60 protein-coding genes (2 of these 60 only partly in view) are annotated in these 55,412 nt (G+C 62.8%); 11 read left to right on the top strand and 49 right to left on the bottom strand.

Translation table 11 applies throughout. The annotated features are described in order from the left end of the window. Positions 1 to 607: the start of an alpha/beta hydrolase family protein gene (locus EKO19_RS23585; protein WP_129779154.1), read on the bottom strand. The gene continues 1,340 nt to the left of window position 1, outside the view; only the first 607 of its 1,947 coding nucleotides appear in the window; the start codon lies at positions 605 to 607; the stop codon falls past the left edge of the window. A gap of 83 nt (positions 608 to 690) precedes the next feature. Then, positions 691 to 1,605, bottom strand: coding sequence for an AraC family transcriptional regulator (locus EKO19_RS23580; RefSeq protein WP_129779152.1), 915 nt, complete (start codon positions 1,603 to 1,605; stop codon positions 691 to 693). Between the two features lie 92 nt (positions 1,606 to 1,697). Between EKO19_RS23580 and EKO19_RS23575 the strand changes: the two genes are divergently transcribed. Next, positions 1,698 to 2,513, top strand: coding sequence for an SDR family oxidoreductase (locus tag EKO19_RS23575; RefSeq protein WP_129779150.1), 816 nt, complete (start codon positions 1,698 to 1,700; stop codon positions 2,511 to 2,513). 3 nt (positions 2,514 to 2,516) lie between these two features. Here EKO19_RS23575 and EKO19_RS23570 read toward each other — a convergent pair whose 3' ends face one another. The 16 genes from EKO19_RS23570 to flgB all read right to left on the bottom strand — a co-directional run bounded on the left by EKO19_RS23570 (position 2,517) and on the right by flgB (position 15,481). Then, complete coding sequence (locus EKO19_RS23570; protein WP_129779148.1) at positions 2,517 to 2,771, bottom strand: hypothetical protein; 255 nt, start codon at positions 2,769 to 2,771, stop codon at positions 2,517 to 2,519. Between the two features lie 66 nt (positions 2,772 to 2,837). Then, positions 2,838 to 3,887: a hypothetical protein gene (locus EKO19_RS23565; protein ID WP_129779146.1), complete on the bottom strand. Its 1,050-nt coding sequence runs from the start codon at positions 3,885 to 3,887 to the stop codon at positions 2,838 to 2,840. A gap of 6 nt (positions 3,888 to 3,893) precedes the next feature. Then, positions 3,894 to 5,042, bottom strand: coding sequence for a hypothetical protein (locus tag EKO19_RS23560; protein ID WP_129779144.1), 1,149 nt, complete (start codon positions 5,040 to 5,042; stop codon positions 3,894 to 3,896). A 106-nt stretch (positions 5,043 to 5,148) separates the two neighbouring features. Then, complete coding sequence (locus EKO19_RS23555) at positions 5,149 to 5,685, bottom strand: GNAT family N-acetyltransferase (protein ID WP_129779142.1); 537 nt, start codon at positions 5,683 to 5,685, stop codon at positions 5,149 to 5,151. A gap of 20 nt (positions 5,686 to 5,705) precedes the next feature. After that, entirely contained in the window at positions 5,706 to 6,701 is a 996-nt protein-coding gene (locus EKO19_RS23550; RefSeq protein WP_129779140.1) for a hypothetical protein, read from the bottom strand. Between the two features lie 10 nt (positions 6,702 to 6,711). Next, entirely contained in the window at positions 6,712 to 7,626 is a 915-nt protein-coding gene (gene flgL / locus EKO19_RS23545) for a flagellar hook-associated protein FlgL (protein WP_217705540.1), read from the bottom strand. 16 nt (positions 7,627 to 7,642) lie between these two features. Next, entirely contained in the window at positions 7,643 to 9,022 is a 1,380-nt protein-coding gene (flgK, locus tag EKO19_RS23540) for a flagellar hook-associated protein FlgK (protein WP_129779138.1), read from the bottom strand. 112 nt (positions 9,023 to 9,134) lie between these two features. Continuing rightward, positions 9,135 to 9,428: a rod-binding protein gene (locus EKO19_RS23535; protein WP_129779136.1), complete on the bottom strand. Its 294-nt coding sequence runs from the start codon at positions 9,426 to 9,428 to the stop codon at positions 9,135 to 9,137. Positions 9,429 to 9,431: 3 nt separating this feature from the next. Beyond that, complete coding sequence (locus EKO19_RS23530; protein ID WP_217705539.1) at positions 9,432 to 10,556, bottom strand: flagellar basal body P-ring protein FlgI; 1,125 nt, start codon at positions 10,554 to 10,556, stop codon at positions 9,432 to 9,434. Positions 10,557 to 10,575: 19 nt separating this feature from the next. Further along, positions 10,576 to 11,235 (bottom strand): flagellar basal body L-ring protein FlgH, encoded by a 660-nt coding sequence (flgH, locus tag EKO19_RS23525; RefSeq protein WP_217705538.1) that lies wholly within the window; start codon positions 11,233 to 11,235, stop codon positions 10,576 to 10,578. 5 nt (positions 11,236 to 11,240) lie between these two features. Continuing rightward, the gene (flgG, locus tag EKO19_RS23520; RefSeq protein ID WP_175597163.1) at positions 11,241 to 12,029 is read right to left on the bottom strand and encodes a flagellar basal-body rod protein FlgG; all 789 of its coding nucleotides are present in this window, start codon (positions 12,027 to 12,029) and stop codon (positions 11,241 to 11,243) included. Between the two features lie 67 nt (positions 12,030 to 12,096). Continuing rightward, entirely contained in the window at positions 12,097 to 12,825 is a 729-nt protein-coding gene (locus EKO19_RS23515; RefSeq protein WP_129779132.1) for a flagellar basal body rod protein FlgF, read from the bottom strand. Further along, positions 12,825 to 14,012, bottom strand: a complete 1,188-nt coding sequence (locus EKO19_RS23510) for a flagellar hook protein FlgE (protein ID WP_129779130.1) — start codon at positions 14,010 to 14,012, stop codon at positions 12,825 to 12,827. The genes EKO19_RS23515 and EKO19_RS23510 overlap by 1 nt, the downstream gene beginning before the upstream one ends. 21 nt (positions 14,013 to 14,033) lie before the next feature. Continuing rightward, positions 14,034 to 14,687: a flagellar hook capping FlgD N-terminal domain-containing protein gene (locus EKO19_RS23505; protein WP_129779128.1), complete on the bottom strand. Its 654-nt coding sequence runs from the start codon at positions 14,685 to 14,687 to the stop codon at positions 14,034 to 14,036. Positions 14,688 to 14,689: 2 nt separating this feature from the next. Next, entirely contained in the window at positions 14,690 to 15,112 is a 423-nt protein-coding gene (flgC, locus tag EKO19_RS23500) for a flagellar basal body rod protein FlgC (RefSeq protein ID WP_129779126.1), read from the bottom strand. A gap of 3 nt (positions 15,113 to 15,115) precedes the next feature. Then, positions 15,116 to 15,481, bottom strand: coding sequence for a flagellar basal body rod protein FlgB (gene flgB, locus EKO19_RS23495; RefSeq protein WP_129779124.1), 366 nt, complete (start codon positions 15,479 to 15,481; stop codon positions 15,116 to 15,118). A gap of 298 nt (positions 15,482 to 15,779) precedes the next feature. On the opposite strand from flgB, the gene flgA reads away from it, so the two are divergent. After that, on the top strand, positions 15,780 to 16,196 hold the full coding sequence (gene flgA / locus EKO19_RS38385) for a flagellar basal body P-ring formation chaperone FlgA (protein ID WP_157995407.1): 417 nt from the start codon (positions 15,780 to 15,782) through the stop codon (positions 16,194 to 16,196). Between the two features lie 3 nt (positions 16,197 to 16,199). On the opposite strand, the gene flgN is transcribed toward flgA, so the two are convergent. From flgN to EKO19_RS23410, 16 genes are all read right to left on the bottom strand, one after another. Beyond that, entirely contained in the window at positions 16,200 to 16,631 is a 432-nt protein-coding gene (gene flgN, locus EKO19_RS23485) for a flagellar export chaperone FlgN (RefSeq protein ID WP_129779120.1), read from the bottom strand. Further along, the gene (locus EKO19_RS23480) at positions 16,628 to 16,900 is read right to left on the bottom strand and encodes a flagellar biosynthesis anti-sigma factor FlgM (RefSeq protein ID WP_129780234.1); all 273 of its coding nucleotides are present in this window, start codon (positions 16,898 to 16,900) and stop codon (positions 16,628 to 16,630) included. The genes flgN and EKO19_RS23480 overlap by 4 nt, the downstream gene beginning before the upstream one ends. Positions 16,901 to 16,930: 30 nt before the next feature. Then, positions 16,931 to 17,923: a flagellar motor protein MotB gene (locus EKO19_RS23475; protein ID WP_129779118.1), complete on the bottom strand. Its 993-nt coding sequence runs from the start codon at positions 17,921 to 17,923 to the stop codon at positions 16,931 to 16,933. Then, a complete protein-coding gene (motA, locus tag EKO19_RS23470) occupies positions 17,904 to 18,836 on the bottom strand; it encodes a flagellar motor stator protein MotA (RefSeq protein ID WP_129779116.1) in 933 nt (310 codons plus the stop codon). The genes EKO19_RS23475 and motA overlap by 20 nt, the downstream gene beginning before the upstream one ends. A 16-nt stretch (positions 18,837 to 18,852) precedes the next feature. Next, positions 18,853 to 19,563, bottom strand: a complete 711-nt coding sequence (locus tag EKO19_RS23465; protein WP_129779114.1) for a FliA/WhiG family RNA polymerase sigma factor — start codon at positions 19,561 to 19,563, stop codon at positions 18,853 to 18,855. 16 nt (positions 19,564 to 19,579) lie between these two features. Then, positions 19,580 to 20,053: a flagellar basal body-associated FliL family protein gene (locus EKO19_RS23460; protein WP_129779112.1), complete on the bottom strand. Its 474-nt coding sequence runs from the start codon at positions 20,051 to 20,053 to the stop codon at positions 19,580 to 19,582. Further along, positions 20,050 to 21,162: a flagellar hook-length control protein FliK gene (locus EKO19_RS23455; protein WP_129779110.1), complete on the bottom strand. Its 1,113-nt coding sequence runs from the start codon at positions 21,160 to 21,162 to the stop codon at positions 20,050 to 20,052. Before EKO19_RS23455 ends, EKO19_RS23460 begins: the two co-directional genes overlap by 4 nt. Next, entirely contained in the window at positions 21,159 to 21,449 is a 291-nt protein-coding gene (locus tag EKO19_RS23450) for a hypothetical protein (RefSeq protein ID WP_129779108.1), read from the bottom strand. The genes EKO19_RS23455 and EKO19_RS23450 overlap by 4 nt, the downstream gene beginning before the upstream one ends. 25 nt (positions 21,450 to 21,474) lie before the next feature. Beyond that, positions 21,475 to 21,861 (bottom strand): flagellar export chaperone FliS, encoded by a 387-nt coding sequence (gene fliS / locus EKO19_RS23445; protein WP_129779106.1) that lies wholly within the window; start codon positions 21,859 to 21,861, stop codon positions 21,475 to 21,477. 36 nt (positions 21,862 to 21,897) lie between these two features. Next, the gene (fliD, locus tag EKO19_RS23440; RefSeq protein WP_129779104.1) at positions 21,898 to 23,250 is read right to left on the bottom strand and encodes a flagellar filament capping protein FliD; all 1,353 of its coding nucleotides are present in this window, start codon (positions 23,248 to 23,250) and stop codon (positions 21,898 to 21,900) included. Between the two features lie 81 nt (positions 23,251 to 23,331). Continuing rightward, on the bottom strand, positions 23,332 to 23,760 hold the full coding sequence (locus tag EKO19_RS23435; RefSeq protein WP_129779102.1) for a flagellar FliJ family protein: 429 nt from the start codon (positions 23,758 to 23,760) through the stop codon (positions 23,332 to 23,334). After that, positions 23,757 to 25,067, bottom strand: a complete 1,311-nt coding sequence (gene fliI, locus EKO19_RS23430) for a flagellar protein export ATPase FliI (RefSeq protein ID WP_129779100.1) — start codon at positions 25,065 to 25,067, stop codon at positions 23,757 to 23,759. Before fliI ends, EKO19_RS23435 begins: the two co-directional genes overlap by 4 nt. Beyond that, positions 25,064 to 25,762, bottom strand: coding sequence for a flagellar assembly protein FliH (gene fliH / locus EKO19_RS23425; RefSeq protein WP_129779098.1), 699 nt, complete (start codon positions 25,760 to 25,762; stop codon positions 25,064 to 25,066). Before fliH ends, fliI begins: the two co-directional genes overlap by 4 nt. Then, positions 25,759 to 26,778 carry a flagellar motor switch protein FliG gene (locus EKO19_RS23420; protein WP_129779096.1) on the bottom strand — a complete coding sequence of 340 codons (1,020 nt, stop codon included), beginning with the start codon at positions 26,776 to 26,778 and terminating at the stop codon, positions 25,759 to 25,761. The genes fliH and EKO19_RS23420 overlap by 4 nt, the downstream gene beginning before the upstream one ends. After that, positions 26,762 to 28,429 (bottom strand): flagellar basal-body MS-ring/collar protein FliF, encoded by a 1,668-nt coding sequence (fliF, locus tag EKO19_RS23415; RefSeq protein WP_217705537.1) that lies wholly within the window; start codon positions 28,427 to 28,429, stop codon positions 26,762 to 26,764. Before fliF ends, EKO19_RS23420 begins: the two co-directional genes overlap by 17 nt. Before the next feature lie 34 nt (positions 28,430 to 28,463). Next, on the bottom strand, positions 28,464 to 28,790 hold the full coding sequence (locus EKO19_RS23410; protein ID WP_129780230.1) for a flagellar hook-basal body complex protein FliE: 327 nt from the start codon (positions 28,788 to 28,790) through the stop codon (positions 28,464 to 28,466). Positions 28,791 to 29,238: 448 nt separating this feature from the next. On the opposite strand from EKO19_RS23410, the gene EKO19_RS23405 reads away from it, so the two are divergent. From EKO19_RS23405 to flhA, 7 genes are read left to right on the top strand one after another with little or no spacing between them, the layout of a single operon-like run. Next, positions 29,239 to 30,126, top strand: coding sequence for a FliM/FliN family flagellar motor C-terminal domain-containing protein (locus EKO19_RS23405; RefSeq protein ID WP_129779094.1), 888 nt, complete (start codon positions 29,239 to 29,241; stop codon positions 30,124 to 30,126). 9 nt (positions 30,127 to 30,135) lie between these two features. Then, positions 30,136 to 30,510 carry a FliM/FliN family flagellar motor switch protein gene (locus EKO19_RS38705; RefSeq protein WP_129779092.1) on the top strand — a complete coding sequence of 125 codons (375 nt, stop codon included), beginning with the start codon at positions 30,136 to 30,138 and terminating at the stop codon, positions 30,508 to 30,510. Then, positions 30,507 to 31,283 carry a flagellar type III secretion system pore protein FliP gene (gene fliP, locus EKO19_RS23395; RefSeq protein WP_129779090.1) on the top strand — a complete coding sequence of 259 codons (777 nt, stop codon included), beginning with the start codon at positions 30,507 to 30,509 and terminating at the stop codon, positions 31,281 to 31,283. The genes EKO19_RS38705 and fliP overlap by 4 nt, the downstream gene beginning before the upstream one ends. 14 nt (positions 31,284 to 31,297) lie before the next feature. Next, a complete protein-coding gene (gene fliQ, locus EKO19_RS23390; RefSeq protein ID WP_129779088.1) occupies positions 31,298 to 31,570 on the top strand; it encodes a flagellar biosynthesis protein FliQ in 273 nt (90 codons plus the stop codon). Positions 31,571 to 31,580: 10 nt separating this feature from the next. Next, entirely contained in the window at positions 31,581 to 32,351 is a 771-nt protein-coding gene (fliR, locus tag EKO19_RS23385) for a flagellar biosynthetic protein FliR (protein WP_129779087.1), read from the top strand. A gap of 4 nt (positions 32,352 to 32,355) precedes the next feature. Next, positions 32,356 to 33,480, top strand: a complete 1,125-nt coding sequence (flhB, locus tag EKO19_RS23380; RefSeq protein WP_129779085.1) for a flagellar type III secretion system protein FlhB — start codon at positions 32,356 to 32,358, stop codon at positions 33,478 to 33,480. A gap of 6 nt (positions 33,481 to 33,486) precedes the next feature. After that, positions 33,487 to 35,589: a flagellar biosynthesis protein FlhA gene (flhA, locus tag EKO19_RS23375; RefSeq protein ID WP_129779083.1), complete on the top strand. Its 2,103-nt coding sequence runs from the start codon at positions 33,487 to 33,489 to the stop codon at positions 35,587 to 35,589. Here the strand turns inward: flhA and EKO19_RS23370 are convergent. The 7 genes from EKO19_RS23370 to prpB all read right to left on the bottom strand — a co-directional run bounded on the left by EKO19_RS23370 (position 35,570) and on the right by prpB (position 44,833). Continuing rightward, positions 35,570 to 36,634, bottom strand: coding sequence for a hypothetical protein (locus EKO19_RS23370; RefSeq protein WP_129779081.1), 1,065 nt, complete (start codon positions 36,632 to 36,634; stop codon positions 35,570 to 35,572). The two genes, flhA and EKO19_RS23370, sit on opposite strands and share 20 nt — an antisense overlap. Before the next feature lie 76 nt (positions 36,635 to 36,710). Beyond that, on the bottom strand, positions 36,711 to 37,610 hold the full coding sequence (locus tag EKO19_RS23365) for a flagellin N-terminal helical domain-containing protein (RefSeq protein WP_129779079.1): 900 nt from the start codon (positions 37,608 to 37,610) through the stop codon (positions 36,711 to 36,713). Positions 37,611 to 37,808: 198 nt separating this feature from the next. After that, positions 37,809 to 38,705: a flagellin N-terminal helical domain-containing protein gene (locus EKO19_RS23360; RefSeq protein WP_129779077.1), complete on the bottom strand. Its 897-nt coding sequence runs from the start codon at positions 38,703 to 38,705 to the stop codon at positions 37,809 to 37,811. Between the two features lie 169 nt (positions 38,706 to 38,874). After that, positions 38,875 to 40,065, bottom strand: a complete 1,191-nt coding sequence (gene prpF / locus EKO19_RS23355; RefSeq protein ID WP_129779075.1) for a 2-methylaconitate cis-trans isomerase PrpF — start codon at positions 40,063 to 40,065, stop codon at positions 38,875 to 38,877. A 54-nt stretch (positions 40,066 to 40,119) separates the two neighbouring features. Beyond that, a complete protein-coding gene (gene acnD / locus EKO19_RS23350; protein WP_129779073.1) occupies positions 40,120 to 42,714 on the bottom strand; it encodes a Fe/S-dependent 2-methylisocitrate dehydratase AcnD in 2,595 nt (864 codons plus the stop codon). Between the two features lie 26 nt (positions 42,715 to 42,740). Then, complete coding sequence (gene prpC, locus EKO19_RS23345; RefSeq protein WP_129779071.1) at positions 42,741 to 43,913, bottom strand: bifunctional 2-methylcitrate synthase/citrate synthase; 1,173 nt, start codon at positions 43,911 to 43,913, stop codon at positions 42,741 to 42,743. A 41-nt stretch (positions 43,914 to 43,954) separates the two neighbouring features. Continuing rightward, complete coding sequence (gene prpB / locus EKO19_RS23340) at positions 43,955 to 44,833, bottom strand: methylisocitrate lyase (protein ID WP_129779069.1); 879 nt, start codon at positions 44,831 to 44,833, stop codon at positions 43,955 to 43,957. Positions 44,834 to 45,024: 191 nt separating this feature from the next. Between prpB and prpR the strand changes: the two genes are divergently transcribed. After that, positions 45,025 to 46,962: a propionate catabolism operon regulatory protein PrpR gene (gene prpR, locus EKO19_RS23335; RefSeq protein ID WP_129779067.1), complete on the top strand. Its 1,938-nt coding sequence runs from the start codon at positions 45,025 to 45,027 to the stop codon at positions 46,960 to 46,962. Here prpR and EKO19_RS23330 read toward each other — a convergent pair. The 5 genes from EKO19_RS23330 to EKO19_RS23310 all read right to left on the bottom strand — a co-directional run bounded on the left by EKO19_RS23330 (position 46,959) and on the right by EKO19_RS23310 (position 52,775). Next, the gene (locus tag EKO19_RS23330) at positions 46,959 to 47,324 is read right to left on the bottom strand and encodes a hypothetical protein (RefSeq protein ID WP_129779065.1); all 366 of its coding nucleotides are present in this window, start codon (positions 47,322 to 47,324) and stop codon (positions 46,959 to 46,961) included. The two genes, prpR and EKO19_RS23330, sit on opposite strands and share 4 nt — an antisense overlap. Positions 47,325 to 47,332: 8 nt before the next feature. Further along, the gene (locus tag EKO19_RS23325; protein WP_129779063.1) at positions 47,333 to 48,880 is read right to left on the bottom strand and encodes a S41 family peptidase; all 1,548 of its coding nucleotides are present in this window, start codon (positions 48,878 to 48,880) and stop codon (positions 47,333 to 47,335) included. A 102-nt stretch (positions 48,881 to 48,982) separates the two neighbouring features. Continuing rightward, positions 48,983 to 50,305, bottom strand: a complete 1,323-nt coding sequence (locus EKO19_RS23320; protein WP_129779061.1) for a M20/M25/M40 family metallo-hydrolase — start codon at positions 50,303 to 50,305, stop codon at positions 48,983 to 48,985. Between the two features lie 126 nt (positions 50,306 to 50,431). Beyond that, positions 50,432 to 52,102, bottom strand: coding sequence for a flotillin family protein (locus EKO19_RS23315; protein ID WP_129779059.1), 1,671 nt, complete (start codon positions 52,100 to 52,102; stop codon positions 50,432 to 50,434). A gap of 43 nt (positions 52,103 to 52,145) precedes the next feature. After that, positions 52,146 to 52,775: a YqiJ family protein gene (locus tag EKO19_RS23310; RefSeq protein WP_157995406.1), complete on the bottom strand. Its 630-nt coding sequence runs from the start codon at positions 52,773 to 52,775 to the stop codon at positions 52,146 to 52,148. A 193-nt stretch (positions 52,776 to 52,968) separates the two neighbouring features. On the opposite strand from EKO19_RS23310, the gene EKO19_RS23305 reads away from it, so the two are divergent. Continuing rightward, positions 52,969 to 53,493 carry an SRPBCC family protein gene (locus EKO19_RS23305; protein WP_129779055.1) on the top strand — a complete coding sequence of 175 codons (525 nt, stop codon included), beginning with the start codon at positions 52,969 to 52,971 and terminating at the stop codon, positions 53,491 to 53,493. Here EKO19_RS23305 and EKO19_RS23300 read toward each other — a convergent pair. The 3 genes in view from EKO19_RS23300 to napA are tightly spaced (each overlapping or abutting the next) and all read right to left on the bottom strand, a layout consistent with a single transcriptional unit that may run on beyond the window. Beyond that, on the bottom strand, positions 53,490 to 54,143 hold the full coding sequence (locus EKO19_RS23300; RefSeq protein WP_129779053.1) for a cytochrome c3 family protein: 654 nt from the start codon (positions 54,141 to 54,143) through the stop codon (positions 53,490 to 53,492). The two genes, EKO19_RS23305 and EKO19_RS23300, sit on opposite strands and share 4 nt — an antisense overlap. Further along, positions 54,140 to 54,634, bottom strand: a complete 495-nt coding sequence (locus tag EKO19_RS23295) for a nitrate reductase cytochrome c-type subunit (RefSeq protein ID WP_217705535.1) — start codon at positions 54,632 to 54,634, stop codon at positions 54,140 to 54,142. The genes EKO19_RS23300 and EKO19_RS23295 overlap by 4 nt, the downstream gene beginning before the upstream one ends. Continuing rightward, positions 54,634 to 55,412, bottom strand: partial view of a nitrate reductase catalytic subunit NapA gene (napA, locus tag EKO19_RS23290; RefSeq protein ID WP_129779051.1) — the 3' end only. Its footprint extends 1,720 nt past the window's final position; 779 of the gene's 2,499 nt are visible here — the last part of the coding sequence; the start codon falls outside the window, past its right edge; its stop codon occupies positions 54,634 to 54,636. Before napA ends, EKO19_RS23295 begins: the two co-directional genes overlap by 1 nt.

The raw sequence follows: 55,412 nt of genomic DNA, 5'->3' as shown, positions 1-55,412 counted from the left end.
TGGCGTAGCCACGGATCGGATAGTAGTCGCGACTGCGTATCACGCGACGGCCACTGTTGACGTTGACCTCGTAGATCGCCGGGTAACCGGTGCGATCCATGTCGAGCGCCATCAGGACCGTGTCGGGCTCATTCGGCGTCCAGTCCAGGATGTCGTCCTGGAACTGCGTGCGCCCGGCGTCGGACTCCTGCAGCAGGACCTTTTGATTGGCACCGTCGGCGTCGACACCCACCATGCGCGAGATGCCGTAGAAGATCGCCCCCTCACGCACCGTCGCCGTCACACCGCAAAGGACGCGCTTGTTGTTCGCCCAACCGCACCAGCTCAGATCGTAGTCCCCCGGTCGCGAGGCGAAGATGAATTTCGGTCCGGCGCTGAAATCGGCGGGCACGGTGGCCACGGCTTCCGAGTCATCGACGCCGGCGATCAGCATCAGCTGCTTGCCGTCCGGCGAGATGGCGACGTTGCGGATGGCGGGAATGCGGGCGAATGCGTCGATGGGTGGCGGCGTCACCGTGTCGGCGTGGACCGAGGTCGCCCCCGCCAGCAAACACACCGACTGCAAAAGAAACTGTCGAAAACTAATTCCGTTAGTGCTGGCGTTCATTGAGTCCGACCCGCTGAAGGACGGCGCGATTCTATACAAAGCAACGCCAAACCGGTGTGATTCAAGGCGCGTTATGTTTCAAATCAGGGCAACGCCTGGCGTAGCGCCTCCAGGAACTCCTTCGGCGAGGAGCCCGTCTCGCGACTGAACGCCGTGCTGAAGGCGCTGGCCGACTGATAGCCCACCGCCAGCGCGGTTTCGGCCACCGACATCTGTTCATGCGCCAGCATGTTCTTGGCGACTGCGATCCGCCATTGCAATAGATAATTGAGCGGCGTGGTGCCGATGATGCGGGCGAATCGATCGGCAAAGGAAGATCGCGACATGCCGGCCTGGCGCGCGAGGGAATCGAGCGTCCACGGATGCGACGCTTTCATGTGAATGCCACGTAACGCGATAGCGAGTTGCGAATCGCGCAGGCCCGCCAGCAACCCGCCCGACTTCGGTTCGGAGGGTGCCGAACGCAGCGCTTCGACCAGCATGATCTCGATCAGACGGGTCAGCACCAGCGCCTGCCCCGGACGCTTGTCGCTCGCTTCGCGTTTGATGAGCTCGACGATGGGGGCGACGTTACCGCTGGCAGGGTCGCTGGCCTGGATATGCAACATCGGCGGCAACAGATCGACCAGCATCGACGCGTTGATCGGATCGAACGCGAAGTAGCCGCCCAGCAACGTTACCGACGGCGCGAGATTCATATCGCCATGAAAGATCTCATCGACATGTTCGCTGGGTAACTTCAGCAGCTTGGGCTTCACTTGCAGATCGCTGGCCATCGCGAATCCAGGCGTCGCCGGAAACAGGATGAAATCGCCGGTTTCCAGCCTGGTCGGCCGCGCGCCCTCGGTGGTGAGCCAGCACGGGCCGGCGATGACCAAGGCAAAGCTCGGTTGCCCGAACGCGGGATAGCGAATGCCCCAGCGACCGGCGCCGCGCACGACCTTGGACAGAATGGTTTGTGGCTTGAGCAGCGTGACGACGGCGGCCAGCGCATCCATCTTGGACTCTCGCAAACGAAACTTGGACGGCCTCTTATAGCTCGTCCAGCGAGCCAGGGCTACTGTCTCCCCATCAACCACGGAGACAACCCATGACTCACACCGTCCTGATCACCGGCACCTCATCGGGCTTCGGCCTCGCGAGCGCCAGATTGTTTCTGGCCCGCGGCTGGAATGTCATCGCCACCATGCGCTCGCCCGATCCAACGCTGTTCGAGAGCAGCCCTCGACTGCTGGTGACCGCGCTCGACGTCACCGCGCCTCACACCGTTGCCGAGGCCGTCACGAAAGGCATCGCCCGCTTCGGACAGATCGACGTACTGGTCAACAATGCGGGCGTCGGATTGTTTGGTGCCGCTGAAGCGACACCGGCCGAGCTCACCCGGCAGGTGTTCGAAACAAACACCTTCGGCGTGATGGCGGTTGCTCGCGCGGTGATCCCTCACATGCGTGAGCGTGGATCGGGCACGATCGTGAATGTGACTTCCAGCGTCGGCATCGCACCGATGCCGCTGGTCGCGGTCTACACCGCGAGCAAGTACGCGATCGAGGGTTACTCCGAAGCGCTCGCGCATGAGCTGGGAGCGTTCGGCGTTCGGGTCAAGATCGTTCAACCCGGCTTTGCGCCCACGACCAGCTTCTCCGCCAAGTCCGGCGGTCGCAGGGAAGATCTGCTGCCCACCGCCTATGGCGCCTTCGCGAGTCGTTATCTGGCATCGATGCAGAACTATCCGACTGCCTACACGGCCGAAGCGGACGTCGCCGAAGCCACTTACGCCGCCGCGACCAGCAGCGACGACAAGCTGCGTTACCCGGCGGGCGCGGACAGCGTGATGCTGGCTCAATTGCGCGAATCGCTTTCCGAACCCGAATTCATGGGCCGGATGCGAACCATGACCGGCGGCTGACCGTTATTCGCTTTTTTCTTTTTTCATGGCGCGTTTGGCTTCCTTCGCGCCTTCCTTGACAGCCTCGCCCACGTCCTTGGCGGCATTGCCAACGGCCTTGCCGACCTGTTTGGCGCCGTCGCCCACTTCCCGGGCGGCGGTGCCGACGGCGTGACCGACTTCCCTGGCGCCCTCTTTGAGCGTGTTTTCCTCGGCAAAGCCGGGAGCGGCCAGACCGGCCGTCAGCAGCGCCAGGGTCAGCAAGGCGGGCAATTTCATGGTTGCGGGCCTATCAAATAAAAGATGGCACACATGTACAACCGCCCAGGGCGATTGTCCAGTACCTCAGGGCAGCGGCTGCACCAGATCGCCGCGCTTGAAATGATCGTTGAGCCCCGGGATCGCGCGCCACAGGAAATCGATACGAAACTCCCCGGGCTCGAACGGCTGCGGCGCATCGGAGGCGACCGCATAGAAATACGCCCGGGTCCGGTCCTGATGACGCTCATTCAACAGCGCGATCATGCGATCCGACAACGCCGGCGTACCGTCCACTTCCCACTCCTCGCCGTCCCATTGGAACCTCACGATCTGCGGCCAATTGGGCACATTGGGCGGGGTCGTCGGATTGAGCGTCCGAAAGCTGCGCGCGGCCGGCAACGTGCCGAGCGGATGAACCGCGGTAATCATCTCTCCCCAATGCGAATGAACGTAGCAGTCATAGAACGTGCCGTCGCGCTCGACGATGGGGCCATCCACTTTGTATGGAACCGTGCGCATCGCCAGCAGTTTTCGCAGCGCCGCTCGATAGCGCTCGGTAAGAATGCGGGGCCGATCCGATGCGAGTTGCAGATAGTCGGCCACGGGCACGCGCTGCTCGAAACTGGCAGCGGTCGTCTCGATCAGCTTCATTTGATCTTGCGCGGAGGAGCGCTTGACCCAGGTCATGTGACCGATCGTGAGCTGACGATCCGGATATTCGCGCACGACGATGCGAGCGTCGTGCTCGCTCGCGTTGACTTCGTGCACACCTTGGCCGATGCGATACTCCCCTTGCGTGGTCCACTTGATGTTGTCGGTGCGATCGGCAGCGCGACTCGTCAACGCTTTTAAAGCGTCCGACCGACTGTCTCGATGCCACGCCGCAATCGCGAGCACTTCGGAGACCGGCCGGTTGCTGCCCATCAAGAAGATGGAGCCCGAAGTCTGATCGAACGAAAACAAGGCGAAGCCCTCGCCTTCCCGGGTGGCATAGGGATCGAGCCGGCTCGGCACGTCCACGAAGCCCAGCTCGGCCAGCGGCTGGCGCTTGGTCGAGCCCGTTCCAAAGAACATGCCCGCGCTGGCCACGGAAATGCCACCGATCACGAGCGCCACGATCCAATAAAGATGCATAGATCCTCAGGAAGCGCACCAGGCGAGCGGCCCCGGCGCGTCGAACAGCAGCGGTTGCCAGGTCCAGCCGGCGTCGGTGACGGTGCGAATCAACGGCCCTGTCGTTTGTTGTAAATCCACGCCCGGGCCCCGGCGGAAGAACGTGATGCCCCGTTGCAATTTCCAGTTGTATTCACCCGAAGGCGACTCGCGACGGCCCAGGTATTCGAGCACTTTGACCCGATGACTCGACTCATCGAGCTCGAGGACGTAGCGATGCATGCCGACTTCGCCAGGGGTGTCGTAGTCGACTCGCACTTCCCATCGCCCGTCGCTCAGGCGAGTGACCGGCACCGTTGGCGATGCAAGGGCCGCGATCCGCTGATCGAGTCCGGCTGCGCTGAGCGGCGTTTGCACGATACCGGCGGGCTGCACGCGCGCTGCCCAAGCGGCGCCTTTCAAGAACCACAATGAGGCGAGGATGACCAGAATCACGATGGCGCCACCGGCTACGCGCCCGCTGTCGAATGCGGCCACCCATGGCGGACGAATGTCAGTCGGCGTCGTCAGCACTCGGGTCTGACGCATGCGGGCTTCGATCGCTGCCCGGTCGGGACCGGTCCACATGAAAACCGCGCGACCGAGTCGTTGAAGCGCAATCTTGTCGCCGATGGGCGTGCGCGTGCCAAAAGTGGTCGTGCCATCGCCGGACGTGTTTCTCGGCGAGAACATCGTCCACAACGCAGCGGCCCCCGCGCGGGCCGCCTCTTCATCGGCGAATCGTGCCGCAACCGCCGTTTCGCCACTGAAATGTATCAGCAGCTGCGCGACTTCCGCCCCGCCCAGCGCTTCGACGAACACGGCCCGAGCGTCCTGCAGACGAGCCCGGTCGACATCGGCGCCAAAGATCGATTCCGGTCTGGCAAACGTTCCCACACCGGCAATCGCAGCCGCATCGACCGCGGGTTTTGCCTTGGGCCAAACAGCCATCACGCCGTGCCCGAGCAGCTGGGGCACGCAAATAATGGCGAAAAACACGCCGACGAAGACCACGGGCCGCAGCGACAGGCCGGCACTGCGCATTAACAATGCAACGGCGGTCAATACCAGGGCAGCGACCAGCATCACTGCACTGACGATGACCAGCCCCAAATTATTCTGGAAGAACGCGCCCACCCGGCCCCGCGGTGTTGTTATTTGTCGGTCGTGGCGCGGCGACTGTAGTCAGGCTTGGGCGGCGGTTCAAGTGCCGCCTGGCACGGGGTAACCGGAGGGCGGTGAACTACCTGCGCTTGGTCATGGGCACGAACGTGATGCTCAACCCGCCCGGCAACGGGTGTTCGAGCGGCTGGTCGCCGACATAGCCACAGACTTCATACAAGCGCTTGCCAGGCAACGTGGCCATCAATGCAAACTCGGTGAAGCCGGCATGTGCAGCTTCCGTTTCGCAGCGATCCAGCAGCATGCGCCCCAGCCCGCGACGGGCATGGCGCGAATCGATGAAGAACGCACGAACGCGGGCTGCGTCGACGGCGGGATCCAGATACGAATCATCCCGGCTCTCACGCGTGTCGCTGCCGAACAGCGTCTTGCGTTTACTCCAACCGCCGCAGCCGACGATCTCGCCAGCCTCGGATTCGATGACGAAATAGGTTTGATCACGGATCAGCGCCGTGTCGACGCCGAAGGCGCCGAGCAGCGCGGCTTCGATTTGTGCCGGCGTGTAGTCGTCCGCGCCGAGCTCACGAATGGAGCGCGCGATCAGGTCACGCAGGATGGGTTCGTCGGCGAGGGTCGCCGGTCGCAATCGATAGTCCACGCCATCGATGTTAGCAAAGGTCAGGCCGGCGGAGCGGCCAGCAGCGACGAAACTGTACGCTTGGAAATGCCGGCAACTGTCCGGACCGTCGTGCTGACCGCCTCGCCGTCGGCGCGTTCCAGCGTGTCGGCGAATCCAGCCGCGAAGTCCTGCCAATAGGCGCCGCGTGCATCGGCGACCGAGCCACCATCGATGCTTTGAGCGGCCTCTTCCAGGACCCCGCGAACGTCGCCATACGACTTGCGAATCAGCAGCTGAGCCTGAGAAATATCCTGTAACGCCTGGCGAGGATCGGCCGCGTTCCAGTGCGACGGCTGAATCGCCTGCTCCGCCACGACGGTACGAACGTGATTGAACTGACCGGTCGGAAAGCGCCGACCGCCGCCGCGAATGGCCAGCGAGTCGCGAATCTGCGGCCAATCCTTTTCCGAGACGCTGAACGCCAGCTCGCCCCTGGCATCGCGCGTCGCGCGCACGCCCATCGGAGTCAATGCTCGATCCAGCGCGGTGACCATTGCAGTTTCGGACTGCGTCGGATCGACCGTGATGGAGCTCGCCTGGCGCGACCACTTGCCGACGGCAAAGCTCAGCGTTTCGGTATCGCCGTTGCGTAATGTTTCGAAACTCAAGCCGCGGACGGAGAATTCCTGTTTCGCTTTCGCGTCCGAGTTGAACTTCAGATTGCCGTCCAGCGTGCCTGCGCTCGCCGAGGCGCGCTGCTGCCAGAACTGATTGAATTTCTCGATGGCAGCAGCCGCATCGCCGCTGTTCATCTCCTTGCGGAGTACACGCAGCCGGGCATCGGCTTCGGACAGGAACTGCAACGCCTGCTGCGCGCCCGAGACCTGACGATTCAGCTGACCGTCGTATGACTTCAGCCCGGGGCGCAGCGTGGTCCGAGCCACCGGCTCGACTTTGCCGACCGGCGCGGGCAATTCGGTACGAGTGAGCGAGACGCTTTCAACAGCGCCCCGCGCAGTAACCTGACGGCCTGAATCGACGACTGAAAGTTGCATGGACAAGCAACTAGATCGCGTCGAACAACGACAGCTTGCTCACCTGCGCATACGCCTTCTGCGTCGCCTGCACTGCCGTCGTATAACCGTTCAATTTCACCGCCGCGTCGCTGTAGTCGAGCTGCCCCAACGTCAACGCCGCCTGCTGGTTCGCCAGACTGACGTTGGCGTGACTGGTCTCCAGCGTCGCAAGAATATTCTGCGCGCCGCCCAGGCCCGCGATGCGGCCGCTGATGCTCTCGATCACATCGTCGAGGGAAGCCATCGCCGAGTTGATGTCGGCACGCACGGCCGGATCGTTCACATTGGCGCCCGGCGTCTGCAACGTCGTGAGCACCTGCTCCATCTGATTGAGCATGCCCGCGATTTCCGGCAACGTGACGTTGGAAGGCTGCGTCACGCCGGGACCGACCGCCACTCGCTGCGATTCGGTGTTGCCCGTAAACGTATAACGAGAGCCGACCGGCGCGGCCGGATCGTAAGTGATGGTAGCCGTGTCGACCGCCGTGCCCGAGAAAATGTAACGACCTTCCGCGTCGGCACTGTTCGCCACGTAGAACATGCTGTCGAGCAGCGGCTGCAACGATCCCGCCATCGCGGCCACGTCTTCCGGCGTATTGGCGCCGTCGCCGGCCCACACGAGCAAGTCGCGCGCGCTCAACATGTCGTTCGACATGCTGGTGAGATAAACCTCGTTCTGCGTCAGGCGACTTTGCAGAGCGCCGATGTTGTCGCGGTATTGATCGAGCGCCGCCTCTTCACGGTACAGGCGCGACAGGCGCACCGTGGTCACGGGATGCTCGGAAGGCAGCGAGTATTTCTCGCCGCTGGCCATCTTCTGCAGAATGTCCTCCAGACGGAAGGACGCCTTCTGCAAGGCCGTGTTCATCGTGGTGTGATACTGCGTGCTCGAGATGCGCATCATGGGCGTGGCCTCAATATCAACCCAACATGGCGAGCGTGTTGTCGAACAGCTCGTTCGCGACCGCGATCACTTTCATGTTCGCCTGATACATCTGCTGGTACTGCATCAGATTGATGGCCTCTTCGTCGGTGTTCACGCCGCTGGTCGACTTCCAGCTCTCCTCCGCCTGGTTACGTACGGTCTGCGCGGTGTCCATGGCGGCCTGGTTCTGCTGACTGTCCATGCCCAGCTTCGCGACCAGCTGCGTCGATGCGTCGGACAGCGTCACCGAACCGATGCCCGGCAGCGTAATCGGGGAGGAACGCACACCGATCAACGCAAGCAGGTTGTCGCTGTTACCGCCGGCGGTGGCCGACGATGAGAATGCGAGTTGGCTGCCCTGAATGCCCGGAGTGACGCGAAGCATGCCGGCGGCGGTCGTCGCATCGTAGGTAAACAATGGGACACCCGGCGTGCCGTCCGGCGCGAAGCCCGCGGCCAGCTGCGTGTTGACGGCATCCGCCAACTGCTCGGCCATGTCGCCGATCGACTCGATCATCGGCATCAGCGTCTTGGTCTCGTAGTCTTCCAGGCCGCCGAGCTCGCCGCCCAGACCGGTTTTCGGCAGAACAAACGATTCCGAAGCGAAGGCAACCTGCAGAGTTTGCGAGCCGTCCGGATTGGTGGTCGCGCTCATGGTCGCGGAGCGTCCACCGACGACCAGCGGCTGGCCGCCGCGCAACGAGATGCTACGGGTGCCGTCGGCCTGATCGACCACCTGCAAGGCTACCAGCCCGGCGAGTTCGTCGATCTTCTTGTCGCGCGCATCGAGAAGCGCCGACGGATTCACTCCGGTGCCCTGAGTGGCCGCGATCTCCTTGTTCAACTCGGCGATGTCTTTCGACAGGCCGTTGATCTGAGTGATCGTGGTGTTCCGCTGCTGCACGATCGCCTGGCGCTGATTCGACAGCACTTGCGTGAGGCTGTTGAAACGCTGCGCGAGGGCGTCGGCGGAGGTAATGATCTGTTGACGCAACGGGGTCGAGGTGGGATCGACGCTCGCAGCGTTGAGCGCGCCGAAGAACGCATCGAGTCCATTGTTGATGCCGGACGCCTCATCGCCCATCACCTGCTCGAGCTGCGTGAGATACGGCTGCGCCGTCGTGCGCTGGCCCAGATCGGAGGCGGCGCTCCACATCTGCAGGCTCTTGTAGCTGTCGCTGAAGCGGATCAGTGCCGGCACGGCCACGCCGCTGCCGGCGCTCAGCACGCCCGTCTGCCGAGGCGCCACCGACGCCAGCAGCACGCCCTGGCGCGTATAGCCCGGCGTCATGACGTTGGCCACGTTCTGACTGGTGGCGGCCAGGCCCGCCTGCGCAGCCAGCGCTCCCGACAATGCGTTATAGATGATGCTCATTGCTGGAATGGAAAGCGACCCGCACCACCCAAAACTTAAAAGGGCACAGATTTATTTTCAGCAGCCTGGCATAGACCCGCGGCCATGCCGAAGAAAATAAATCTGTCCCCTTTTAGGTCTTCGGCAGCAGCTGACGCACGATCACGTCGGCGATGCCGAACGCGCGCTGCCTGGACATCACATCGGCGACCGACGTGTCCGCGTAATCGAGCATGTCGCTGTTGGTATTCTTGCCGTAGATACTGTCTTCGCCGGCGATCTCTTTGGTCGCGCTGCGCATCTGACGCAGCATCTGCGAAATGAAGAAGCTTTCGAACTTCTCCGCCGCCTGCTGTACCTTGGCGCGATAGATGATGTCTTCATCGGACGATGTCGTGGCCGGCGATGAAATGGCGTTGACGTTCATGGCTCAGATCACCGTCAGCTCGCCTTCGATCGCGCCCACTTGATCCAGCGCCTGCAGAATCGCCATCAGGTCGTCCGGCGTCGCACCCGTGCTGTTGACCGTATCGATGATGGCCTGGAGGCTCACGCCTTCCGGCCACTGGAACATGCGACCCTCATCCTGCGTGACCGACACGTCGGACTGTGGCGTCACGACGGTCTGCCCCTGGCTCAGCGGATTCGGCTGACTCACCTGCGGGTTCTCGCTGATGATGACTTTCAGACCGCCGTGGGAGATCGCGGCGGAACGCACTCGCACGCCTTCGGAGATCACCACCGTACCGGTGCGCGAATTGAAAACGACTTTGGGCAGCTGCGCGCCGACATCGACCGGCAACGATTCCAGGCCAGCGACGAACGCAACGCGCTGCGTCGGATCCATCGGGGCCATGACTTCCACGCTCGTGGCATTACGCGTCGTGGCGACCGAACCGTAACGTTTGTTGATGGCCTGAACGATATTGGTCGCGGTCTGGAAGCTCGGCAGCTTCAGACTCAGCAGCACGGTCGGACGCGTGTCGAAGTCGGTCTCGATCTCTCGCTCGATGGTTCCGCCGTTCGGCACGCGACCGGAGGTCGGAGAATTCACGGTGACGCTCGAACCACTCTGCCCTTGCGCCGACAGACCGCCGACGACGAGGTTGCCTTGAGCGAGCGCGTAGACTTCCGAATCCGCGGCACGCAGCGGCGTGAGTAGCAAGAGGCCGCCACGCAAGCTCTTGGCGTCGCCCATCGAGGAAACGGTGATGTCGATCTTCTGGCCGCGACGATAGCCCGGCGGAAACACGGCGCTGACCATGACGGTCGCGACGTTGCGCAGTCGGGGATCGGTGCCTTCGGGGAGCTTCACACCGAACTGCTTGAGCATGTTGGCCACGGACTGGCCGGCGAACTTCACCTGCGTACCGTCGCCCGTGCCCTGCAAGCCGACCACCAGGCCATACCCCAGCAACTGGTTCTCACGCACGCCTTCGATGCTGACCAGCGAACGCAACGGCTTGGTCGGCGCCAGCGGCGCCTTGGCCGTCGCATTGGCACTCGACGCGCTGATCAGCAGCGCCAGCGCCAACGTGCGAAGAATTCGTGACATCAACATTGATCCCAAGTCCTTAGAACGGCATCCACGGGCTGTTGAAGAAGCGCGTCAGCCAGCCCGCCCGATTGGAATCGGCCAGACTGCCCCGACCTGAATAGGCAATGCGTGCGTTTGCCACGCGTTGTGACGAAATACGGTTCTCGGCGTCGATGTCCTCGGCGCGCACGTAACCGGCGACGCGCAGGAATTCTTCACCCTGGTTCAAGTTCAGACTCTTCTCGCCGTGAACGCGCAACAGCCCGTTCGGCAGCACTTCCTGCACGATGACGGTCAGCGCGCCCTGCAAGGCATTCTGCTGAGTGCTGGTCGCACCGCCCTGGAACGAGCGGTCGGCCGAGATGCTGGTGTTCGCGTCGATGGTGCTGTGACCGATCGTGAAATTTGGAATGTCGACGCTGCTGCTCTTGTTGATGTTGGTGTCGGCGCTCTTGCGAGCCTGCGTCGTTTCCTGCAACACCACCGTCAGCACGTCGCCCGGACGGAACGCACGCACGTCCGCCACCAATGCCCACGGCCGCTCCGTCGTAAACACGCCGCCCGAAGTGCCCTTCGGCACAGCGGTGAACTGAGGAACCGGCGGCTCCTCCTGCTTCGGCTGCACCCGAGACACTATCGAGCAGCCCGATAGCAGCAGTGCCGCTCCGAGGACTGTAAACATCGTGCGAACGTTCATGATCATTACCGGACAGCCGCCGCCAGGTACTGGAGCATGTTGTCGGCCGAGGTCAGCACCTTGGTGTTCATTTCGTAGGTGCGCTGAGCGGCGATCATGTCGACCATCTCTTCGACGACCTGCACGTTCGAACCCTCGAGCGCGCCCTGCTTGAGCTTGCCCAGCGCATCCTGGCCCGGCGTGCCCTCGGTGGGCGTGCCGCTCGCGACCGTCTCCTGATACAGGTTGTCGCCGAGCGCCAGCAGGCCCGCGGGATTCATGAAATTGACCAGCGTGATCTGACCGACCTGCACCGGCTCGGTCTGGCCCGGCACGTTCGCGGACACCTGGCCGTCCTGACCGATGACGACGTTGCTGGCATTCGCCGGTACGGTCACCTCTGGCGCGAGTGGCATGCCGGTCGCCGTGACCAGGCGGCCCTGGTCGTTGACGGTCAGCGCGCCCGAGCGCGTGTACGCGAACTCGCCGTTCGCCTGCTCGACCTGGAAGAAACCCTGGCCTTCGATCGCCACGTCATAGGTCTGACCGGTGGTCTGCAGATTGCCGGTGGTGAACACCTTCTGCGTGCCGACCAGTCGCGTACCGTTACCCAGCTGCACGCCCGACGGCGACACGGTGTTGTCGTCGTTGCGCGCGCCCGGGGGACGCTCGACCTGATAGAACAAATCCGCGAACACCGCGCGATCGCGCTTGAAGCCCACCGTATTCACGTTGGCGAGATTGTTCGCGATGGCCTGCAGCTTGGCGTCCTGCGCCTGCACGCCCGTCTTGCTGATCCACATTGCCGGATTCATGAGAGCTCCCAAACCAACTCAACTATTGCTACCCCAGGTACAGGGATGTGTCCGAGTCGCTGTTTCATCATGTGCCGACCAGGCGATTGCCGGTCTCGGCCATGCCGTCCGCCGCGCGGTACAGCTTCATTTGAATCTCGAACTCGCGAGTGAGATTCATGACGGCGATCATTTCCTCGATGGCGGACACGTTGCTGCCTTCGAGATGGCCGCTGCGCACAGCGACGGTTTCATCGGCCGCGAATGGCTGACCGTTGCGCGCGACGATCAAACCGGCGGGATTCTTGGTCACTTCAGCCGCATCGGGCTTCACCAGACGCAGACGATCGACCTGCTGCATTTCCGTCGTGCCCGGCGACTGAATCGAAATCACGCCGTCGCTCGCAATCTCGACGCGCGTGAACTGCGGCAGCACGATCGGCCCGCCATCGCCCAGGACCGCACGACCATCGAGCGTCAGCTGGCCATCCTGATCGACGACGAAGTGACCCGCGCGCGTATACGCCTCGCCCTCGCCGAACTGCACGGCGAAGTAGCCCTGGCCGGAGATCGCGACATCCAGATCCTGACCGGTCTGACGCAACACGCCTTCGCGCGAAGCCACCGAGTTCGCTTGCAGCTGACTCATGTGCCGGGCGTCGTAGCCGTAGCCGGTGTTCACGGCCTTGCTGGTCGCCAGCTCCAGGTCGGCGCGAAAGCCGCCGGTCTCGAGATTGGCGAGATTGTTGGCGTGAATCTGCTGAGCGCGCATGCCGCGCTCGGCACCGCTCATCAGTGTGAAGATCAACGCGTCCATCAGATCGCCTGCATCAGCGACTGCATCATCTCGTTCTGAGCCGCGATGACTTTGGAGTTCGCCTGATAATTGCGCTGTGAATTCATCAGCTGCACCAGCTGCGAAGTCATGTCGACGTTCGACTGCTCCAGCGTGCCCGGCGTCAAACCGCCTGCCATGCCCACGCCCGGTGTGGAATACAGCGGCATGCCCGAAGCGCTCGAAGTCGTCCAGGCCGTATCGCTGACCTGAATCAGCGCGCCTTCCGCCGGGAAGGTCGCGACGGCGAGCGTGCCGATGCGCTGCTTCTCACCGTTGCTGTACTGAGCCATCACGCCGCCGTCTTCAGCGAGCTGCAGGCCGAGGTAAGTGCCGGCGGGGTAGCCGTTGGTGGCGTTGGTGGTAGTCGTCGCCTCACCCGCCGACTGCGTCGTGCCTGCGTAGCTCACGTTGAGCAATAGCGGAGCCGCGCCAACCGGCGTACCCAGCGCGAGCGCCACGGCACCCGCCGGAGCAGTGAGCTGACCGCTGGTGTTGAAATCGAGCACCGTCGTCGTCGGCACAGCGACGCCGTCGGTGGTGTAGTGAACCGTCACCTGGTTGGTGCCGGTCTTCACGAAATATTGAGTCACGCTGTGCTGAACGCCGAGCGAGTCATACGCAACCGACACCATCGAGCCGTTGAACGACTGCGGATCGGTGGCATCGAACGGCACCACCGTCGGCGTGGTCCAGTCGGCGGACAGGTTGCCGACGTAGTTCAGCGTGGTGCTGGCCTGCGCAGGAATCTGCCCCGTCGGGACTCGCAGATCGCCAAACGCACCCAGCGCGTTGCTGCCGGCGAGCGCGGCATAGCCCTGCACGCGACGGCCGAAGCTGTCAGAGAGATAGCCGTCCTTGTCGACCGAGAAGATGCCGACGCGCGTATAAACTTCGGCGCCCGACGTGTCGCGCGTGACGAAGAAGCCGCGGCCTTGCAACGACGCGTCGAGGCTGCGACCGGTCGTGAGCACGCCGCCGCCGACATCGATGCTCTGAGTCAGCGACGACGCCTCCGTACCCATCGCCTGCGAGCCCGCATACATCGCGGCGAAGTTGGCGCGGCTCGACTTGAAACCATACGTGCCAGCGTTGGCAATGTTGTTGCTGATCGCGTCCAGCTCGGTGTTGATCGCGTTGATGCCGGACAGTGCAATGTTGAAGCTCATGGGCGCTCCTGGAAAGTAGACTTATTGAGGCCGGCCGTTGAAGGCCGTGATGGCGCTGGCACTGATGCTGCCCAGGGTGCTGACCTGGAGCACGGCGCCTTCGGTCGCGGAGATACGCACGCTCTGCAAGGTGCCCTGCAGTTCGATGGCAGGCGTTTCCTTGCTCGTGGTCTCCACGCGCATCGAATACGTGCCGGGCACGAGGCCCAGCGCTTGGGGATCGATCTGGAAATCGACTTCGCCGGGCTTGTGCGTGCCGAGTTCAATTCGGCGCTGCTGACCAGTGGAGTCTTCCAGCACCACCGTAGTCGACGAGCTGGCGGATTCGAGGGTAAAGCGGCCCGGAATCGCCGTGTCGCCGACCACGACGCGATCGGACACTGCCGTCACGTTCGCGCCGACCTGCGCACCGAGCGCCATCACCTGCATGCTCTCCAGCATCGAGGCGCTGGCATTGGTCTGCGCGACCATCTGCTGCATGGACTCGACCTGCGACAGCTGGGTCAGCTGACTCACGAACTGGCTCGGATCGGTGGGCTCGAGCGGGTTCTGATTCTTGATCTGGGCGATCAGCAGCTTGGTGAACAGCTGCGACATGTCGCCGTTGCCGGTGATCGAGTTGGACGAGCTGCCGACATTGCTGCCGGAATTCACTCCGTTGGTAGCTGCGGTCATGATTACTCCTCACCCAGTCGCAACAGCGCCGTCTGCATCGACTTGAGGCGGCTGAGCACTTCGACGTTGGTTTCGAACGCGCGCGAGGCCGACATCATGTCGGTCATCTCGGCGACGGAATTTACATTGGGATAGAACACCACGCCTTCGGCGTTGGCGAGCGGATTCTCCGGCTCGTACGACTCGCGCACCGGCTCGGTGCTCTGCACGACATCGAGCACCTGGACCTTCGCTCCCGCCATGGCCTCGTCGGTTGCGTTCCGCTCGAACACGGCGGCGAACACCGGCTTGCGGGCGCGATACGCTTCGGCCTCCGAACTCGCGGCGGTATCCGCATTGGCCAGGTTGCTGGCGATGGTATTGAGCCGCACACTCTGTGCATTCATCGCGGAGCCCGCGATGTTGGCGATATCACGAAATGACATGGTTTATCCTTCGATGGCCTTGGCCAGCCCACGCAGCTTCATGCCGATGAAGGTCAGGGAGGTTTGGAAGTCGGAGGCATTCTGCGAGAATGCGGCCTGCTCGACGCCCAGCTCGACGGTATTGCCGTCGGCCGATGGGTGGTTGGGCACGCGATACATCGTCTCGGCTGCACCGGTGTCGAGCACCAGGCCGCCCTCTTCGCTCGCCGCGGTGGCGCGAGCCAGGCTGGCGGCGAAGTCGATGTCGCGAGCCTGATAGCCCGGCGTGCTCTCGTTCGCGAGATTCGACGCCAGGACTTTGGTGCGCTCGGCGCGCAACCGCAGGGCGTCGGCATGAATGCCCAGAGCTTTGTCGAAGTTGATGGCCATGATGTTTGCTATGAAAAAATTCGCGTCCTGCTACACGTCGCTCTTGTTGCTGCCGCTGCTCGCTTCCAGTGCGTGGTCCGCGAGCGCTGTCGAAAGCTCCGTCGAACGCGCGGCGCGAGACCACCTGAATCGATACGCCGAATCCATCGGCTGGGCGCAGCCACAACTTAAGCTCAAATTGACTACAGGGAATCTCGGTGGGTGTGCCAACGATTCGAACATAGAAACAATTGACGTCCGACAACCGTCACGCATGCGCTTCTCGGTGATATGTAATGGCGAGAAGCGAGAGGTCGTCGTGCGAGCAACCATTGCTGCCGACGTCGTCGTGCTGGCGGAAGATCTGAAAGCCGGCACGCCCATCGATGCGTCGGCGTTGAAACTGGAACGTCGCGATGTGACCGCGACACCCGGCGCTGTCAGCAACATCGATGAAGTCGCGGGCAAAACCAGCCGGCGCGCGATGCGAGCAGGACAGTTAGTCGATCGACGCTGGTTGAACGAGAGCGTGCTGGTGAAACGCAACGGCAAAGTCACCATCGTCGCGCGCAACGCAGGCGTCGAAGTGCACGTAGCCGCAGAGGCCTTGCAGAATGGCCGGCGCGGCGAAGTCATCTCGGTCAAGAACTCCGCCAACGGCACCGTGATAAGAGCACGCGTCATCGGGCCCGATGCTGTCGAGCCGCTCGAAATCCCTTCCGGAACGACTCGATAGCACTCAGGCTGGCGCATACGTCCCACCGCCGTCCGCCTGCAGCACCCGCTGCAGGATCTGGTGCTGATTCATCAGCAGATCGCAATTGCGCTGGTTGAGTCGCTTGCACTCCTGCACCAGCTTCTCGAGCGTCTGCCACCACTCATCGAACGCCGGACGCGCATTCGCCGGCAATCGCGCGGCAACCGCAGAGATCGTCACAGCTCCCTGCTGCTTGCCGACCAGCACCTTGGCGAGCGCGAAACGTTCGGCGCGGCGCTTCTCCATCTGAGTGGTCAGCGCGGTGATGCGATCGGCGATGTCTGTGATCACGGCGGAACGATGCTTGAGCGCAGCGTCGAACTGCACATCCAGCAACTCACGCAGCGTGCGATAGTCGCCGAGATCGGCGTGCACGCCTTTGATCAGACGGCCGAGCGCCTCACGCACTGTCATCTGCCGCTCCGGTGATAACGCTCGATCAACGCTGCGAGTTTGGCGGGATTGAACGGCAGCTCGCCGCGCTCCAGCGCCGTCTTCAACGCCGCGACCTTTGCATGATCGATGTCGGGCATCTCACTCATCGCGGCCATCGCGGGCTGCAGCACGCTCGACTGTAACTTCGACGCGGCACCCGGCGCGGCGGTCGCGGGGGTGCGAAGTTCGGCGACGGCAGGCGCAATTCCCGCAACCGGCGTGGCGGCGGCGCCCGGAACGACCTTCATATTGGATCCTCGAGACTTGGTACGCATGACTCACAATCCTTCGTTATGCAGCTGGCCGCGCAGCTCTTCCAGAGCGACGCTATCGGGCAAACTGGTGCTCACATCGTCATCCAGCAGCGGCCGGGTTTCCTTCGGCGCGCCATACATCTGCGCGATGGCTTGCGCCTGACCGCGAGTGAGGATGACGAGTTCGATGCGGCGGTTTTCAGACGCCGCTGTGTCGTCAGGATTGATCGGTGCGGTGTCCGCCTGACCGACCACCTGCAGTACGCTCTTCGACGGCATGCCGCCCGCGAGCAGATAACTGCGGGCCGTCATCGCGCGCTCGCTCGACAACGTCCAATTCGAGAACGCGGTGTAGCTCTGATCCGCGTACTGCACCGAATCGGTGTGACCGACGATCAGCATCTGATTGTCGATCTGCTTGAACAGCGGGCCCAGCTTCTTCAGCAACAGACGGAAACGTTCGTTCGGCGCGGAGCTGCCGCGTTGGAACATGCCCGTCCTGTCCGTGTCGTGCATCAGCACGCGCAGACCGTACGATGTGATGATCGTGCGGACGTTGCTCGACAGGCCGACTTCCGCACCGATCGCCGCCAGCACCTGCGACAGCTCGATCATGTCGGCATGCGACTCATAGTGAGCCTTCGACAGACGCATGCCCTCGCCCGGACCGGCGGGATCGCGCTCACCCGTGTTCACCGCGCGCTTGGAGAGCGTGTCGCCATCGCTCGGCAAGGGATTGCGATCGATCAGACTGCCGCGCGGACCGCCCATCGACATGGATACCTTGCCGCGCCCCTCGTCGATCAGACTGCCGCCCGCCGCTTTCAACAGGTCCTGCAGATGTTCCTGCTGACGCGAAGCCATCAGCCACATGACCAGGAACAACGCCAGCAGCGCGAGACAGAAATCCGCGAACGCGACTTTCCATGCCGCGCCACCGTGCCCATCCTCGCTATGACGGCGAGAAACACGCTTGACGATGGCCTGCTGGCCTTTATCAAGCTGCTTGTTGAGCACGCAAGTCTCCCTTACGACGCCGCGGCGTAGCCGGCTCTTCCGCGCCTGCTTCCGGATTGTTCAGCTTGTCGATCCAGCCTTCCAGGCGCGCAAAGCTCGGCTTGGTATTCAACTGCACCAGGCGGCGGCCCGCGTCGATGGCGAGCAGCGGCGGCTTGCCGGCCACGTGCGTGACGAGTACGACCTTCACCGAATCGAGCGCCTGGCGCTCATCGTCCACCAGCTGGCGCATGCGATTGGAGATCGGATCGAGCACGCCGTAACACATGAAGATGCCGATGAAGGTGCCGACCATCGCGGCCGCCACGGCAACCGCCACTTCACCCGTATCCGCGCCACTGGCCACCGACTTCATCGCCATCACGATGCCGAGCACCGCGGCCAGAATGCCGAAGCCCGGCATGGCGTCGCCGACTTTGCTCAACGAACGCGCCGGCTGCGCCATCTCTTCGTAGATCGCGTCGATCTCCTGATCGAGCACGCCCTCGAGCTCGTGCGCGCTGATCTTGCCCATGGCCATCAAACGGAAGTTGTCGACGATGAAGTGCAGCAGCTTGGGCTCGTGCAGGACCATCGGATACCGTTTGAACAGCTCGCTCTCGTGCGGCGCCTCGACGTGCGCATCGAGCGCCTTCAGACCGCCGGCGGCCGTCTGCAACAGTTCATACATCAGCAACAGCAGCTGGCGCTGGAATTCCTGACCGTCCTTGCGACGGCCCAGCACTTCCTTCACCTGCAACCACATTTCTGTGAGCACGTGACGGGGATTTCCGAGAATGATCGTGCCCACGCCGGCGCCGATGATGATGACCAGCTCGACCGGCTGCCAGATGACTCCCATCTCGCCACCGTGCAGCGCGAAGCCGCCGAACACACACAGCAGAATGGTGGCTATGCCAATGAGCGACTGCATCGATCTATCCTCGCTGCTACTGCAGCAGCTCCCGTAACTTCTTCAGCGCCAGCTTGTTGATCTGGCACACCCTCGCCTCGGTCAGGTCCAACACGCGGGCAATCTCTTTCAAGCTCAGGTCGAACTCGTAGTACAGCTGCACGACGCGCTGTTCCCGATCGTTCAAACGACGCAGCGCCTGCTCGATGCTGCGTTGGAGCAGGAGATGCGACTCCGGCGAATGACGCCGGTCGCCCGACTGCTCGGTGAGCTGCTGTAACAGCTCGTCGAAGTTGGCCAACTGCTCGGCGCTCTGCGCCAGCTGATGTTCCTGATACTGCTCGACCGTCAGGCCCAGCGCCTGCTGAATCTCGGCGGGCGTCGGCTCGCGGCCCAGCTTTTTCGCCAGCTCACGCACGCCATCGCGCACCCGATGAGTCTCCTGACGCACCGTTCGCGGACGCCAGTCCTGCCGGCGCAGCTCATCCAGAATCGCGCCTCGCACACGCACCGACGCGTACGCAGGGAACTTTTCGTCGGGAGTGCCGTAGCGCCGAACCGCATCCAGCAATCCCATCAAGCCGATCTGCTGCAAGTCCTCGCGATCGATACCGCCGCCGGTCTGCAGCTCGAGCTGCTTGACCACCCGTTTCACGAGCGGCGCGAACGTCACGAGCAGACGCTGTTCGTCGGCCGCGCTCAGGGGCGCCGCGACGAACTCATCCGTTACTGCGTATCCAGCTTGCATGCTCGTATTCAACGGGTCATTCGACGATGAGCTTGCCGATCATCACATCGGTGAACGGACGATCGGCCCGGTCCTTCACGTAACGATCCGCGAACGCCTTGTCCATGATGGCGGTCAGCTCTTCCACCGTCATCTTGCCGGCGCGATCCATCGTCAGCGTCGACAGCTCCTTGACCGCGAGGCTGCGCAGCAACGGCAACTGTTCGCGTGTGTTGCGCTCATCTTCCTCGGGCGTCTTGAACACCAGGTCGAGCGCGAGGTAGTGAGGGGCGGGCTCGCCTTCCACACCACGCAGCATCACGATGACCTTTTCCAGGCTCACATATTTATAGACGCGGTCATCGACCGGCTCTTGCTTTGGCGCGGGCGCCGCTTCGGCCGAGGAGATGGCCGAGCTACCTTTCATGAACCACCAGGTCGCGCCGGCACCGATGCCGACAGCTAGGACCGTCACTCCCACGAGCGCGGCTGCGATCTTTCCTAAACTCATGCGCCACGCTCCTCATCCACCGCGAGCGTGAACGACTTGGCCGACTCTTCATTCGACTCCGACAGCGCGCGGCCCGGGGCTTCGCGCTGTGCCTGATTCTGACGCTGGCCCTGCTGGCCGGCGCTCTGCTGTTCGCGCGAGCTGTCGGAAACGTGCACGGACACATCGCCGCTTTGACGATGAATCAAGTCCTGACGCAACGAGTCGCCGATCACTTGCAACTGACGCGCGACCTCGGCATTGCTGGCGCGCAGATGGACCTGGAGGTTGCCGGCTTCACGCTGAATCACGATCTCGATCGTGCCCATGGAAGGCGGATCGAGACGAATGACCGCGTGCTCGCTGCGCTGAGTGATCTGCAGCTGCAACCTGTCGCCCAGCGCGACTTCGAGCGCCGAGCGCTGCGTGTTCAGAGGCTGAGCGGACTGCGTCGACACCGGCGCCAGCACGCCGGGCTGCTGATTGAATCCTTCGACCAGCGCCTGTGCCAGGCCAGCATTGGTCAGCGACGCGAGCTGGGTGACAGGCAATGTCGGCTGATTCTCCGACAGCAACGCCGCCGGATTGCCCTTCGACGGCAACGACAGCGCCGCCGCGTTGATGGTCATCGCGCCGAGCGCCGATGTTTCCGGAACTGCGGCCAACACATTCAACAGGGTCTGCTCGCGCGGAGCGATCGACTGAGTCGGCTGCGACACCGCTGCGATCGACGGCAGATTCTGCGGCGTCGACTGCTGCTGAGAGAACGTGTTCGAGCGCTGCGCGTATTCGAGCGGCACCGCGATCGGCTGCGTAAATGTAATCAGGTTCGGAAATGCGGGCAGCACGTCGTTCGTCGCGGTGTCTTCCGCTCCTTCCTCACCCTGCTCGATCTGTGCGTCATCGAACTTCGGCTGATCCACCATCCGCGGCGTGAGATTCAACGTCGCAAGCGTTTCGACGCCCAACGACTGACGCAACTGTTCGCCAAAGCGAAGCGGCGTCGCCTGCGCCGTCGGCGTCGACAGCGCGGGTGTCTGACCGACCGGCAATAGCGGCAATCCGGGCTGTGCGCCGGCGACCGGAGCATCGGTGCTGAGAAGCGCGGCGCCAAAAGAGATCGCGGTCATACCCGCTCCTCGGCGACTTCGCCATTCATCGCGTAAGCCAGAAAACCCGTTTTGTGATCGTGCATCTGATCGAGTCGCGCGCGCACGGCCTGCGTTTCGGAGATGCAACGTTCACGCGCCTGTTCGTGAGCCCGCTGCACGGTGGCGAGCGCCATCATTTCCTGCTGCGACCACTGCCCCCACTCGGTACGGCGGGTCAACAGCTCGGCGAGCTGACGATCGACGCTCTCGAGCAGCGTCCAGTCGCCGCGCTGAGATGCGCTCAGCAGGTTGCGGGCAATGCTCATGAGTTGTGCGTATCGCTCCATGACATCAACCCAGGCGCTGCTGCATACCCTGCCAGCCGCGACGCAAAGTCGTCAGCAGGCCGGAGACTTCATCGATCAGCGCCGGATCCAGATTCACACCGGCCCGATACAGACGCTCGGCGCAATAGTCGTAGAGCCGGCTCAGATTCTCGGACACCTCACCGCCCTTCTCGATATCCAGCGCGCTCGACAGGCCGTTCAACATGTCGACGCAACGATCGAGGCTCTTGGCCTTCAGCTCGTAGCGACGCGCTTCGATGTGCGCACGGGCGCGCACCAGCTCTTCGAGCAGGCCATCGGTCAACAACAGCACCAGCTTCACTGGCGAGGCATGCGCGACCTGCGCACCCAGGTTGACGCTGTGATAATTGCGGTAGGCTTCTTGATTCACGGGTTTGTTTGCTCCTTGGAGATCGCGCGGGATTTATCAGCCGGTGCTGACCTGCGCGAACAGGCCCGACGTCTGCGCCATCCGCTCCTGCAGCGTCGCCAGTTGCGTGAACTGCTGCAGATAGCGCTGATAGACGCTGTTGTACTGGGCATCGAGACGCGTCTGACGCGCCGTAAGATTCTTTTGCTGGATCTGGATGCTGTTCTGGCGAGTGGCGATCTGGCCGCTGCCGCTGGTGGTCCATTGATCCAGGTACTTGGCCATGCCGCCCAGCAAGCCGGTGGGCGCGGACACACTGGCCTTGCCGAACACCTTGTCGAGCGCGGCCGGATCGGCCAGCAGCGCTTTTTCCAGGCGCGTCTTGTCGAGCGACAACTGACCGTTGCGATCGGCCTTCACGCCCAGCTCCGTCAGGCTGATGCCGTCATATTCAGTGCGCAGCAGGCTGTTGAGCTTGTTGCCCAGCGCGCGAATGCCGGCATCGGAAGCGAACACGCCGCCCGTGGTATTTTCGCCGCCTGCTTTGGTGAGCGTGTCGAGCGCGGTGCGCAGCGTGTTGTACGCTTTGACGAAGCTCTCGACATTGCTGGCCGTGCCGGATGCATCGTCGCTGACCGTCAAGGTCAGTGGCGACTCGCTCGCGGTCATGGCGCGAGTGAAAGTGAGGCTCACGCCTTCGATGCTGTTGAAGGTGTTCGACGCCTGCTGCATGCGGACACCGCCCTGACCGCCCAACCACACCACTGCATCCTGAGCGGCAGTGAGCTCGCGCGGCGCGTTGAACGCATCCTGCAGTGCGCCGGCAGGCAGGCTGCCCGCGTTGATGGTGATCTCGCCGCCCTCGCCGGTCTGACCCGAGCTCAACAGCAGCTGCGATTGACCGCCGCTGGTGACGACCGAGGCCACCACCTTGCCTGAGTTGCCGTTGGCCTGGTTGATGGCGCGCGCGATCTCCGCTTGGGAAATCGTGCCGTCTGAATCGGAATCCGCGGCCACCAGGTTCACGTTGAACGAGCTGCCATCCTGCAGCTGGACCGTGATCGGTCCGCCGAGCGCCACCGGCACAGCGGGCAGATCTTCGAACACGACCTGATGCGCCGAGGCCAGCTGCTCCACATGGAACTGATAACTGCCGGCCTGCGCCTTGGACGTCGTGGTCGCGGTGGCGATGCCGGAGTTGTTGAAGGACGCCGCGAACTGCTTCAGGCCCTTGCTCAAGGACAGCGTGGTCAGCGTCGAATCGAACGCGCTCAGCGCCGACTTCAGCGTGTTCAGCGCGGTCGACTCCTTCTGCGCCGTCTGCGTCTGAGTCGTCAGCCGCGTCTGCGTCGCCTGGGTGTACGCCGTTGCCAGCTGCGTAGCTGTAGTGACTGGATCGAGTGTGGCCATTTGCGTCTTCCTCGGAAGCGGTTCCTTCAGTCGTGGAAAGGCGACAGGAACCGCGAGGAAATTAAATTTTCGTCGGGAGGATTATTTGTTGCGCCACCAGACCTGCGACGCCAGCTCGTCCTGATGTTTCTGCTCCTTCACCTTTGTGACGTGACGCACATTCGAGTGCTCACGCTGCAGAACCTGGCCCAGGGCTTCGTGACGGCGGGCCGCGCTGGCGAGCTCGCGTTGTGACAATGCGAGCTCGGATTCGTGTAATGACAAGTCGAGCCGATGGGTGGCCGCCATTCTTAACATAGCCTGTTTGTAACCCGCGCGATTCATGGCCAGCACCGGCGAGCCGCCAACCGGGCCGCTGCCGTGGGCCAACTGCTCGATGGTGGAAAGATTGCGTAGAAAACGTTCGCGGGTCGCGCGCTTCTCGGCGACATCGGCGCTGAGCCGATCCACTTCGCGACTCTGCAGATCGACCAGGCGACCCAGACTGTGCAGGCGCTGACGTTCGCTCATGCCATCAATCCTTCCAGTGCCGAGATGGTCTGGATCAGCGGCGCCGCTTCACGCGTACCCTGATGCAAAAAGGCTTCGATCTTCGGATACAGCTCGACGGCTTTGTCGGTCGCCGGATCGGCGCCGGGCACGTAGGCACCCAGCGGCAACAAATCACGAACCTGTGCGTGCCTCGCAACCATAGCGAGCAACGCACGCGCGGCGCGCTGATGCGGCTGGGCTGCGACCAGCGACATGCAGCGGCTGACGGATTGTGAGATATCGATGGCCGGATAATGGCCGCGCTCGGCGAGCTGACGAGTCAGTACGATGTGACCGTCGAGAATGGCTCGCGCGGTATCGACGACCGGATCCTGTTGGTCATCGCCTTCGGCAAGCACGGTGTAGATGGCGCTCATGCTGCCCTCCTCGCGCTCGCCGTTGCCAGCAGTCTCGACCAGCTGCGGCAATAAACTGAACACTGACGGCGGATAGCCACGTGTCGCCGGGGGTTCGCCAAGCGCCAGTGCAACTTCACGGCGCGCCATTGCGTAACGGGTCAATGAATCGACCAGCAAGAGCACGTCTTTACCTTGATCTCGAAAGTGCGCGGCGATCGAGTGACAGATTTCAGTGGCACGCAGTCGCATCAGCGGCGACTCATCCGCCGGCGCAACGACGACGATCGCGCGCTTCATGCCCGCTTCGCCGAGCGACAGATCGATGAACTCGCGCACTTCGCGACCGCGCTCGCCAATCAGTCCCACCACGACCACATCAGCGACGGTCTGGCGTGTGATCAATCCGAGCAGCACGCTCTTGCCGACGCCGCTGCCGGCCATCAGACCGACGCGTTGCCCTTTGCCGAGCGTGAGAATGCCGTTGATGGCGCGCACGCCCACATCGAGCGCGTCCTTCACTGGCTTCTTCTTGAGCGGGTTGACCCGCGGCGGCTGCATGTCGAGCACGTGCTCGCCACCCAGGCGACCGCGACCGTCAACCGGCTCTCCCAAGCCGTTGACGATACGCCCCAGCCACGACGGGCCAATGCGCAGAACATCGCGATCTGTCTGCGGCAGCACGCGTGCGCCGGTGGCGAGCCCTTCCGGTCGCTTGAAGGGCATCAGATAAGAAACATCTTCGCGAAAGCCGACCACCTGCGCGTCGATCCAGTCGCCGTTGCCGGTCTCGACGCTGCAGCGCTGACCGGTGCTCAACGGACAGCCCCGGCTTTCCAGCAGCAGTCCGGACGCACCGACCAGGCGGCCGGTCGGTGTCGCAATCGGCACCGACTCCAGCTCCAGGCCGCGTAGCGCCGCACCGATCATGCAGCCACCTGCTCATCCGGGTGCGGCAGCAGGCGCTCTTCGATCTGTTCCATGCAGGCGCTCAGGCGCTGGCTGCAACCCGCGTCCGCTTCGCGATGCCCTGCCTTCACGCGGCACTCGCCGAGCTCGAGCTTGTCGTCGGCCCACAGATTCCAACGCTCCGCCTGCGCCGGATCGAGCTCGATGATGCGCTCCAGATCCTGCGGGTTGAGATAAACGGCGATCTCATCCGCGGCGACCCGCGGCATCGTCGACAGCGCTTCGTCGACCAGCGCGAGCAACTGCATGGGCTGCATCTGGATTTCTTTGCGAATGACCTGGCGCGCGACTTTCGCGACCAGCTCGATCACTTCCTTGCGCATGGCCGTCTGATAGTCGGCCTGCATGTGCTTGAACGCCTCGAGCATCTCGGTGACCGGCGCCGAGAGTCGTTCGAAGCGGACCAGGGCTTCCTGCTTGCCGGCTTCGTGACCCTGCTGTTTGCCCTCTTCCCGGCCCTCGGCACGGCCTGTGTCCATGCCGGTGCGCATGCCGGCCTCGTGACCTTCGCGATAGCCGCGCTCCATGCCGCGCTGATAACCATCGTGCATGGCCGATGTAACTTGCGACGGCATCGCGCCCGGCCCGGCCCAGGCGTTCGGGTCCGCCAGCTGCGACAGCGCAGTGAACCGGTGCGAGCGCCAGACGCGGCTCATTCCAGCACCGCCTCGGCGAACAGCTGCACTTCGATTTCACCGGCGTCGGCCAGCGCTTTGACCTGAGCCATGATTTCGTCGCGGGCCTGCTCGACGCGGCTGCGCGACACCGGCCCACTGCGACGCATGGTTTCTTCGAAGCTCTGCGCCTGACGACGCGGCATGGCTCTGATGATGGAATCGCGAACCGCGGGCTCGGCGCCCTTGAGCGCGATGGCCCATTGTTCGACCGGCACGTCTTCCATGATTCGCAACAGGGTCGCTTCGCTCTGGCGCGACAGAATGAAGAAGTCGTACATGCTGCGTTCGATCTCGGCGACCACTTCGGCATCGTGACTGCGCAACACTTCGACCATCTTGGCGCGGTTGTCCGGCAGACGATTGAGGATCTCCGCCACCTGACGCACACCTTCCACGCTGGTGCTCTGCAAGCCCAGGCTCGCGAGGCAGCGCTCGACCAGTTCATCCAGCTCGACCAGCAACTCGTGATCGACTTCGTTCAAGCGCGCCAGATTCACCAGCACCAGATCGCGAGTGCCAGCGGGCAGCGCACCGATGACCTGACCTGCGAGTGCCGGCGGCAGGAATGCGAGGAACACGGTCTGCATGCGCACGTGCTCCTGGCTGATGCGCTCGGCCAGCCACTTCGGCGAGGCCCACTGCAAACGCGCCAGCTTCGGACGAATGGCATCGCCGTAAATGCTGTTCAGCACGCTGTCGGCGATATCCGAGCCCAGCGCCAGATCCAGCGAACGCTTCAGATAAGAGCGGGACGCGCCGTGCACGCCGCTCTGCTGACGGTATTCATCGAAGAACCGTTGCAGCGAATTCTTCACCGCTTCGACTTTGATACCGCTGATTCGCGACATCACCTGGGTCACTTCCAGCAGCTCGTCGCGAGACAGGCAACGAAGCACGGCCGCGGCCGGCTCCTCGCCCATGCTCAGCAATACGATGGCGGCCTGCTCCAACGGCGAGGCGGCCACTTGAGCGACAGCATTACTCGCGTCGGACATTCTTCTGTACCCACTGCTTCACGACTTCGGCGACACGCTCCGGCTCCTTGGCCGCCAGCGCACGCAGGTGATCGACCATCACATCGACCGGCGAGCCCGGCGGTGGCAGGTCGTAATCTTCCAGGAGCGGACCGACCGGGATCGGCCCCTTGTTCGCACTCGGCGTCGGCAACGCCGCCGCCGCGATTGCAGCGCCCGCGGGGGCAGCGGCCGGGACCGGCGTCGCTTCAATCTGTTGCACCGTCGGCGCCGGCAATTCCAGGCGCTGCCTGGCCATTCGCAACATCGGACGTGCGATGAACAGATAGGCAAACAGTGCGGCCAGGGCGTACGCCACATACATTCCGATATCGACCATGCGCTCAGGCTGCTGCCACCACACCGGCGGCGGCGCCGGCTTCGGGAAGCCGAGCGAAGAGACAACCAGGCTGTCGCCGCGAGTGGTATCGATGCCGAGACCGCTGCGAAGAATCTTGTCGATGTTGGCGAGCTGCGCTTCGCTCCAGGCACCGCCGGTCGGCGCGGCGGCATCGTTGAGGACGACCGCCACGCTGAGTTTCTTCAGGCGGCCCTTGCTACGCTGAATCTGAGTGACGCTGCGGTCATAGGCGAACTGCCGGGTCGCGGCGTTACGCTGCTTGCTGCTCTCCTGACCCGCTTGAGCATTCGCGCCGACATCGATCGGCCGATTGCTCAGCGAGCCCGGCACGCCGAGCGCCAGCGGATCGGTATCGTTCTCGGCACGCGTCGATTCGTTGGTGACTTTAGGCGTGTCGCCGTACTGCTCGTGCGTCTCCTGCACCTTGTCGTTGTCGACATCGGCGGTGACGCTGAGCTTGAAGTTGTCGTTGCCGACGACCGGCGCCAGCAGATTCTCCGCGCTACGCAGAGTTTCGTCGCGATAGTGAGCCGCGGCATCGTTGACCTGAGCCTCGAACCCCTCCGCCAGATCCACCCGCGAGGACAGCAGGTTGCCCGACTGATCGACCAGCGTGACGTTGGCGGGATCCAGCCCGGTGGCGCTGCTCGCCACCATCTTCACGATGGCGGCGATCTGTTCATTGGAAAGCTTGCGGCCCGCCTTCAGGCCGAGCACCACCGATGCAGAGCTGGGCTCGGCGGTGTTGACGACGAACGACGAAGACTTGGCGATTGCGATGTGGACACGCGCCGTCTCGACGGCGTCGATGGTCATGATGCTCTGAGAGAGCTCGCCCTCGAGGCCGCGACGGAAGCGCACGTCCTGCACGAACTGACTGACGCCGAGCGGATCGCTGCGATCCATGAGCTCGAGACCCGCGGGCAGCTGTGCGACTACGCCCTTGGAGGCGAGCAACATGCGCACTTCGCCGAGCCGATTGCCAGGCACGAGCACCTGACCGGTGTCGGGATGAATGCGATATGGAATGCCGGCGCCATCGAGCACGGTCATCATATCCGCGGCCGCGACTTTCTCGCGTGCACCGAAAAGAGGCTTGAAGGAAGACTGATCGCGCCAAGCGAACATCAGCACCACAGCGGTGATGACCGTCGCCAGCAACACCAGCGGCGCGAGGCTGCGCAACAGCCCGGCCCATTCGAAGGGAGGCGGCGCGCTGGCGTTGCCGTTTGGCACGCTCGCAGCACCACTGCGTGGCCAGAATCTGGCCACGGCCGATTTCAGCGTATTCGTCACTGGGGTGGGCCTACAGCGGCAGCTTGATCAGATCTTCCATGGCGCCGACCACTTTGTTCCTGGCCTGCATCAGCATGGAGAAGGACAGACTCGCTTGCTGGCTGGCCAGCATGGCGCCGACCAGATCGTCGCTGCGACCGGCATCGACCGCGGCCATCTTTTCGGCGGCGGCACGATCCTGTGCATCGACATTGCTCACGGCTCGTTGGAAGAACGAACCGAACCCGTCGATGTATTGAGCTTGATCATTTGCGACAGCGGGTGATGGCGCGAATTGCCGAAGAGATGCGGCGTCTTCGGTAATGCGCGATTGAACTGCTTCAATCGCTGCAGCCATCGGGCTATGGGAGAACTGCGTTACGGGCATCGCTTCATCCTTTTGAACTCGTCCTGGTCGCTCAGAGTCGCCGCAGTGCGCTGAGCCGTCCGTAGCATCGACGCGCTCTTGATCCAAGTTAAGCGCACGTCCGGTCTTTTGCTACGCGACGCACACTTTTGCAGGCAGATTCAGCGCATCCGCGCACACTTCTCTACGACCAACCCCTAACCGATGGATCAGCCTGAGCATGAGCACGTCGCATGGCGCGCAAAAATGCGAAACGCTATTGCGCCTGCAACGGGGCATTAGCGACCGGGCTGCACTTTCGATTAAACCGGCAACGCAAGTTAGTGACGTGAATCACAGGAGCTGACCACTTAGTGGTTTGCCTCATCAAGAAACTCCAATGCGCACGCGATAACCGCCTCGCTACTATTTTTTCCGACGAGAGGTGGACGTGGCCGCGATGACGAACAAACAGCCCAACGTCCGCGCGCATACAGTGATCGACCCGCGCACCATGGGTCGCCCGGTGCATCTGCTCGGCGGCTTCGCCAATCAGGTTCGCGACGATATTGCCGATTTTTTAAGATCGCGCATCAATCGTCGCTACAAAGCAAACTTTCAGATCGACGCAATCTCTTTTGTCGCCGCTCCGGCGGATTCGCAGCGCTGGTTGAGTTACACAGCGAACGACGGACGCATTCACTTCTCGATCGAGCGGCCGCTGCTGCTGTGTTTGTTACGTTATCGTTACGGTTCGGTGATGCCCGAAACCAGTGCATCAGTCGAAAACAGCGCGCCGCCGCCGGCCACACCGATCACCGATGAGCCCGAGACAGCGACCGAAGAACGTCTCGGCACCATGTTGGGTCAACAACTCTCCGAGCTCGCCGTGCGACGGATCGAAGCCACGCAACGCGGCCGGGCCAAGACACCCGCCGAAGTGAGCTTCGCCGATGCCGGTCTGCAAGGCACCAGCGACGGCGAGTGGCTGTTGTGTATCACGCTCAGCGAGAGCCGCTACAACGTCAGCGGCCATCTCATGCTGAAGATTTCCGCGGCCTGGATGAATCGTCTGTTACAGGCACTCGCGCCGAGCCGCGATCGTTCGAGACAGAAACAAATGACGGCCACCAAGCCGTTTCCAGCCCGCCTGCAGCTGACTTTGCGGGCCCGGATGCTGGAGAAGGAAGTGTCGCTCGGGACACTGCTCGATCTGCGCCTGGGGGATGTATTGCCGATCAGCGTGGGAGATGCCGATATTCTGATCGGCGACTCGCGCCTCTTCACCGCCAGCGTCGCCGAACATCACGGCAAGCTGTGTCTCACTTCATTGGCCGATGTGGATTGACCCCAGGGATTGAATACCGTGAACACCGCAACGAATCCTGCCGACGACCATTTGCTGGCCGATCTGGAAGACGTGCTCGAGGACGAAGCACCCGCGGCTGCCCCGCCCGCTCCCGCTCCGGCGAAACGCAATTTCGCAGCGATGATGCGCCGGATCCCGGTGACGCTGACGCTCGAAGTCGGCTCCGCCAGGCTGTCGCTGCAGGACCTCGCCAACATCGAGCGCAGCAGCGTCATCGAACTGGACACCCTCGCCGGCGAACCGCTGATCATCAAGGTCAACGGCACCGTCATCGGCCGCGCCGAGGTCGTGGTCAGCGGCGAGAACTACGGCCTCAAGGTGGTCGAGCTCAGCGATCTGGATCTGGATTCGCTGACGCCATGACCTTGGTGAAAGCGCAGGGCCTCCTGCGCTGGAAGTGGCCGCGCTTGATTGCAGCGGCCGCGCTGCTGCTCGGCCTGTGTTCGGCGGCGGGCGCGGCGCCTATCGAGATCATCGGTACCAGCGCCAACGGCAACACCACCGAGTTCACGGTCAAGACGCAAGTCCTGATCATCATGACGCTGCTTGGGCTGTTGCCCATCCTGGCGTTGATGATGACCTGCTTCACGCGCTTTGTGATCATTCTGGCGCTGTTGCGTCAGGCGCTCGGCTTGCAGCAGGGTCTGCCGAACCGGATCATCACCGGCGTCGCGCTCATTCTGACGTTGCTGGTGATGCGCCCGGTCGGCGAACAGATCTATACCGAAGCACTGGTGCCGTTCGACAACGAGCAGATCTCCTTTCAGCAGGCGCTGAAGAATGCCGAGGCGCCATTGTCGCGCTTCATGCTGGCGCAGACTCACAAAGGGGCGCTGACCCAGATGGCGCAGCTCGCCGGCGAAGCTCACATCACCGATCCGACCCAGCATGGCTTCCTGGTGAAGCTGTCTGCGTTCGTGCTCAGTGAGCTGAAGACCGCGTTCCAGATCGGCTGCATGCTGTTCGTGCCGTTCCTCATCATCGATCTGGTCGTGTCCTCGGTGCTCATGGCCATGGGCATGATGATGCTGTCGCCGCTGGTCATCTCGCTGCCCTTGAAGCTGTTGTTGTTCGTGCTGGTGGATGGCTGGACGCTGACGGTGCAGACGCTGGTCGGCAGCATTCAGGCGTATTAGCGAGGCGAACGCACATGAACGCCGATATCGCCGCCGACCTGGTCGCCTCCGCGCTCCGACTGACGATGCTGCTGGTCAGCGTGCTGGTCGTGCCCGGCATGCTGGTCGGCCTGGTCATTGGTTTGTTTCAAGCCGCGACCCAGATCAACGAGCAGACGTTGAGCTTCCTGCCCCGCTTGCTGGTGACATTGCTGGCGATCGCGCTGACCGGCCACTGGATGGCGGCGCAACTCATGGACTTCTGTGTCGCCGTGTTCCGAGGCGCCGCGCAACTGGCGGGCGGCTGAGACCACGAGCATGGAAGCACTGCTACTCCAACAACTGCCGAATCTGCTCAGCGCGGTGTGGTGGCCGTTTTGCCGGGTGCTGGGCATGCTCAACGCAACGCCTATCATCGGCGAGAACATGGTGCCCATCACCGTGCGCGTGCTGCTGTCGGTGGTGCTCGCAGTGATCTTCATTCCGGTGGCTCAGCCACTGACGCCGATCGATCCGATGTCGTTGCAGGCCATCGTCCTGTCGGCGAACCAGGCGCTGATCGGTTTTGGGCTCGGCCTCGCCTTTCATCTCACGATGGCGGTGATGCAAATGCTGGGTTTCGTGGTGTCCTCGCAGATGGGTCTGTCGATGGCCGTCATGAACGATCCGATGACCGGCGCGTCCTCGGACGTGATCGCCACCTTGTTCTATCTGCTGAGCGTGCTGGTGTTCTTCAGCATCGATGGCCATCTGATCATCGCCCAGGTCATCGGCGCGAGCTTTCACACCTGGCCGGTCGGCGGACCGCTCGACCTCGAGACATTGCGAGACATCGCTTTCAACGTCGCCTGGGTGTTCTCGGCGGCATTGTTGCTCGCCATTCCCATCGTGTTCTCCACTTTGGTCGTGCAACTGGGTTTCGGCCTGTTGAACCGCATCGCGCCGGCGCTGAACCTGTACTCGCTGGGCTTCTCGGCCATCATCATGTTCGGCCTGTTCATGCTGGGGTATCTGGCGCGAGTGGTGCCCGGACATTATTTGCGACTGACGCAGCAGGTGCTCGAACTGCTGCGCCTGAAGACGGGGTAACGCCATGTCGGCCCCCTCACAAGACGACAAGAGTGAAAAAGCGTCAGCCCAAAAGCTGCGCAAATCGCGCGAGCAGGGTCAGGTTGCGCGTTCGAAAGACTGGACCACGGCGCTCGGCATCTTTCTGTGTCTGCAGCTGATCGTGTTTCTGCTCCCCGGCTATGTGGAAGACTTCCGCGAGCTGTTCGCGCGCAGCTTCGTGCCAATGCCGCAGCCCGGCGACATCGAGAATGCGAACTCGACGCTGTTCTCCGCCAGCATGGTGTTGCTGTTCAAGATGGTGCTGCCGCTGTTGATCATTCCGCTGCTGGTGGGCTTCGGCTCGCTGTTTCCGGGCGGCTGGGTGATGAGCCTGACGCCGCTGAAGCCGAAGTTCGACAAGCTCAATCCCCTCTCCTACTTCAAACGCATGTTCGCCCAGCGTCACTTGATCGAGACGCTCACGTCGATGCTCAAGGCCACGGTGCTCATCGCGACGTTGTGGTGGGTCGCTCGTAGCAACGTCGCCGACTATCTGCAGTTGCAGAGCCGCCCGCTGCCCGATGCGATCAAGGGTGGCGCGGATCTGATGCTCGGCGGAGTGATGGCGCTGTGCGCGGTGTTCATCGTGTTCGCCCTCATCGACCTGCCGGTCCAGACGTTCGTGTTCCTGCGCGAGCAGCGCATGACCAAGCGCGAGGTCAAGGAAGAGCACAAGACCCAGGAAGGCCGGCCGGAAATCAAACAGCGCATCCGGCAGATTCAACAGAAGATGTCGCGCGGCGCGGTTCGCAAAGCCGTGCCGACGGCCGATGTGGTCATCGTCAATCCCGAACACTACGCCGTCGCCGTGAAATACGACGAGACGCGCGCGCAGGCACCGTTCGTTATCGCCAAGGGCGTCGATGAGATGGCGCTGTTCATCAAGTCCGTCGCCATCGAGCACGACGTCGAGGTCGTGACGCTGCCACCGCTGGCGCGCTCCATTTACAACACCAGTCAGGTGAATCAGCAGATTCCCGCGGCATTGTACGAAGCCGTCGCCAGCGTGCTGGCGTATGTGCTGCAGATCCAAGCATTCCGCAAAGGCCGTCGCAACGTGTTGCCGACGCTGCCGAGCGATCTTTCATTTCCACGTTTCGAAGGGTAGCCGTGCATGAGCACCCCACCGCCTGACAATTTCCTGAGTCGCATCGTCCACTCGCTCCGGCAGCATCGCGCGGCCGTGCCCATCTTCCTGATGGCACTGCTGGCGATGATCATTCTGCCGCTGCCGCCGGTGCTGCTGGACGTGCTGTTCACGTTCAACATCGTGCTGGCGTTGATCGTCGTGCTGGTGAGCGTCACCAGCCGCCGGCCGCTGGACTTCTCGATCTTCCCGACCATCATCCTCGCCACCACGCTGATGCGGCTGGCCCTGAACGTCGCCTCGACGCGCGTCGTGCTGCTGCATGGTCACGAGGGCACGCACGCCGCCGGTAGCGTCATCGAAGCGTTCGGCCACGTGGTGATCGGCGGCAACTTCGTCGTCGGTCTGGTGGTGTTCGTCATTTTGATGATCATCAACTTCGCGGTCGTGACCAAGGGTGCCGAGCGTATCTCCGAAGTGTCGGCGCGCTTCACCCTGGATGCGTTGCCCGGCAAGCAGATGGCCATCGACGCCGATCTGAACGCCGGCCTGATCAACCAGGAGAAGGCGCAGCAGCGGCGTCGTGAAGTCGCGATGGAAGCGGACTTCTACGGCGCGATGGACGGTGCGTCGAAGTTCGTGCGCGGCGATGCCATCGCCGGCATCCTGGTGCTGTTGATCAACATGATCGGCGGCGTGATCATCGGCTCGCTGATGCACGGCCTGTCGTTCGGCGAAGCGTTCAAGCTGTACGCCCTGCTCACCATCGGTGACGGCCTGGTGGCGCAGATTCCGGCGCTGTTGCTGTCGGCCGCGGCCGCGATCATCGTCACTCGTATCAGCGACTCGGGCGATTTCGAGCAACAGGTCGGCTCGCAGATGCTCGCATCGCCGAGCGTGCTGTGGGGCGCGGCGGCCATGATGCTGGTGCTGGGTTTGATCCCCGGCATGCCGTGGCTGACGTTCCTCTCATTCGCTGCCGTGCTGGCGTATGCCGCGTGGCGCATGACCAAACATCAGGCCGAGAAGCCCGATGCGAATGCCGCGACCGAAGCCGCGATTCTCGCGCAGCCGGCACCGGAACTGGATTGGCGCAGCCTGCCCTTCGTCGAGCCGCTCGCCGTCAGCGTCGGCTACAAGCTGGTGAATCTGATCGATCGCGGTCAGGGCGCGCCGCTCGATGCCCGCCTCAAAGGCATTCGGCAGCAGATGAGCGAATCGATGGGGCTGTTGCTGCCGCCCATTGGCGTGCGCGACGATCTGACGTTGCCGCCCACTCAGTATTCGGTGCTGTTGAACGGCAGCGTGATCGCCGAGGCCGAGATTCAACCCGACAAGCTGATGGCCATCGCTTCGGCGCAGGTTTACGGACCGATCGACGGCATTCCTGGCGTCGAGCCGGCGTATGGCATGCCGGTGATCTGGATCGCGGCCGCCGAGCGCGCCAATGCACTGGGCCTCGGCTATCAAGTGGTCGATGGCGCCAGCGTGATCGCCACGCATGTCTCGAAACTGGTTCGCGAGCATCTCTCGGAGGTCATCCGTCACGAGGACGTGCCCGCCCTGCTCGAGCGACTGGCGGCGATGTCTCCCAAACTCTCGGCCGCGGTCGAGAAGGCACTCACCCACAGTCAGTTGTTGAAAGTGTTCCGGTTGTTGCTGGCGGAAAACGTGTCGTTGAAGGACATCGTGCCCATCGCCACGACGCTGCTGGAAAGTGCCGAGACCACGAAAGATCCAATTCTGCTCGCCGCCGAGGTGCGCTGTTCGCTGCGCCGGCAGATCGTGAGCTCGATCCTGGGCAAGTCGCCGCAGATGAAGGCATTCAACCTGACCGGCGAGCTGGAGAACATGCTGCTCGGTTCGCTCAATCAGGCGACCCAGACCGGCAAGGTCGCGCTGGACAACTACCCGGTCGATCCGAACCTGCTGTCGCAGCTGCAGACCAACATGCCAGTCATGCGCGAGCAGATGAAGCAGCAAGGCGTACCGCCGCTGTTGCTGGTGATGCCGCAGATCCGGCCGCTGCTCGCGAGATACGCGAGGCTGTTTGCGCCCGGTCTTTCGGTGCTGTCGTATAACGAGATTCCGGAGCACCGGGACATCAGCATCATCGGGTCGCTTGGCTGAGCTCGGGCCTGGGCCGCAGTTGCAGAATTACGATCGCGGCTTCGGCCGCGGATCGAAACAGCGACGGCGACGGCAACTCGACATCGAGATGCGGCGGCAACATGCTGGTCGAGTTCTCGTTCACGACGCTCAACACGGCATTGCCCTGCGTGACCTGAGCCCGTCGCAAGCGCAGACCGGCGCGACTCAGTGCCGAGGCGATCCCCGGCAGTGCCTGCTGAATCGCGAGCAGGCTGGGACGCTGCTCACAAGCCACCACCAATTCCACGTCATCCTCGCCAGCGGACTGAATGTGTAGCACGATGCCGCCCATCGATGGCGGCGACAGACCGAGCTGCAACGCCAACGGCAGTCCCTTGCGTTGGGGTTTGCGACGCGCCCGATCGATCGCGACGACCAGACGTAACATCAATTGCATTCCTGCCCAGGCGTACACAGGCAACACCCAGCGATCATGTGTCGTGGCATTCGCCATGAATGCCGGCTCACGAAACAGAGCAGCAGTGCCCGCGCGCGGTCCCGGCGAATCGGCGCCGATGAAATCCGCGGCGCGCGCCCAATGCGCTCCCGTCGCATGTGCCCACTGTTCGCCTGGTGATCGCGTCCAGTGCTCCTGCGCGAGCAATCGCCACGCGGTCGACAGCGCGGCTGGATCGGGCAATTGCCACGCAATTTGTTTCAGGACCGCCTGGTCCAGCTGCATGGCCTTGTATTGAGTCAGAGGTGGCGCCGAGGCGCCGATCGAATTGGCGTTGGAGCTCGCCGCTGGCGTATCGCGAAACGCCAGTTCCAGATGCGGCTCGGTCGCGAGGACCTGCATCATCAAGGTATCGCCAGGCCGCAAAGCCTCGCTCAGTCGATTCAGTCCCATCAGGCGCAGCTCGGTGCCATTGGCCATGGTCACGAGCAGATCGTCGCCGGCGGCTTCAGCCAGCGTCAGTAACAATGTTTCACCGGGCGTGGGCAGCGCTCTTCGCTCACCGGCGCGCGGTTGCATGATGCGCGGCTGAACGATCGCGGCGACTCTATCGACAGCAGCAGTCATCACATCCCCAGTCATGTCGCCCTGTTATGAACAAAGGAGCCAGCCGTTGGCACGGACTGGCTCCCGGTGCCCGCTATTACTGCATCAGAGACATCACCAGCTGCGACAAGCTGCTGCTCTGCTTGAGGGCCGAGGTACCCGCCTGCAACAGCAACTGCTTGCTGGTCGAGTTCGACGTTTCCAGGGCATAGTCCACGTCCATGATGCGACCCTTCGAAGCGGTCGTGTTCGTGATCATGTTGCCCAGGTTGTTGTACACGTGGTCGAGACGGTTCGAAGCGGCACCCAGCTTCGCACGCACCGTGCCCACCGACGCGATGGCGTCATTGATAGTCGTGATGATGGTGTTGGCACCCGACAGCTCCGTACCCGCGGTCGCCGGCGCAGTGGTCGCGTAGAAGGAGCTGACGGCGGCCAGATCATCGCCCAGAGTCGCCAGATCGGTGGCCGTGTCGACGACCATCGTCTCGTTTTCGCTGGCGCCGATCTGGAAGGTGATACCACCAGCCGTGCCCAGCAGACCGTCAGATGCACCCGCGGCCGGCAGAGCCGTACCGTCGGCGGTGAACAGCGTCGAGCCGCCGAACGAGGTGCTCTTGAAGATGTTCGCGACTTCAGAACCCAGCGCGTCGAACTCCGCCTGCAGCGCTTCCACGTCTTCGGTCGTCGACGAGGCGTTGAACGCTTCGGTCGCCAGATCCTTCATACGCAGCAGCACGTTGGTCAATTCCTGGAACGCGCCTTCAGCGGTCTGCATCATGGAGATACCGTTCTGCGTGTTGCGCTGAGCGACGGCCATGCCGCGAGTCTGCGCGTCGAGACGAGTCGCGATCTGCAAGCCGGCGGCGTCGTCCATCGCGCTGTTCACGCGGAAGCCGGTGCCGAGGCGGGTCAAAGAGGTCGTCAGGGACTTCTGGGTGTTGCCGACCGCGTTCTGCGAAGACAACGCCGCAGCGTTAGTGTGAAGAGAAAGCATGTCTGAAACTCCTGGTGATTGTCGTGTTGAGCGCGACAACTCTGGGTTTTCGCGCTCTCAATCCATGAAGGCGGCGGACCGTTCGGAGTTCTTAAATGGCGTTACCCACCGATGAACCAAACGAAAAGAGCCAGTCGTTTGCACGACTGGCTCCCATCCGCATGAGGGCCGCGCCACCAGGACCGCGGCGTCTCACTATTACTGCATCAGAGACATCACCAGCTGCGACAAGCTGCTGCTCTGCTTGAGGGCCGAGGTACCCGCCTGCAACAGCAACTGCTTGCTGGTCGAGTTCGACGTTTCCAGGGCATAGTCCACGTCCATGATGCGACCCTTCGAAGCGGTCGTGTTCGTGATCATGTTGCCCAGGTTGTTGTACACGTGATCGAGACGGTTCGAAGCCGCACCCAGCTTCGCGCGCACCGTGCCGACGGCCGCGATGGCATCGTTGATGGTCGTGATGATGGTGTTGCCGTCGGTCAGTTCGGTGCCCACGCCCGGAGTGGCAGCGGCATAGTTCGCGCTCACCGCATCCAGCGCAGTCGCCAGATCTTCCAGGTCGGTTTCAGTATCGACGACCATGGTCTCGTTCTCGCTGGCGCCGATCTGGAAGGTGATACCACCCGCCGTGCCGAGCAGACCAGCAGCCGCACCCGCGGCCGGCACCGCCGTGCCGTCGGCGCTGAACAGCGTCGAGCCGCCGAACGAAGTGCTCTTGATGATGTTTGCAACTTCCGAACCCAGCGCGTCGAACTCGGCCTGCAGCGCTTCCACGTCTTCGGTGGTCGAAGAGGCGTTGTACGCTTCGGTCGCCAGATCCTTCATACGCAGCAGCACGTTGGTCAATTCGCTGAACGCGCCTTCGGCAGTCTGCATCATGGAGATGCCGTTCTGCGTGTTGCGCTGAGCGACGGCCATGCCGCGGGTCTGCGCATCGAGACGGGTTGCGATCTGCAAGCCGGCGGCATCGTCCATCGCGCTGTTCACGCGGAAGCCGGTGCCGAGGCGGGTCAAAGAGGTCGTCAGGGACTTCTGGGTGTTACCCACCGCGTTCTGCGAGGAGAGTGCAGCGGCGTTAGTGTGAAGTGAAAGCATGTTTGAAACTCCTGGTGGTTGTCGTACTGAGCGCGACAACTTTGGGTTCCTCGCGCTCTCAGTCCATGAAGGCGGCGGACCGTTCGGAGTTCTTAAATGGCGACAGCTGGGGAATTTTTGTGACGGACGTCACAGTTGGCGCGGCCCGAAGGCCGCGCGATACATATTATTAGAATGCGTCGCCCGGGATGCGTACCCACCCCTCCATGAGTACGCGTGCACTTCGGCTCATGATGGCCTTCGTGACCGTCCATTCGCCATCGACCTTGCTGGCCTCGGCGCCCACTCGCAGCGTGCCGGACGGGTGACCGAAGCGAACCGTGCTGCGCTCTCCTCCACCCGCGGCCAGATTCACCAGCGTGCCTGGGATCGCGGCAGCCGTGCCGATGGCAACGGCGGCTGTGCCCATCATCGCGTGGTGCAACTTGCCCATCGACAACGCGCGCACCAGCAGATCGACATCGCCCGCCTGCACGTGCTTGCCGCTGGAGGATACATAGCTCTTCGGTGGCGCGACGAACGCAACTTTCGGCGTGTGCTGTCGCTTTGCGGCTTCTTCGAGCGTCTTGATCAGGCCCATGCGAATCGCGCCGTGCGCACGAATGTTTTCAAACATCGCCAGCGCCTTGCCGTCGCCGTTGATGGCTTCCTGCAACTCGGTGCCGGTATAGCCGATCGCATCGGCTTTCACGAAGATGGTCGGGATGCCGGCATTGATCATCGTCACTTTCAGCGTGCCGACGCCGGGCACGGCCAGGTCATCGACCAGATTGCCGGTAGGAAACATCGCCCCACCCGCGCCTTCTTCATCAGCCGCCGGATTGATGAACTCCAGCTGCACTTCGGCCGCCGGGAACGTCACGCCGTCCAATTCGAAATCGCCGGTCTCCTGCACGGCGCCGTCGGTGATCGGCACGTGCGCGATGATGGTCTTGCCGATGTTGGCCTGCCAGACGCGCACGGTGACAGTCCCGTTCTTGGGAATACGGCTCGGATCGATCAATCCATTGCTGATCGCGAACGGCCCGACCGCGGCGGACAGGTTGCCGCAGTTACCGCTCCAATCGACGAACGGTTTGTCGATGGACACCTGGCCGAACAAATAATCGATGTCGTGATCGGCCTTGGTGCTCTTCGACACGATCACGGTCTTGCTGGTGCTGGAGGTCGCGGCGCCCATGCCATCGATCTGTTTGCCGTACGGATCGGGGCTACCGATCACGCGCAGGAGCAATGCATCGCGCGCCGCGCCCGGCGCTTGCGCCGCCGCGGGCAGGTCCCGCAAACGGAAGAACACGCCCTTGCTGGTACCGCCACGCATATAGGTGGCGGGGATTTTGATTTGGGGTGCGTTGGCCATGATGTCGGCGCTGACTCTATTTAATGACGCTCGTATGCATTGCCGAAGGCGGCGCTATGCCACCTTCGATGACTCGAGAAAGTCCTGGGCAAACCGTTGCAGCACGCCGCCGGCTTCGTAGATGGACACTTCTTCGGCGGTATCCAGTCGGCAAGTGACGGGCACTTCGACGCGTTCGCCATTCTTGCGATGGATCACCAGCGTCAGATCCGCACGCGGCTTGCGCTCGCCGATGACGTCATACGTCTCGGTGCCGTCGATGCTGAATGTCTTGCGATTCACGCCGGGCTTGAACTCCAGCGGCAGCACGCCCATGCCGATCAGATTGGTGCGATGGATGCGCTCGAAGCCTTCGGCAACGATGGCTTCCACACCCGCGAGACGCACGCCCTTCGCCGCCCAGTCACGCGATGAGCCCTGACCGTAGTCGGCGCCCGCGATGATGATCAGCGGCTGTTTGCGATCCATATAAGTCTCGATCGCTTCCCACATGCGCGTGACCTTCCCTTCCGGCTCGATGCGCGCCAGAGAACCTTTCTTGACCTGCCCGTCGACCACCGCCATTTCATTCACCAGCTGCGGGTTCGCGAACGTCGCACGCTGCGCGGTCAGGTGATCGCCGCGATGGGTCGCGTAGGAATTGAAGTCTTCCTCCGGCAAGCCCATCTTCGCGAGATATTCACCGGCGGCGCTGTCCAGCAGAATCGCGTTGGACGGCGACAGATGATCCGTCGTGATGTTATCCGGCAGCACCGCCAGCGGACGCATGCCTTTCAGCGTGCGCACACCCGCGAGCGCGCCTTCCCAATACGGCGGACGGCGAATGTAGGTGCTCTGCGGCCGCCACTTGTACAGCGGATCGATCTTCACAGCACTCGCGGCGCTCGGCGCGAACATCGGCTCGTACACCCTGCGGAAATGCTCGGGCTTGACGCTCTTGGCGACGATGGCGTCGATCTCCTGATCGCTCGGCCAGATGTCCTTCAAGTAAACCGGCTTGCCACTCTGATCGTGGCCCAGCACGTCCTTCTCGATGTCGAAGCGGATCGTGCCTGCGATAGCATAAGCAACGACCAAAGGAGGCGATGCAAGGAACGCCTGCTTCGCATACGGATGGATGCGGCCATCGAAGTTACGATTGCCGGAGAGCACCGCCGTCGCATACAGATCGCGATCGATGATTTCCTGCTGGATCTTCGGATCCAGCGCGCCCGACATGCCATTACAAGTCGTGCAGGCAAACGCCACGATGCCGAAGCCCAGACTTTCCAGCTCAGGCAGCAGCTTCGCCTCTTCCAGATACAACTGCACCGCCTTCGATCCCGGTGCCAGCGAAGACTTCACCCACGGCTTGCGAGTGAGGCCGCGAGCATTCGCGTTACGTGCGAGCAAGCCCGCTGCGATGACGTTACGCGGGTTGCTGGTGTTCGTGCAGCTCGTGATCGCGGCGATGATCACCGCCCCGTCGGGCATCTGACCGGGGATTTCTTCCCATTTGCCAGCGATGCCGCGCTTCGCCAGATCGGACACCGGCAGGCGCTTATGCGGATTCGACGGACCCGCCATGTTACGAACGACCGAGGACAGATCGAATTTGAGCGTGCGCTCGTATTCGGCCGTCGTCAGGCTGTCCGCCCACAGACCGGTCAGCTTGGCGTAGTTCTCGACCAGCTTCACCTGCTCATCGCTGCGGCCCGTGAGCTTCAGATAGTCGATGGTCTGCTGGTCGATGAAGAACATCGCCGCCGTGGCACCGAACTCCGGCGTCATGTTGGAGATGGTGGCGCGATCGCCCAGCGTCAGCGCCGAAGCGCCTTCGCCGTAGAACTCGATATACGCACCGACGACCTTCTCTTTGCGCAGATATTCCGTCAGCGCGAGCACCACGTCGGTCGCCGTGATGCCAGGCTGAGGCCGGCCCGTCAGCTCGACACCGACGATGTCCGGCAAGCGCATCCACGACGCTCGACCGAGCATCACGCTCTCCGCTTCCAGACCGCCGACGCCGATGGCGATCACGCCAAGTGCGTCGACGTGCGGAGTGTGACTGTCCGTGCCGACCAGCGTGTCCGGGAAGGCAACGCCATCCACCGCGTGAATCACCGGCGACATCCGCTCCAGATTGATCTGGTGCATGATGCCGTTGCCCGGCGGAATCACATCCACGTTCCGGAACGCCAGCTTGGTCCAGTTGATGAAATGGAACCGATCGTCGTTGCGACGATCTTCCACCGCCCGATTCTTCGCGAACGCATCCTTGTCGTAGCCGCCGTATTCGACCGCCAGCGAGTGATCGACGATCAACTGCGTCGGCACGACCGGATTGATCTGCGAGGGATCGCCACCCTTGTCCGCGATGGCGTCACGCAAACCGGCCAGGTCGACCAACGCCGTCTGACCGAGGATGTCGTGACACACGACGCGGGCCGGGAACCACGGGAAGTCCAGGTCCCGCTTGCGCTCGATGAGCTGCTTCAACGACGCAGTGAGCGTCGCTGGATCACAGCGACGCACCAGGTTCTCCGCGTGCACCCGCGAGGTGTACGGCAACTTGGCGTAAGCGTGCGGCTTGATCGCATCGACGGCTTCACGCGTGTCGAAGTAATCCAGCTGGGTTCCGGGCAGGCGTTTGCGATGGGCTGAATTCATAGCGGATGGCGGTTGGCTGTTAGCGGTTACTTGCGCTGTTCGATCGGCAGGAACTTCTGGTCCTCTGGACCGGTGTAGTTGGCGCTCGGACGGATGATTTTACCGTCAATGCGCTGCTCGATGATGTGCGCGCTCCAACCCGAGGTGCGGGAGATCACGAACAGCGGCGTGAACATGGCGGTGGGCACGCCCATCACGTGGTAGCTGACGGCGCTGAACCAGTCCAGGTTGGGGAACATCTTCTTGATTTCCCACATCACCGTCTCCAGGCGCTCGGCGATATCGTACATCTTGGTGTTGCCCGCTTCCTTCGACAGATCCAGCGCGACCTGCTTGATCACCTTATTGCGCGGGTCGGAGATCGTGTAGACGGGATGGCCGAAGCCGATCACGACTTCCTTGCGCTCGACGCGGGCACGGATGTCCGCTTCCGCCTCGGCCGGCGAGTCGTAGCGCTTCTGGATCTCGAACGCCACTTCGTTGGCACCGCCATGCTTTGGGCCACGCAGCGCGCCGATGCCGCCGCAAATTGCCGAGAACATGTCGGAGCCGGTGCCGGCGACGACGCGAGCCGTGAACGTCGATGCGTTGAACTCGTGCTCGGCGTACAGGATCAGCGACGTATGCATCGCCCGCACCCACGAACGCGGCGGCTTCTGCTGATGCAACAGGTGCAGGAAGTGACCGCCGATGGAATCCTCATCGGACTCCGTCTCGATGCGCTTGCCGTTGTGAGCGTAGTGATACCAGTACAGCAGCATGGAGCCGAGCGACGCCATCAGCTTGTCGGCGATGTCACGCGCGCCAGCGTGATTGTGATCGTCCTTCTCGGGGCTCACGCAGCCGAGCACGGACACGCCCGTGCGCATCACATCCATCGGATGTGCCGACGGCGGCAACTGCTCGAGCGCAGTCTTCACAGCAGCCGGCAGACCACGCAGCGCTTTCAGCTTGGTCTTGTAGGCGGCCAGTTCAGCGCCGGTCGGCAACTTGCCGTGCACCAGCAGATGCGCGATTTCTTCGAACTCGGACTGAGCCGCGAGATCGAGAATGTCATAGCCGCGATAGTGCAGATCGTTGCCGCTGCGACCGACCGTGCACAGCGCGGTGTTGCCGGCGACGGTGCCCGAGAGCGCAACGGACTTTTTGGGTTTGAACCCGGGCTGGCCAGATCCAGTTTGGGTAGAAGCGTCGGTCATTTTCATGTCTCTCCTGGTCGTTTATTGCTTGCGGCGCCCGGTTATTTCTTCGCCTTGAACAGTGCATCGAGATGCTGTTCGTAAGCGTGATAGCCGATGCGCTCATACAGTTCTTCGCGCGTCTGCATCGTGTCGATCACATTGCGCTGATGGCCATCGCGGCGGATCGCCTCGTAAACATTCTCGGCGGCCTTGTTCATGGCACGGAACGCACTGAGCGGATACAGCACCATCGCCACGCCCGCGCTCTTCAACTCGGGCACGGAGAACAGCGGCGTCTTGCCGAACTCGGTGATGTTCGCCAGCACCGGCACCTTCACCGCATCGACGAACTTCTGATACGTCGGCAGGTCGTAGGCCGCTTCGGCGAAGATGGCGTCGGCCCCGGCCTCGACGCACTTGATGGAACGCTCGATGGCGGCATCGATGCCGAACGAGGCGATCGCGTCGGTGCGGGCGATCAAATAGAACGACGGGTCGGTCTTGGCATCCGCCGCCGCCTTCACGCGATCCACCATCTCTTCGGTGGACACGAGCTCTTTGCCAGGACGATGGCCGCAGCGCTTGGCGCCGACCTGATCCTCGATGTGACAGCCGGCGGCGCCGAACTTGATCAGGCTCTTCACGGTGCGGGCGATGTTGAACGCGCTCGGACCGAAGCCGGTGTCGATGTCGACGATCAGCGGCAGATCGCACACGTCGGTGATGCGACGGATGTCGGTCAGCACGTCATCGAGATTGTTGATGCCGAGGTCCGGCATGCCCAGCGAACCGGCAGCCACGCCACCGCCCGACAGATAGATCGCGCGATAACCGGCCCGCTTGGCGAGCAGCGCGTGATTCGCATTGATCGTGCCGACGATCTGCAGCGGTTGCTCGGCGGCCAGGGCGGAGCGGAAGTTTTGTCCGGCGGATGCCATGGAAGTCTCCTGCGAAACGGTCGAAAACTGGGTTGCAGAGGGAGAGCAAGACCTATGCCACCCCGGCTGCACCAACAGCCCCGTTTAACCCATTGATTATTCGGTGAATGCCGTGTGCGCCCGGCGCAGCCGGCCAGTAGCGGTTTCACTTTTGAAACGGTACAGTTTCGCCACTGTAACAGATTGAAACCATGGCCATGAACGCCCAGGTCGCCCGCCCCAATGACCCGCTCCGCATCGTCGCCGTCGGCCTGCACAGGCTGAAGGACCTGTTCCGGGACCTCGCCCCCACTTACGCCCAGGTCGCCCGGGTCGAGGTGCTCGACAGCGGCTTCGAGACCGCGGTCGACACTATTAATGAGTTGAGCCGCCAGCAGCCCATCGACGTGCTCGTGGCCGCTGGCTCCAACGGCGCTTATCTTCGACAGCATATCGAGCTGCCCGTGGTGCTGGTCCGCGTCGGCGGCTTCGACATCCTGAGCGCGCTCGGCCGGGCGCGAAGCATTTCGTCGCGTATCGCGTTGGTGACGCACGGCGCCCTGCCCGTCGAGCTCGAACGGTTCAACGAGCTGTTCGGCCTCGGTATCGAGCAGCGAAGCTATCGAACCACCGATGAAGCCCGGAATTGTGTGCTCGAGCTGCGCGCTCGCGGCATCGAAGTCGTGGTCGCGCCGGGCTTGATCGCCGATCTCGCCGAAGCGGCCGGCATGGCCAGCGTGTTTCTTTATTCCGAAGATGCCGTGCGCGAGGCGCTCGACGATGCGGTTGAAATGGCGCGCCTGTCGCACATGGAAGGCGCCAAGCGCGAACGCTTGAACACCATCATCGGCCAGTTGCGCGATGGCGTGGTTGCCGTCGACATGGATGAGCGGATCGAGATCCTGAATCCCGCGATGGCGCGACTGTTGGAGCGGCCCGCATCGGATCTCATCGGTCACAAGCTCAGTGACATTGCACCTGAGCTTTCACTCGCCCGCACCCTGCGCGAGCCACGCACTGAGATCGACGAGCTGCAGAAAATCGGCACGCGGGCCGTGCTCACGAGCCGGCTGCCAATTACCGAGCAAGGCGCCCAGACTGGCGCCGTGCTCACAGCCCAGGATCCGGAATCGATTCAGCGTGTCGATCGCGATCTCCGCGCCCGCCGCCACAAACCCGCGGCCAACGTTCGCTATCGACTCACCGATCTGGTGGGCACCAGCGCCGGCATCGTTCACACCCGATCATTGGCCGCTCAATACGCTCGCAGCGATGCGACCGTGCTGGTCTTCGGGGAAAGCGGCACCGGCAAAGAGCTGCTGGCGCAAGGCATCCACGCCGCGAGCAAACGCGCCAATCAACCGTTCATCGCCATCAACTGCGGCGCCTTTCCAGAGTCGCTGCTGGAAAGCGAGTTGTTCGGTTACGAGGAAGGCGCGTTCACGGGCGCGCGTCGCGGCGGCAAGCTCGGTCTGTTCGAAGCCGCGCACACCGGCACGATATTCCTCGATGAGATCGGTGAGATGCCGGTGTCTTTGCAGACCCGCCTGCTCCGCGTGCTGCAAGAGAAGGAAATATTGCGAGTCGGGGCGATCGAGCCGACACGAGTCGATGTTCGCGTGATCGCCGCCACACATCGCGATCTGACCGAACGCATCGGCACCGGCGACTTTCGCCGCGACCTCTACTATCGACTCAACATCCTGCGCCTGGAACTGCCCGGCCTGCGCGACCGACGGCAGGATCTGCCCGAGCTGGTCGCTCACCTCGCGCGCAAGATTGCGACGCGCACGGGTATCGATATCACCCACGATTCCCGCGTGCAGAAACTGCTGGACGCCGCCTGGAATTACGAGTGGCCGGGCAACGTGCGTGAGCTGGAGAATCTATTGGAGCGCGTGGCGATGCTCGCCACTCCGAACGACGCGGCACTCAGCGACATGCAGCTGCGCGAACTGATGCCCGAGATCTCAGCTCCAGCACCGGGCAAAGTCACCTCCTCCATCGCCGCGCATCGCGCCGAGTCGGAGATCGATTTGATTCGACGCGTGCTCGAGGAAAGCGACGGCTCTTACGCCAAAGCGAGCGAGCGACTGGGGATCAGTCGCACGACGCTGTGGCGCAAGTTGAAAAAGGAACGTTCCGTTTAGGGCAGCTGCCTGCACCTGGCGCTGAGCAGCTCGTACTCGGTCTTGGTCCGCGCATGCACGAGAAAGCAGCGGTTGTTGGCGCGGATCAGCTGGAAATGTTCGGGCTGAGATAGCTCGCGCCCCTGCACTCTGCGCCCGCCCGCATCGCGGATTGGCGTGCGCTCGATCACCAGCTCGCTGTCTTTGGTGAGCGCATCGTCCGCGATCGTCACCGTGGCGACATTCAGCGCCGTGCTCACGACCTTCACCAGCTCCGCGTGTGTTGCCGGCGTCGATTCGGTCAGCACCGCCGGACCAGCCTGGCTGGCGACGGAAGCACACGCCGACAACGTCACGAGAGCACTGAACACGACGATGCGCATGTCGGATCTTATTCGCGCAGGATTCGATTCGTGCGGGTCGGCGCCTTCAGCATCTCGCCTTCGGTACCGGACAGCGCCATCTTCGAGCTGAACGTGATGCCGGGCGTGAAGCCGGTCGCCGCCGGGCAGGATTGCGGGTTGTTGTTGCTCGCCCGGAAGCTCAGCGCGGCCTGCAACCGGGCCTCGTCCGTGTCGCCCAAAGGATGCGTGAAGTCGTCCGCCACCGAGCAGCCCGGCAGATCGACGCTGCCGATATCCGGCGAATTGACTGGCGTGAAGCCGTCCGGATAGGTGGCGAAACCCTTGGCATTGCGCCCTTCGAACTGAATCGAGAAGTACGTGGTGCCGCAGTTTCCCTTGGGATAGAAGCCATACGGCTTGCCGCAAGTGGTCGAGCCGATCTGATACACCTCCACATCGATGCCGCGCAGGCTGTTGATGATGGCCTCGCTCGCCGAGCAGGTATTGCTGCTGGTGATCACATACACACGATTCAGATTCAGCGTCGGCAACGCCGTGCCGCGAGTGACACTGAAACCCTGCGCCGTGGACCAGAACGGCGTGGGCGTCAACGCCCCGCCCTCGACGGGATTGGTGTTCGGATACTTGTCGTTGAACACCGAGCGTTCGAAGGTCTGACCGGCGGTCCGAGCGCCGGCGATCATGTAGGCGAGCTCGCTGGCCAGGTCCAGATAGCCGCCACCGTTGTAACGCAGGTCCAGAATCAAATCCTGAACGCCGGCGTTACGGAACGAAGTGATCGCGCTGACCAGCTGCGCCTCGGCAGTGGCGATGTGATCGTTGAACAGCAGATAACCGACCGGCATGCCGGTCGGATCGATGATGCTGGAGACGAGCACGGGCTTGTGGGTCACGGCGACGCTGGTGAGCGAGATATTGCGCACCGGGCCGTTGTTGGCTTCACGAATCTGGAACGTATGTGTCTCGCCCGCGGTCTCGGGGAAGAATGCAGCGTTCAGCGCAGTAGCGTTGCCATTCACCACATCGACGCCGTCAGCGAGCAGCACCTCGGCGCCACGCGGAACATTCGCTGTTCCGGCGGGAGTGTTCGGCTCGGAGTACGCAACGACGACTTGGCGAGGCGGCGTGCTCGCAATCAGTACCCACTCCGCGCCATAGCCGACTTCGACGCCGGACTGCGAGAGCTGCTCCCACTCGGCGGTCGAGTAAGTGAAATGAAACTGATCCTTGGAACGCCCCGACGCGGTGATCGCCGGCGTCTTCAAGCCAGCGAAGTAATCCGCCGTCGAGGAGCTGCCCGGGTCGCGGTCCGGGACTTCGGAGTACCAGAGATACAGCTCGTTGGTCCACGAGCGCAGAAACATGTTCTGGGTGAACGTCGAGCTGCACTGATTGGCGTAGCTGGAGGACGGCTGGAAGACCCCGGCGGTATAGGTGCCATTCGAGCTGCCATTCGAGCTGCCGCTGGAGCCGCCGGCGATCGAGCCGCTGCCGCCGCCTCCACCGCCCCCACCGCAGCCCGCCACCGTCAACAACGCGACCGCGATTACCGCCCCCCGGGCCATCCATTCCATGTAGAGACCGCTCCCATTTCTTCGATGGGCACGTTTGTACTACAGACCTCAGATCAACAGTAGTACCCGCCGCACATCCGGGCTCACCCCGGTCGTCTTCGTTCAGCGACGGCGCGGCAACAAGGGCTTCGGGCCTCCGTCAATTCCCGTCAAAGCCAGGGTCGTCAGCAAAACGCCCTGGGGACCGAGCCAGGCGTCGACCGGTTCGTACCATTCATCCAGCGAATGTTCCTTATCGGCAATGCCGCCGCCCGAGGCCGTGATGGCCGGAATGCCCAGCCCCATCGGAACGTTGGCGTCGGTACTGGCCGCGATCGGCACCGGCGGCTTCCGGCCCAAGGTCACCATCGCACCGATCCACGTGGACGCCATGAGGCCATCGTTGCTGCCGGCACCCGCCGGCCGATCGCCCAGCAAGATCCGCTCGACTTTCACGGGGTCGGCGTTCCAGCGCTTACCCTCATCGACGCCGGCGCGTTCAGCCGCCGCCATGATCTGTTCCTCCAATGCAGCGAGCGCGGCCGCGGATTCTGAACGGATGTCGAGCTGGAGCTGAGCTTTCTCGGCGATCGCATTGATGGCCGTGCCGCCGGACACGATGGCGACGGTGAACGTCGTTTTCGGCTCGGCCGGCGCCTGCAGATCCGAGATCGCGCTGATCGCCCGCCCCATCGCATGCACCGCGCTGGGCGTCCCGAAATTTCCGTAGCTGTGGCCGCCCGGTCCAGTGAATGTGATCTGCCAGCGATGGCTGCCGACGGCGCGCGCCACCACTTCGGATTCCCCGGCAGGCATCGACGGCGTTTCAGTGATATCGACCGAGATGAAGCCGTCGAGATCGTTACGATCGCGGAACAACGCCTTCACGCCCCGTAGATTGCCCAGCCCCTCCTCGCCCACGGTGCCGACGAATAAAACATCGCCCTGCGTGCGAATCTTGTTTTCCTGCATCGAGCGCAACACGGTCAGCAGCACGGCGAGACCACGAGCATCGTCGCTGATACCCGGACCGTGATAGCGATTGCCTTCCTTGCGGACTTTTACGTCGGTGTCCGCACTGAACACCGTATCCAGATGCGCCGACAGCACCAGCGTCGGCCCCTTGCGGCTCGTTCCAGGCCTTCTTGCGATGACATTGCCTTCGGAGTCGGTGGCGACTTCAGTCAAGCCGAGCTCGCGCAGGCGGCGCATGTAGTCATTGGCGCGTGCTTCTTCCTTGCGACCCGGGGCCGGAATCTCGGCGATCTCGATCTGCTCGCGCAGCGTGCGTTCGTCTTCGCGACGAATCTGTGCCAGCGCTGCCTTCACCGCGGGCTTGCCGCTGATGGCTTTGATGGCTGCCTGATTGCTGGCCGATGTGTCGGCGGCCGGCGCCTCGACCGCGAGCAGTGCGCTGAACAGAAACACCCAACTGGCGAGCTTCATTGAATACCGATTCCATCTGACGCCTGACCGGCCGATCGCGGAATCATAACGGACTGGAGGCGGTTCTCTTCGCCAAAAGGTCCGCGCCAGTCACTGCCCGGCGCGGACCGCATCGTCATCGAGACCTCAGGACGGCATCGGCACCGGCGGTGCAGCCGGCGGCGAGACCGCCGCCGAAGACTTGATCAGCCCGTCCAGACCGTTGCCGGACAAGCCCACTTCCTTGATGAGCTGATCGACCACCGGCGCGTACGCCCGATACTTCAAGGCCGCGCCCACCGCCTGTTCGGCGAGGTTGCCGCCGCCCGCGCCGTTGCCTTGATCGCCCGCCTGCGCACCGGCGGCACCGGTGTTGAGACCGTCGACCTGCATGATGCGGATCGAGTCGATGCTCTGCATCGGCCGCACCGCCTCTTCGATGATCTTCGGCAGCGCCTGGATCAACGCGAGCTTTTCCTGCAACGAGATCTGCGCGTTCGAAAGCGTGTTGATGGCCTCGTTCAACGCGCGCTTACCGGCCGCTTCCGCCTCGTAGTTCTCGCGGTTCGCCTTGGCGAGCGTGCGGATGGCATCGGCCTTGGCTTCCGACGCTTCTTTTTCCGCGAGCGCCGAGACTTTCACGCTGATGGCCTGGCGTTCGGCTTCCTGCGAAGCCAGCACCAGCGTCACCTGCTTATCACGTTCGGCCTTCGCCACTTCCTCGGCAGTCTTCACGGCCTGCTCGGACTTCACGGCTTCGGCCAACGCCAGGTTGGCGCTGGCCTGAGCCTTGGACTGTTCCTCGGATTTCTGCGCGATGGAAATCGCTTTGTTCTGATCGGCGATCTCGGTGGCGCGCTGTTGTTCGATGGTCGCGATCTTCACCTCGCGCTCGGCTTCGACGACGCGCTGGCGCACCGCCTGTTCCTTGGCCACTTCGGCCTCGCGAATCTGACGAGCGGCAGTGATCTTCGCCTCCTCGGCTTCCCGGGAACGCTCAGCCTGCACCTTGGCGACGATCGAGTTCTGCTCGGCCTCGCGAGCCGCGACCTCCTGCGACTGCGCGAGCTCGGCAAAGCGCTTCTGACGATCGATCTCCAGCTGCAGCTGTTTGGCTTCGAAGTTCTTGCGCGAGATGGCGACCGACGTGTCCTGCTCGATCTCGTTGCGCTCGCGGTTGCGACGCTGCGTCTGTTCGGTCAGACGCGTCAGACCCTCGGCGTCGAAAGCATTGTTCGGATCGAAGAACTGCATGGCTGTCTGGTCGATGCGGGTCAGCGACACGCTCTCCAGCTCCAGGCCGTTCTTCAACAGATCTTCGCTCACCGCGTTCTGCACGCCCTGGATGAAGTCCTGACGCTTGTCGAGCAGCTCCTGCATGGTCATCGACACGGCCGCGGCGCGCAGCGCGTCGACGAACTTGTCTTCCACCAGCTGCGACAGCTGCTCAGGGTCGATCGTGCGTTGACCCAAGGTCTGCGCGGCATTCGCGATGCCCTCCTTGGTCGGCACGACCCGCACGAAGAACGCGACCACCACGTCCACTCGCATGCGGTCCTTGGTGAACAGCGAGTCCTTGCCGAAGCGGGTGACTTCGAGCTTGAGCGTGTTCATGTTCACCAGGATGGTTTCGTGGAACACCGGAAACACGATGGCACCGCCATCCATCACCACCTTCTGCCCGCCCAGCCCGGTGCGCACGAAGGATCGTTCCTTCGAGGAGCGGCGATACAGCCGCGAGAAGATGATGCCTATCAACAGCAGCGCGAAGAACGCGATGCCCGCGAGAATCAGATTTTGCAGAGTCACTTCCGACATTTGCCCACTCCCCAGCAACGTTGCCAACTCCAAAAGGCCTCCATCAGATCAAATCGGGCCAGGGATTGACCGCCCCGGCGAAGCGGTTGCCGGCCAGCTGCCTGGTGAGCAGCACTCGTTCGCCGTTTTGGAACGTCATGCCCTCGGCTTCCGGCTCGACCATCACATACAGAATCTGTCCATGCTCATTCGGCACCTTCGCCTGCGCTGGATAGCCGATGCGCGCGGTGCCGTTCACGACGGTCGCGACCCGGCCGACCAGCGAATCGAACGAGACCGCATATGTTTGATCTTGGGGAATCACGCGCGCCAGGCTCGCGCCCGCCAGACGCACGACCGGCAACGTGACGAGGCAGGCTGCGATCACCGAGATCAATGGCGGCACCCAGAAGCCGAACAACTGGCGCACGACCAGATTGAGCGCAAACCCCGTGAGCGCAAAGCTCGCCAGAAACACCACCATCAGCACGAGCACCGGGACACGGCCGAACGAGAGCCAGCCCAGCAGTTTGTCGAACAGGCCGGCGTGCACGTCGCCGGGATCGGGAAGCAGGTGTTGCAAAGATTGAGAGAGACTGGAGCCCACCAACATCGCAATGCCTTCGACGATCGCGATCAGCAGGAGCAGAAAGGTCGCCACGGTGAATGGCCAGGTCTCTGCGGCGAACAGCACGAGTTGTTCATCCCTCAACTGAAAAAGCTGTTGACAGAAGTATCCGGACAGCGAGCCACCAATGCAACGCGCTGCCGGTGAATGGCCACGCCCTGCCGGCGAAATTTCACTCCCCGACCGCTGGCGCGACCGGATGGGGCCCGGCATAGTCGGGCCCCGCCGGCAAATGACATGAGCGCTGCGAGGTGATGCGATGGCCAAGGCCGAACTGAATGCCCCCGGTGAGACGGCAAGCGTTCCCAGCGTCCGCTTCACCCGCCTGCTCCCCGGCCCCATCGAGCGGGTGTGGTCGTATCTCACCGACCCGAAGAAACTGCCCGCGTGGTACGGCGAGGTCGCGTTGCTCGAACCCCGCCAGGGCGGCAAGGTCCGGCTGGTCGACGGTCACATTCGTGGCATCGTCACGCAGTGGCAACCACCGCATAAGCTCGTCCATACCTGGAATGTGTTCGACGCTGACGACGCCGAGGACGCGGTGTCCGCGTATCCGGAGTCATACCCGACGTTCGAGCTCGAATCGCGCGGTACGGAGGTCCTGCTGACTTTCGAGCACTTCCCCGTTCTCGAACGCTTCATCCCGCAGAACGCCATGGGCTGGCACACCCTGCTCGACATGCTGACCGACGCCGTCAACGATCGGCCGGTCCAGGAGCGTGCCGCATACATGGCGAAGAACGCAGCCATCTACGGCATCGATCTGAAGAACCTGACGCGCTAGTCCTTGGGCGGGGCGGCGGGCTCGCTCGAGGAAATCTGCTCGATCGGCGCGCCGTACAGCATCTCGATGCCTTCCATGTTCGGCAGATGATGCGCGATGCCTTTGTGGCAATCGATGCACGTGTGCTCCTTGCCCGCCAGCGCGGTCGAGTGAACATACACGGCGCGCTGGCTCTGACGCGTCCAGTCCATGAATTTATAGGCGTGGCAGTTGCGGCACTCGAGCGAATCGTTCGCTTTCAAGCGCGCCCACTCGTGCTTGGCCAGATCCAGGCGCTTGTCCAGGAACTTCTCGCGGGTGTCGATCGTGCCGAAGACCTTGCCCCACACTTCCTTGGACGCCTGCATCTTGCGGGCGATCTTGTCGGTCCATTTGTGAGGCACGTGACAGTCCGGACAGGTGGCACGCACGCCGGAACGGTTGCTGTAATGGATGGTGCTCTTCAGCTCGGCGAACACGTTGTCCCGCATCTCGTGGCAACCAGTACAGAACTGCTCGCTGTTGGTCGCCTCCAGCGCGGTATTGAACCCGCCCCAAAAGATGATGCCGCCGATGAAGCCGCCGACGACCAGAAACCCCAGGCTGAAATAGCGGCTCGGCGAGCTCAGCACCCGCCACCAGCGCAGCGCCCTGTCCAGCAGCGCCTTCACTCCTTCTTTTCCTTCGACGCCGGCGCCGGCGGATCGCTCGCGCGCTGTTCGCGCTCGACCAACTCGTACACGTCGGTGAAGGTATTGCTCACCGGCGGGCGCGCATCGGTCTGGACCACATGACACTGCGTACAGAAGTAACGTCGCGGCGAAATCTCAGCGAGGAAATTCGCATCGCGATCCATGAAGTGAGTCGCGCTCACCATGGGCGCACCGAACTCCTCATTGCGCACGCGGGAATGGCAGTACATGCAGAAGTTTACATTGCGCGTGATCTCGTACCGATCGATGGCGTGCGGAATGGTCGGCGGCTGGCTCGTGTAGGCACGTCCCCGCTTCACGTCGAAGTTCTCGACCGTTGCCATGCGCGGTGCCTTGGGCTCTTCATTGAGCGGCGCCGGCCCGCGCAGTCCTTTGAGATTGTCCGCCGCCAGCGCAGCGCTGAAACACAGCACGCCGACGATCGCGATTCGCCGCATCAGAGGTGTCATCACACCGCTCCTACCGGCACGATCTTGACCGCGCACTTCTTGAAGTCGGTTTGTTTCGAGATTGGATCCGTGGCATCCAGCGTGCATTTGTTGATGAGCTGAGACGCATCGAACCAGGGCACGAACACGACGCCGCGCGGCGGCTTGTTACGACCGCGAGTTTCCACACGTGTCCGCATCTCACCGCGGCGGGACACGACCTTGACCTCGACGCCACGACGCACACCCAACGCTTCGGCATCGTCGGGATGCATGAACACCACGGCGTTCGGGAATGCCTTGTACAACTCGGGCACACGACCGGTCATCGATCCGGAATGCCAGTGCTCGAGCACGCGCCCCGTCACCAGCCAATAACCATATTCGGCGTCAGGCTGCTCCGGCGGCGGCTCGTACGGCAACGCGAAGATGTTCGCCTTGCCATCCTTGTTGCCATAGAACTGAAAGCCCGTGCCCGGCTTGACGTACGGATCGGCACCCTCCCGATAGCGCCATTTGGTTTCCGTGCCGTTCACCACCGGCCAGCGCAAGCCAGGCACTTCGTGATATTTCTCGAACGGCGCCATGTCGTGGCCATGACCGCGGCCGAACGAGGCGTACTCTTCGAACAAGCCCTTCTGCACATAGAAACCGAAGTCCTTCGACTCGTGATTCTCGTACTCCTGGTTGAGCTCGCTCAATGGAAAGCGGTTGACCTGGCCGTTCGCGAACAGCACCTCGAACAGCGTCTTGCCTTTATAAGCGGGATTCTCGTTCAACAGCTCGGCGGGCCACACTT

It is taken from the genome of Peristeroidobacter soli (assembly GCF_004138485.1).
GTDB lineage: Bacteria > Pseudomonadota > Gammaproteobacteria > Steroidobacterales > Steroidobacteraceae > Steroidobacter > Steroidobacter soli.
This window is presented reverse-complemented; position numbering and strand designations above follow the sequence as displayed.

Excerpts from the sequence above, each read along its gene's own strand:
- EKO19_RS23580 (WP_129779152.1), bottom strand. The coding sequence starts at position 1,605 with ATGGATGCGCTGGCCGCCGTCGTCACGCTGCTCAAGCCACAAACCATT.
- EKO19_RS23575 (WP_129779150.1), top strand. The coding sequence starts at position 1,698 with ATGACTCACACCGTCCTGATCACCGGCACCTCATCGGGCTTCGGCCTC.
- EKO19_RS23570 (WP_129779148.1), bottom strand. The coding sequence starts at position 2,771 with ATGAAATTGCCCGCCTTGCTGACCCTGGCGCTGCTGACGGCCGGTCTG.
- EKO19_RS23565 (WP_129779146.1), bottom strand. The coding sequence starts at position 3,887 with ATGCATCTTTATTGGATCGTGGCGCTCGTGATCGGTGGCATTTCCGTG.
- EKO19_RS23550 (WP_129779140.1), bottom strand. The coding sequence starts at position 6,701 with ATGCAACTTTCAGTCGTCGATTCAGGCCGTCAGGTTACTGCGCGGGGC.
- flgL (WP_217705540.1), bottom strand. The coding sequence starts at position 7,626 with ATGATGCGCATCTCGAGCACGCAGTATCACACCACGATGAACACGGCC.
- flgK (WP_129779138.1), bottom strand. The coding sequence starts at position 9,022 with ATGAGCATCATCTATAACGCATTGTCGGGAGCGCTGGCTGCGCAGGCG.
- EKO19_RS23535 (WP_129779136.1), bottom strand. The coding sequence starts at position 9,428 with ATGAACGTCAACGCCATTTCATCGCCGGCCACGACATCGTCCGATGAA.
- EKO19_RS23530 (WP_217705539.1), bottom strand. The coding sequence starts at position 10,556 with ATGTCACGAATTCTTCGCACGTTGGCGCTGGCGCTGCTGATCAGCGCG.
- flgH (WP_217705538.1), bottom strand. The coding sequence starts at position 11,235 with ATGAACGTTCGCACGATGTTTACAGTCCTCGGAGCGGCACTGCTGCTA.
- flgG (WP_175597163.1), bottom strand. The coding sequence starts at position 12,029 with ATGAATCCGGCAATGTGGATCAGCAAGACGGGCGTGCAGGCGCAGGAC.
- EKO19_RS23515 (WP_129779132.1), bottom strand. The coding sequence starts at position 12,825 with ATGGACGCGTTGATCTTCACACTGATGAGCGGTGCCGAGCGCGGCATG.
- EKO19_RS23510 (WP_129779130.1), bottom strand. The coding sequence starts at position 14,012 with ATGAGCTTCAACATTGCACTGTCCGGCATCAACGCGATCAACACCGAG.
- EKO19_RS23505 (WP_129779128.1), bottom strand. The coding sequence starts at position 14,687 with ATGACCGCAGCTACCAACGGAGTGAATTCCGGCAGCAATGTCGGCAGC.
- flgC (WP_129779126.1), bottom strand. The coding sequence starts at position 15,112 with ATGTCATTTCGTGATATCGCCAACATCGCGGGCTCCGCGATGAATGCA.
- flgB (WP_129779124.1), bottom strand. The coding sequence starts at position 15,481 with ATGGCCATCAACTTCGACAAAGCTCTGGGCATTCATGCCGACGCCCTG.
- flgN (WP_129779120.1), bottom strand. The coding sequence starts at position 16,631 with ATGACAGTGCGTGAGGCGCTCGGCCGTCTGATCAAAGGCGTGCACGCC.
- EKO19_RS23480 (WP_129780234.1), bottom strand. The coding sequence starts at position 16,900 with ATGAAGGTCGTTCCGGGCGCCGCCGCCACGCCGGTTGCGGGAATTGCG.
- motA (WP_129779116.1), bottom strand. The coding sequence starts at position 18,836 with ATGCAGTCGCTCATTGGCATAGCCACCATTCTGCTGTGTGTGTTCGGC.
- EKO19_RS23465 (WP_129779114.1), bottom strand. The coding sequence starts at position 19,563 with ATGCAAGCTGGATACGCAGTAACGGATGAGTTCGTCGCGGCGCCCCTG.
- EKO19_RS23460 (WP_129779112.1), bottom strand. The coding sequence starts at position 20,053 with ATGAGTTTAGGAAAGATCGCAGCCGCGCTCGTGGGAGTGACGGTCCTA.
- EKO19_RS23455 (WP_129779110.1), bottom strand. The coding sequence starts at position 21,162 with ATGACCGCGATCTCTTTTGGCGCCGCGCTTCTCAGCACCGATGCTCCG.
- EKO19_RS23450 (WP_129779108.1), bottom strand. The coding sequence starts at position 21,449 with ATGAGCATTGCCCGCAACCTGCTGAGCGCATCTCAGCGCGGCGACTGG.
- fliD (WP_129779104.1), bottom strand. The coding sequence starts at position 23,250 with ATGGCCACACTCGATCCAGTCACTACAGCTACGCAGCTGGCAACGGCG.
- EKO19_RS23435 (WP_129779102.1), bottom strand. The coding sequence starts at position 23,760 with ATGAGCGAACGTCAGCGCCTGCACAGTCTGGGTCGCCTGGTCGATCTG.
- fliI (WP_129779100.1), bottom strand. The coding sequence starts at position 25,067 with ATGATCGGTGCGGCGCTACGCGGCCTGGAGCTGGAGTCGGTGCCGATT.
- fliH (WP_129779098.1), bottom strand. The coding sequence starts at position 25,762 with ATGAGCCGCGTCTGGCGCTCGCACCGGTTCACTGCGCTGTCGCAGCTG.
- EKO19_RS23420 (WP_129779096.1), bottom strand. The coding sequence starts at position 26,778 with ATGTCCGACGCGAGTAATGCTGTCGCTCAAGTGGCCGCCTCGCCGTTG.
- EKO19_RS23410 (WP_129780230.1), bottom strand. The coding sequence starts at position 28,790 with ATGGCTGCAGCGATTGAAGCAGTTCAATCGCGCATTACCGAAGACGCC.
- EKO19_RS23405 (WP_129779094.1), top strand. The coding sequence starts at position 29,239 with ATGACGAACAAACAGCCCAACGTCCGCGCGCATACAGTGATCGACCCG.
- fliP (WP_129779090.1), top strand. The coding sequence starts at position 30,507 with ATGACCTTGGTGAAAGCGCAGGGCCTCCTGCGCTGGAAGTGGCCGCGC.
- fliQ (WP_129779088.1), top strand. The coding sequence starts at position 31,298 with ATGAACGCCGATATCGCCGCCGACCTGGTCGCCTCCGCGCTCCGACTG.
- fliR (WP_129779087.1), top strand. The coding sequence starts at position 31,581 with ATGGAAGCACTGCTACTCCAACAACTGCCGAATCTGCTCAGCGCGGTG.
- flhB (WP_129779085.1), top strand. The coding sequence starts at position 32,356 with ATGTCGGCCCCCTCACAAGACGACAAGAGTGAAAAAGCGTCAGCCCAA.
- flhA (WP_129779083.1), top strand. The coding sequence starts at position 33,487 with ATGAGCACCCCACCGCCTGACAATTTCCTGAGTCGCATCGTCCACTCG.
- EKO19_RS23370 (WP_129779081.1), bottom strand. The coding sequence starts at position 36,634 with ATGACTGCTGCTGTCGATAGAGTCGCCGCGATCGTTCAGCCGCGCATC.
- EKO19_RS23365 (WP_129779079.1), bottom strand. The coding sequence starts at position 37,610 with ATGCTTTCTCTTCACACTAACGCTGCGGCGTTGTCTTCGCAGAACGCG.
- EKO19_RS23360 (WP_129779077.1), bottom strand. The coding sequence starts at position 38,705 with ATGCTTTCACTTCACACTAACGCCGCTGCACTCTCCTCGCAGAACGCG.
- prpF (WP_129779075.1), bottom strand. The coding sequence starts at position 40,065 with ATGGCCAACGCACCCCAAATCAAAATCCCCGCCACCTATATGCGTGGC.
- acnD (WP_129779073.1), bottom strand. The coding sequence starts at position 42,714 with ATGAATTCAGCCCATCGCAAACGCCTGCCCGGAACCCAGCTGGATTAC.
- prpC (WP_129779071.1), bottom strand. The coding sequence starts at position 43,913 with ATGACCGACGCTTCTACCCAAACTGGATCTGGCCAGCCCGGGTTCAAA.
- prpB (WP_129779069.1), bottom strand. The coding sequence starts at position 44,833 with ATGGCATCCGCCGGACAAAACTTCCGCTCCGCCCTGGCCGCCGAGCAA.
- prpR (WP_129779067.1), top strand. The coding sequence starts at position 45,025 with ATGGCCATGAACGCCCAGGTCGCCCGCCCCAATGACCCGCTCCGCATC.
- EKO19_RS23330 (WP_129779065.1), bottom strand. The coding sequence starts at position 47,324 with ATGCGCATCGTCGTGTTCAGTGCTCTCGTGACGTTGTCGGCGTGTGCT.
- EKO19_RS23325 (WP_129779063.1), bottom strand. The coding sequence starts at position 48,880 with ATGGAATGGATGGCCCGGGGGGCGGTAATCGCGGTCGCGTTGTTGACG.
- EKO19_RS23320 (WP_129779061.1), bottom strand. The coding sequence starts at position 50,305 with ATGAAGCTCGCCAGTTGGGTGTTTCTGTTCAGCGCACTGCTCGCGGTC.
- EKO19_RS23315 (WP_129779059.1), bottom strand. The coding sequence starts at position 52,102 with ATGTCGGAAGTGACTCTGCAAAATCTGATTCTCGCGGGCATCGCGTTC.
- EKO19_RS23305 (WP_129779055.1), top strand. The coding sequence starts at position 52,969 with ATGGCCAAGGCCGAACTGAATGCCCCCGGTGAGACGGCAAGCGTTCCC.
- EKO19_RS23295 (WP_217705535.1), bottom strand. The coding sequence starts at position 54,634 with ATGACACCTCTGATGCGGCGAATCGCGATCGTCGGCGTGCTGTGTTTC.